Source organism: Streptomyces sp. NPDC093984, assembly GCF_044764595.1.
Classification (GTDB): domain Bacteria; phylum Actinomycetota; class Actinomycetes; order Streptomycetales; family Streptomycetaceae; genus Streptomyces; species Streptomyces cynarae.
Genome location: NZ_JBIWIM010000005.1, coordinates 452,794 through 505,335, shown reverse-complemented (window position 1 = coordinate 505,335; position 52,542 = coordinate 452,794). Strand labels below are relative to the sequence as shown.

The following is a 52,542-nucleotide window of genomic DNA, read 5'->3' as shown; positions in this document are numbered from 1 at the left end:
GGCTGGGCGGTCGCGCCCGGCGCCCGCTTCCGGCTGAGCGCGCCGCCCGGCATCCGGATCACCGTCTCGACCCTGACCGCGGACGACACCGGGCCCCTGGCGGACGCGGTCGCCTCCGCTGTGGGCCCGGCTCCTGCCCGGAGCTACGTCTAGTGCCGCTCGACCTTGGGGCGGGACTGGGTCAGTGCCGCGCCCGCCAGGACGATCAGCGCACCGACCGGCGTCGACCAGGTCAGTGGCTCGCCCAGGACCGCCACGCCGGCCGCGATGGCGACGACCGGGACGAAGTACGTGACCATCTGCGCCGTCGTCGGGCCGACCTCGGCGACCACGCCGTACTGGAGCAGCATCGCCACACCCGTGCCGAGCACGCCCAGCGCGGCGATGGCCAGCAGGGGCAGGACCGCGACGTGCGTGGGCAGGGTGGTGAAGACCGGCGTGACGACGGCCAGTTGCAGCGTGGCCAGCAGCAACTGGCCGCCCGTCAGCGACAGGTGGGAGTGGGCGGAACCGGCCAGGGTGCGGCGGACGTAGATCCAGCCCACCGGGTAGCTCAGCGAGGCGAGCAGGGCCAGCGCCGTGCCCGTCAGGTCCAGACCGTGGAACCCCTGCCAGGCGCCGAGAACCGTCAGCACGCCGAGGAAGCCGATGCCGAGCCCTGCCACCCGGCGTCGCGTCGGCCGGTCCTCGGAGAGCGCCACCAGGGACAGGACCATGCCCCACAGCGGCGAGGTCGCGTTGCAGATCCCGGCGAGCGTCGACGGGATGGTCAGCTCCGCGTAGGCGAAGAGGGAGAACGGCAGCGCGTTGAGGAGGAACCCCGCGACCGCCAGATGTCCCCAGGTGCGGGCGGAGCGCGGCAGGCGCTCGCGCTTGACCGCCATGGCGACGGCGAGCACCGCCGTGCCGAAGGCCAGCCGGCCGAGCGTGACCTGGAACGGGGCGTACGCCTCGGTGCCGACCTTGATGAACAGGAAGCTGAAGCCCCAGATCAGCGAGAGGACACCGAAGCGGATCCGCCAGTCGAGAGCGGCGCGGCGGCGTGGGACGGTGGTGGGGGCGGTGACGGTTCGCGGAGTGGAGACGGTGCTCATGGCCCCACGATGACCCAGGACGATCTCGTAGCACAATCGAGATTTCGCACCCGGTATCTCGTAGTATTGCTTACATGTTGAACCTCGAGCGTCTGCGCACCCTCGACGCCCTCGCCCGGCACGGCTCGGTCAGCGGCGCCGCGGAGGGACTGCACGTGACCACCTCGGCCGTCTCCCAGCAGATGGCCAAGCTGGAGCGCGAGGTGGGGCAGCAGCTCCTGGCCAGGAACGGGCGCGGGGTGCGGCTCACGGACGCGGGCCGGCTGCTCGCCGAGCACGCGGCGCGGATCCTGTCGCAGGTCGAACTCGCCCAGGCCGACCTGGAGGTACAGCGCGGGCAGGTGGCGGGCGAACTGCGCCTGTCGGCCTTCCCCACGGCCGCCCGCGGACTGCTCCCCACCGCGCTGGCCGCGCTGCGCGCCGACCATCCCGCGCTGCGGCTGCGCTCGAGCGAGCTGGAACCCGAGAACGGGGTGGCCGGCGTGGTGCGCGGCGACCTGGACCTCGCGGTCGTCCTCGACTGGTACAACAAGCCGATGCCGCTGCCGGACGGCCTGGTGAAGGCGGCGCTCCTGGACGATCCGGCGGATGTGGCGATGCCGGCCGGCCACCGGCTCGCCGACCGGGCGGAGGTCGGCCTGGAGGAGTTCGCCGACGACGAGTGGATCACGTGGGGCGACGGCGAGTTCTGCCATGAGTGGCTCATGTTCACCCTGCGCTCCAAGGGCATCGAGCCGTGCGTCGGCCACCGCGCCGGGGAGACGCACACCCAGCTCGGGCTGGTCGCCGCCGGGCTCGGGGTGTGCATCGCCCCGCGCCTCGGGCGCGACCCGGTGCCGGCGGGAGTGGTGACCGTGCCGGTGCGGCAGCAGGTGCGACGGCACGTCTACGTGGTGTGGCGGGCCGACGCCGACCGCCGCCCCTCGATCCGGGCGGCGGTGGAGGCGTTGCGCGCGGCAGGCGAGGCCGTGACGGCCCGGGTGAGCGGGTAGGGCCTACCCGCCCAGCTTGCGGAAGTCCCAGGAGACGATCTTCGTCGGGGTCAGCCGGATCCAGGCGTGGCGGCCGTCGTGAGGCATCTCCTCCAGGCCGAAGTTCTTGCGGGCGAACAGCATCTCCGGCACGTCGAGTTCCGCGCACAGCTCCCCGGTGCGCGGTATCTCGCCGACGAACTCCGCCGTGCCGGACAGCTCGGCGCCCCGCAGCTGGTCGTACTCCTCACCCGTGTCCACCACGACGGCGATCCGTCGATCGCGGCGCAGATCCGCCCACCGCTTGCTGCGCACGACCGAGTACAGCCACAGCGAGGTGCCGTCCCAGACGTACCACAGGGCGCTGACGTGCGGAGCGCCGTCGGCGGACACGGTCGCCACGCGGCAGGTGCGCTGGCCGGCGAGGAACTCGTCCAGCTCACCCGGTGTCATCATGATCTTCCGGCCCCGGCGCTGCGTGGTGACGGTCATGCGGCCCCCTCTTCTCCCACGTCGTGTCAGAGAGATCCTCTGACATCACGTCAGAAAAGAATGGGACGTCTTCCGTCCGTACGCAATGGTCGTTAGCCTCGCCGCCTCGGACCGACGACGCCAGGGGGAGCCATGCCGTCGCGCGAACACCTCAGGAACCTCCTGGACCTTCCGGCCACGGTGCTGCTGACCGTCGAGTGCCAGCAGGGTGTCCTGGGCCCGGACGGCGCGCTGCCCGAACTGGCCCGCGAAGCGCGCTCCTCCGGGGCGCTCGCCAACGTCGCCCGGCTGGTCGCCGCCGCCCACGAGGGCGGGGTACAGGTGATCCACGCGATCGCCGAACGCCGCCCGGACGGCCGCGGTGCCAGCCGCAACGCCCGCCTCTTCCACGCGGCCGAACGGCTCCCCGTCCAGCAGCTGACCGGCACCAGGGCGGTACGGGTCGCGGCGCCCATCGAGGTGCGGGAAGAGGACCTCGTCGTCCGCCGGCTGCACGGACTGTCTCCCCTCACGGGCACCGAGGTCGACGCACTGCTGCGCAACCTGGGCTGCCGCACCCTGATCGTCACCGGCGTCTCGGCCAACGTGGCGATCCCCAACACGGTGTTCGACGCCGTCAACCGCGGCTACACCGCCGTGGTGCCCGCGGACGCCATCGCGGGGGTGCCCTCCGGCTACACCCCCGCGATGATCCGCCACACCCTCTCCCTGGTCGCCACCATCACGACCACCGACGAGCTGCTGACCTGCCTCGCGCCACCGCGCCGAGCGGTCCCCGGCGACTAGGGACGTCAGGCCAGCTTGATCTCGTCGCCGGAGACGGTGATCTTCGCGGCGGGCAGGGGCTGGGTCGCCGGGCCCTTCTTCACGCTGCCGTCGGTCGCGGAGAACTGGCTGCCGTGGCACGGGCAGTTGATGACACCGTTCGCGATGTCCTTCACCGCGCAGCCGGCATGGGTGCACTTGGAGGAGAACGCCTTGAACGTGCCCGCCGACGGCTGGGTCACCACCACGCCCTGATCGGCGAAGACCTTGCCGCCGCCCTCGGGGATGTCCGAGGTCTTCGCCAGGGCCGTGCCACCGGAACCGGCCGCGGCGGAGCCGCCCCCGCCCGTGGTGGTGGTGCTCGCGGTGTTGCTGTTGCCCTGTGCACCGGACGTACTCGACGACGACTTGTCGTCCGAGCCTCCGCACGCGGTCAGCGCGACGGCGAGCCCCGTCGCGCCGGCCGCCGCCATGACGGTGCGGCGGGCAGGCGCCGAGACGGGCTGAAGCGATTCGCTGGTCATGCTGACGTTCCCTTCCACGGACGTTCCGTAAATCTGTACGGAGGTACGGTCTGCGGGCACCGACCGTTCAGACCCCGTCGAGATCCTGACCTGTCGGGGATGAGCCAGGCGTAAAACACGCCTGTCGTTCCGCTGTCAGATGGACACACGACCCCCTCGGGCCGCTCCGGCGGCGCCGGACCTGCGTCGGCCGGCTACCTGCTCTCGGTCATCCTCCTCAAGCGCTCGGTCCTGACGGAGAAGCTCGCCCGGCGCGGACTGCACCTCACCCGCGAGTACTCCGTCGACCCGCTCGAGGTCCAACTCGTCCGCCAACTGGAGACCCCTGCCGCGGTCACCTTCGACAGCGACCGCGCCGCGGGCGAGATCACCGCACTGCTGCGGGCGGCGCACGACGCCGGCGACTCCGGCCGACTGCTCGCCCAGCGCCTCTACCCCGTGCTCGACGCCCATGGCGATCTCGTCGGCGTCGTGACCCGCAGCCGGATGATCCATGCCGATCCCTCCGACCGCACGCCCCTCGGCGACCTCGCCGTCCCGGCGGTCACCGCCCACCCCGACGAGACCCTGCGGGCTCTGGCCAACCGCATGGCCCAGCACGACGTCACCCGTCTGCTCGTCGTCACGCGGGGCGAGCGGCCACATGTTCTTCCCGCAGCTGGTGTCCGGGCCGTTCCACCACGGTCTCTGACCATCGTCTTCAGCGTCGGGGCGGGCATGGCCCTGGTCTCGGCACTCGCCTCGGCGATGCGCGGCGGCCTTCGTTCCGCGTACGACAACCCTCCCCAGGGCCGGCCGCCACGGCCGCCCCCGGGAGGCAGCACGGGGTCGGCACAACGCGTCCTCACAACGGAATAACGGACTTTGATCGACAGTCCATTGGACCCGATAGCCTGGGAAAATGCTTACAGAACTGACAGTGACCCGCTACATCACGCCTCTGCGTGAGGGCGGTTCGCTGCCGGGGCTCGTCGAGGCCGATGATCTCGGAACCTACGTCATGAAGTTCACCGGCGCCGGGCAGGGCCGCAAGACGCTCGTCGCCGAGGTCGTCTGCGGCGAACTCGCCCGCCGGCTCGGCCTGCGCGTTCCCGGTCTGGTGACCCTCGGCCTCGACCCGGTGCTGGGTCTCGGCGAGCCGGACCAGGAGGTGCAGGAGCTGCTCAAGGCGAGCGGCGGACTCAATCTCGGCATGGACTTCCTGAGCGGCGCGATCGGCTTCGACCCGCTCGCGTTCGGGGTCGAGCCGAAGGAGGCCGGGAGGATCGTCTGGTTCGACGCGCTGGTGGGCAACGTCGACCGCTCCTGGCGCAACCCCAACCTGCTGATGTGGCAGGGCGACCTGTGGCTCATCGACCACGGCGCGACCATGATCTGGCACCACAACTGGCCCGGCGCCCAGACCTCCGCCGCGCGCCCCTACGACGCCTCCGACCACGCACTCGCCCCCTTCGCGCCGGACGTCGCGGGTGCCGCCGCCGACCTCGCGCCCCTCGTCACCGAGGAACTGCTGGCCGAGGTGACCGCCCGGATCCCGGACGAGTGGCTGGCCGGCGAGCCCGGTTTCGACACCCCGGAGGAGCTGCGCCGGGCCTACGCACGGCCGCTGCTCGCCCGCGCCGCCGTCATCCACGAACGCATCCAGGGCCTTCAGACCCGTCAGGGGGACAAGTGAGCGAGCGGGACGTCTTCGAGTACGCGCTGCTGCGGGTCGTACCGCGGATCGAGCGCGGCGAGTGCATCAACGCGGGCGTGCTGGTCTACTGCCGCGCCAAGTCGTTCGTCGCCGCCCGTACGCACCTCGACGAGCGGCGACTGCTGGCCCTCGACCCGGATGCGGACGTCGCGGGCGTGCGGGCCGCGCTCAGGGCCGTCGAGGGCGTGTGCGCGGGCGGCGCGGCGGCCGGTCAGGCGGCGCGCGACGACGCCGGGCGGCGCTTCCGCTGGCTGATCGCGCCCCGTTCCACGGTCGTGCAGCCCGGGCCAGTGCACACCGGGCTGACCGCCGACCCGGCGGCCGAGGCGGAGCGGTTGCTGGGCCTCCTGGTGAGGTAATGGATCACACGCGCCGGGTGTGCCGTTGACACCGGGTGCCAGGGCTTCTAGCGTCACGTCTGCTGAAGGTACTAAGCGGTCGCTCACCGAGGGCGTACCGTGAGCCGCAGACGCTTTTCAGCAGACGTTCCGAAGGTGTTCCAGGCTTTCCAAGGGCGAGGAGAACCATCAATGTCCACCACCGATCAGCGGGTCGCCGTCGTCACCGGCGCCGCGCGCGGCATCGGCGCCGCCACCGCCGTACGACTGGCCGCCGAGGGCCGTGCCGTCGCGGTGATCGACCTCGACGAGGCCGCGTGCAAGGACACCGTCGAGAAGATCACCGCCGCCGGTGGCAAGGCCATCGCCGTCGGCTGCGACGTCTCGGACGAGTCCCAGGTCGAGGCGGCCGTCGCGCGGATCGCCGAGGAGCTGGGCGCGCCGACGATCCTCGTCAACAACGCCGGCGTGCTGCGCGACAACCTGCTGTTCAAGATGAGCGTCTCCGACTGGGACACCGTCATGAACGTCCACCTGCGCGGCGCCTTCCTGATGTCCCGGGCCTGCCAGAAGCACATGGTCGACGCCGGTTTCGGCCGGATCGTCAACCTCTCCTCGTCCTCCGCGCTCGGCAACCGCGGCCAGGTGAACTACTCCGCCGCCAAGGCCGGTCTGCAGGGCTTCACCAAGACCCTGGCCAAGGAGCTCGGCAAGTTCGGCATCACCGCCAACGCCGTCGCTCCGGGCTTCATCGCCACCGAGATGACGAAGGCCACCGCCGACCGCGTCGGCATGGGCTTCGAGGACTTCAAGGCCGCGGCCGCCACCCAGATCCCCGTGGCGCGCGTGGGCGAGCCCGAGGACATCGCCAACGCGATCGCCTTCTTCACGGGCGAGGCCGCCGGATTCGTCTCCGGCCAGGTGCTGTACGTCGCCGGCGGACCGCTCGACTAGGGCCGGGGGACACGCACACATGACTGAACTGCCCGCACTCTCCGGCAAGGTCGCCCTCATCACGGGCGGCAGCCGCGGCATCGGCTACGGAATCGCCGAGGCGTTCGTCGCCCGCGGTGACCGCGTCTGCATCACCGGACGCACCGAGGAGGCCCTGAAGGAGGCCGCCGAGAAGCTCGGCGCCGACCGCGTCATCGCCGTCGCCGGCAAGGCGCACGACGAGGACCACCAGGCGATCGCCGTGGAACGCACCATGGAGGCCTTCGGCCGGGTCGACTTCCTGGTCAACAACGCCGGGACCAACCCCGTGTTCGGCCCCATCGCGGACCTCGACCTGAACGTGGCCCGCAAGGTGTTCGAGACCAACGTCGTCTCGGCGCTCGGCTTCGCCCAGAAGACCTGGCACGCCTGGCAGAAGGACAACGGCGGCGCCATCGTCAACATCGCGTCCGTGGCGGGCCTGAACGCCTCGCCGTTCATCGGCGCGTACGGCATCAGCAAGGCCGCGATGATCAACCTGACCCTGCAGCTCGCGCACGAGTTCGCGCCCAAGGTGCGGGTCAACACCATTGCGCCGGCCGTGGTGAAGACCAAGTTCGCGCAGGCCCTGTACGAGGGCCGCGAGGAGGAGGCCGCCGCGTCCTACCCGCTGGGCCGGCTCGGCGTGCCGTCCGACATCGGCGGCGCCGCCGCGTTCCTGACCTCGGACCAGTCCGACTGGGTCACCGGCCAGACGCTCGTCCTCGACGGTGGTCACTACCTGAACGCCGCTGTCTGACGGGACGGGTCCTCGACATGGGCCGGCGACACGGGCGCCCCTTGACACAAGGGGCGCCCGTGTCGAGGTTCGGGAGACACCCGGAGTGATGACAACGTCGTCATAAAACGCCCTGGTCACAGCCGTCGCCGAACCGGTCCGGTCGGCGGGGTGCTGCGGTATGGTCTGCCGCCGACCCCTGGTACGGCAGATCGAGGAGTGTGCGCGTGTTCAACCGGAACCGTCTGCGTCGGCTGGCGGCGATCACGTCCCTGTCCCTGGTGGCCGGCTGCGGTGCGCTGTCCTCGCAGTCCTCCGACGACAAGGGGCCGATCGTCGTGGGCACCACCAGCGCGCCGAGCACCCTCGATCCCGCCGCGTCCTGGGACAGCTCCTGGGAACTGTTCCGCAACGTCTACCAGACCCTGCTGAACTACCCGGACGGAGCGGTTCTGCCGGGGCCCGACGCCGCCGAGAGCTGCGGGTTCACCGACCGGACGAACCTCGCCTACCGCTGCGTCCTGCGCAAGGGTCTGACGTTCTCCAACGGGGACAAGCTCGACGCCCGGTCCGTAAAGTACTCGATCGACCGGATCAAGCGGATCAATGTGTCCGGAGGCCCGGCGGGCCTGCTCGGCAGCCTCCAGCGGGTCGAGGTGAGAGGCGACCGCGAGGTCGTCTTCCATCTCGACGAACCGGACGCCACCTTCCCGTTCGTCCTCGCGACCCCGGCCATGTCGATCGTCGACCCGGCCGACTACCCCGCCACGCGGGTGCGCGAGGACGGCGGGATCACCGGGTCGGGGCCGTACACACTGCGGTCCTACGAGGACGGCAAGGAGGCCCGGCTCGTCCGCAACGGCCGCTACCAGGGCTACGCCGACCGCAAGAACAACGCGGTCACCATCCGGTACTTCCAGGACTCCGCCGGCATGGTCGACGCCCTGAAGAACCACAAGATCGACATCACCTACCGCGGTCTCGCCTCCTCCGACATCGTGGCCCTCCAGCGCCACGAGTCCTCGGGCGGCATCCAGCTCGTCGAGAACCCCGGCATCGAGATCAGCTACCTGGTGTTCAACCCGAAGGACCCGTGGGCCGGTAAGCTCGCCGTCCGCAAGGCCGTGGCCCAGGTGGTGGACCGGGCCGCGATCGCCCACAACGTCTACAAGGACACCGTCGAACCCCTCTACTCCATGGTCCCGGCAGGCCTGACCGGGCACACCACGCCCTTCTTCGACGACTACGGGGACCCCAGCACCTCCAAGGCCCGCAAGATCCTCACCGCGGCGGGCATCACCCAGCGGGTCCCGCTGACCCTGTGGTACACCACCGACCGGTACGGTTCCGAGACGGGCCCGGAGTTCCAGGCGCTCAAGCAGCAGCTCGAGAATTCCGGCCTGTTCCAGGTCACCCTCCAAAGCCGCCCCTGGAAGACGTACGTGGACGGCTACCAGAAGGGCGAGTACCCGGTGTTCGGCCGGGGATGGTTCCCCGACTTCCCGGACCCCGACAACTACATCGCGCCGTTCGTCGGCGAGCAGAACGCGCTGGGCACGCCCTATCCGTCGCCGGAGATCAGCAAGGTGCTGCTGCCGCAGTCGCGGCGCGAGAGCGACCGTGCCAACGTGGTCAAGGAGTTCGAACAGGCCCAGCAGATCCTGGTGGACGACGCCCGGCTGCTGCCGCTGTGGCAGGGCAAGCAGTTCCTGGCGGCGAGCGAGGACATCTCAGGCGGGGAGCGGGCGCTGGACCCGTCGACGATCATGATGATGTGGGAGCTGTCCCGGAAGACCAGCTGGTAGCGCGACCCCGGGGCGGGGGCAGCAAGCCGGTTGTCAGTGGTCGCCTGTAGGTTCCGTACCTGGAAGTGACCGCACATCGGAGGAAGTTGACGTGACCGACATCGCCATGCTGCCGGAGTCCTGGCGGGGCGTTCTGGGCGACGAACTGCAGCAGCCCTACTTCAAGGAGCTCGTGGAGTTCGTCGAGGACGAGCGTGCCAAGGGTCCCGTCTACCCTCCGCGCGAGGAGGTCTTCGCCGCGCTCGACGCCACGCCGTACGAGAAGGTGAAGGTGCTCGTCCTCGGCCAGGACCCGTACCACGGCGAGGGCCAGGGTCACGGCCTGTGCTTCTCGGTCCGGCCCGGAGTGAGGATCCCGCCCTCGCTGCGCAACATCTACAAGGAGATGCACGAGGAGCTCGGCACCCCGATCCCGGACAACGGCTATCTGATGCCGTGGGCCCAGCAGGGCGTGCTGCTGCTGAACGCGGTGCTGACGGTGCGCGGCGGCGAGGCGAACTCGCACAAGGGCAGGGGCTGGGAGAAGTTCACCGACGCGGTGATCCGTGCCGTGGCCGGACGACCGGACCCGGCGGTGTTCGTGCTGTGGGGCAACTACGCGCAGAAGAAGCTGCCGCTGATCGACGAGACGCGGCATGCGGTGGTCAAGGGCGCGCACCCCTCGCCGCTGTCGGCGAAGAAGTTCTTCGGCTCCCGCCCGTTCACGCAGATCAACGAGGCGGTCGCCCGGCAGGGACACGAGCCGATCGACTGGACGATCCCGAACCTGGGCTGACACCCGGGGAGGCGAGGCCGGACGACCGCGCGGACCCGGAGGGCACGGCGGGGGTCCTCCGGGTGCGGCCGGTCGCCTTCGTCGGCCGGCCACGTCGTCACCGGCTTGGCCCAGTGCCGTACGGAGCCGCCTGAGCCTCATTGTCCGTGGTGGCGGTTAGCGTCGTGATGACGGTGACGAGCATGGAGGGCGCGGTGGCGAAGCGACAGGAACAGGCGGCGCCGGACGCCTTCATGACGCGCATCGGACAGGTCGTCATGCTGCACCACGCCGGCGACCGCGAGGAGGCCCGGGACCGCTTCCTGGAGCTGTGGGCGGAGATCGGCGAGGACGGCGACCCGCTGCACCGCTGCACTCTGGCGCACTACATGGCGGACACCCAGGACGACCCGGCCGACGAGCTCGCCTGGGACCTCAGAGCGCTGTCCGCCGCCGAGGAGCTCACCGACGAGCGCCTCGCCGACCACGAGGGCGCTCTCGCGGCACACGCGTTGTACCCCTCGCTCCAGCTGAACCTGGCCGCCGACTACGTCAAGCTCGGCCGCCGCGAGGCCGCCCGCGCCCATCTGCGCCTGGCCCGCGCCGCGGTCCGCGCGCTCGGTGACGACGGCTACGGCGAGGGCATCAGAGCGGCGATCGGCCGCCTTGAGCGACGGCTCGCGGCGGAGGAGGCGGAGGAGCCGCCGTCCGGCAGACCCGGACCCGGTCCGAGGGACGGCCCGGGAGGCGGGACTCCGGGGCCGCCGAGACAGCGGCCGTAGGCCCTGTCCTCACCTTCCCGTCGTCCGCTCGGAGAGCGGGCCGCGCGGTGCGATGGTGGTGACCCCGGCGCGGGCTCGTTCGAGCGTGGGGGAGTCGGCGACCGACGACAACGCGGCTGGGGTCCCCCCACGCCCTTAAGGGAGTGGGGGAGTGCGTGCCGGGCGTCGCGCGGCTGGCGGGAATTCGACGACAGGGCCCAGGGCTCAACGCCCGTAGGTGTCCCGGCAGATGGTCGCCTCGGGGCTGTCCGGCTTCCATCCCCCGTACCTGCGGCCGAGCGCGCACACGCCCGTGTCCTTGGGGAACGCGTCGGAGACGGCCGGCGGTACCTCGACATGGGGAGCCGGGCGGGTCTGCTTCGGGGGCGGGGCCGCCACGGTGCGGTGCGGCGCGGCCGGCGTCGGACGGGCCGCGCGGTCCGGGGCGGCCGGGGGCGGCGACGGGCGGGGGGAGGGGCCGACCATCTCCAGCGCCTCCCGCGCCGGCGCCTGGACGACGCGTGGTTCCCCGCTGCCGTCGGGGCGCGGCGATGAGGGACGCGAGGACGCGGGCGGCGGGCCGGCGTTCGGCGGTCGCTGGACGGTCATACAGCCGGCGAGGGCCGAGACGGCCACGGAGACCAGGAGCGTTGCGGTCGTCGTCGTTCGGTGCACGCGCGCAACTCTGCTGTGTCGGCGCCGCTTTGGGGAGCGGACGGGCGCAGGATGCCCCGCACGGGTGATCCGAGGCCCCGTACGGAGTGCCCCGCGCCCGCCCGGGGTGACGTCAGTCGCCGGTGGCGCCGTCGATCCGCTCGCGGATCAGGTCGGCGTGGCCGTTGTGGCGGGCGTACTCCTCGATCATGTGGGTGTAGATCCAGCGCAGGCTGAAGCGTTCCTCGGTGAACCTGCTGGTGCCCCGCGAGAGGTCGTCCAGGCCGAAGCCGGCCGCGTTGCGCCGGGCGATCTCGACCTCGGCCTGCCAGGTGCTGTACGCCTGCTGCCAGGTGTCGGCCTCGGTGAGGTGGAACTCGCCGTCCCTGTCCTCGTCGCTGAAGTAGATCGGCCCCGGATCGTCGCCCACCAGGACCTTGCGGAACCAGCCCCGCTCCACCTCCGCCATGTGCCGCACGAGCCCCATCAAAGAGAGCTCGGACGGCTCCACCGAGGCGGTCCTGAGCTGGGCGTCGGTCAGACCCTCGCACTTCCATGCGAGCGTGTGGCGGTGGTAGTCGAGCCAGCCTTCCAGCATGGTGCGTTCGTCGGCGTTCAGGGCGGGTTCACGGCGCTCAGCAGTCATGCCCCCATCCTCACCCGGCCCGAGCGCCTCCCACCATCCCATTTCCGCGGGGCCGGCCGGTCAGCCGCCGAGCATCCCGTCGAGCAGTTCCCGCAGCCCGGCGCGGACCTCGTCCAGGGTGGGCACCTCGGCGGTGAAGGTCCCGGCCACGCACGAGAACATGAGCCCGTCCAGCCAGGCCACCAGCGACAGCATGTGCCGGGCCGGGTCGGCCGAGCCCAGAGCCGTCAGCAGAGCGGCGAGCTGGTCGCGGAAGCGGGCCCCGGCCGCGTCGAAGTACCGCCGCAACTCGGGCCGCCGGGTGGCCTCCAGGGCCAGTTCGTACCGGGCGAGCGTGAGATCCCGGTTGCGGGTCAGCGAACGGTGGGCCGCCAGGGCCAGGCCGTCCACCAGCGCGCCGAGTTCGTCCTCGGGGTCGGGCATCTCCTCCGGGGCGAGCACCCGGGCCTCCCGCTCCGCGAGGCGGCGCACCGCGAGTTCCAGGAGCGCCAGCCGCGTCCGGGCGACGTTCGAGGTCGAGCCCTGGGGCAGCTCAGCCGCCTCGTCGACGGCGCGATGGGTCAGTCCCCGCATCCCGCGCCCGGCGAGCAGGGCGAGCGCGGTGTCGGCGACGAGCTCGGCGCGATGGGCGCCCGTGGTGCGTGCGGACATGAAGGCCAACCTACCCGTGGCACTACTCCTGTAGTACGCTCGACGCGCCAGGTAACTACGCCTGTAGTGTCCCAGACGGGGCATCGTGGGACTTGAGGAGCAGCCATGGCACAGCAGTCGCGTGCGATCGTGATCGGCGGCGGTATCGGTGGCCTCACCGCGGCCGCGGCCCTGCACCTGCGCGGGCTCCGGGTCACCGTGCTGGAGCGCGCTTTTTCCCTGGAGCCGGTCGGCGCGGCCATCTCGCTCGCCCCGAACGCCCTGCGCGCCCTGGACGTCATCGGCATCGGCGACGCCCTCCGCGGCCTGGCCGCGTGGCAGGGCGACGGCGGGCTGCGCACCCCCGGCGGACGCTGGCTCACCCGGACCAGCGCCGCTGCCGCGGCCGAGCGCTTCGGCGGACCGCTCGTCCTGCTGCCCCGGGCCACCCTCGTCGACAGCCTGGCCGCCCTGCTGCCGCCGGACGCCATCCGCACGGCCGCCGCCGCTCGCCTCGCCGACCCCGGCGACACCGACCGCCCGGCCCGGGTCACCACCTCCGACGGAGACCTGGAGGCGGAACTGGTCGTGGCCGCCGACGGCATCCACTCCGGCGTACGCCGGACGCTGTTCCCGCACCACCCGGGGCCCGTCTACTCCGGATTCACCACCTGGCGCGTCATGATCCCCGTACCCGGACCCGCGTTCGCCTCCCACGAGACCTGGGGCCGAGGCCGCATCTGGGGCACCCATCCGCTCAAGGACGGCCGGGTCTACGCCTACGCGGCGGCCGTCGTGCCCGCCGGGCGACGGGCGCCCGACGACGAGAAGGCCGAACTCCTGCGGCGGTTCGGCGACTGGCACCACCCGATCCCCGCCGTCCTCGCCGCCGCCCGCCCCGAGGACGTGCTGCGCCACGACGTCCACCACCTCGCCGAGCCGCTGCCCGCCCACCACCGCGGCAGGGTCGCCCTCCTCGGCGACGCCGCGCACGCCATGCCGCCGACGCTGGGGCAGGGCGGCAACCAGGCCATCGAGGACGCGATCGTGCTCGCGCACCACTGCGACGACCTCGCGGCGTACACGGCCGCCCGGCTGCCCCGGACGACCTCCCTCACCCGCCAGGCCGTCCGGACCGCCCGCCTGAACATGATGAGCGGCCGCGCCGGCATCGCCGTACGCGACACCGTGATCGCCGCGCTGTCGAAGGCATCACCCGCGCTGCTCCTGCGCGGCTTCGAAGGGATCGCCGACTGGCGGCCACCGCAGCCGCCGTATGCTTCGGACCAGGCATCCGTCGGCAATTCCTAGGAGCACCCCGTGAAGGTCGGCTGCATCGGACTCGGCGACATCGCGCAGAAGGCCTATCTGCCGGTGCTCGCCCTGCAGCCCGGGGTCGACCTGCACCTCCAGACACGCACCCCCGCCACCCTCCACCGCGTCGGCGACAGCCTCCACCTCCCGCACGGGCAGAGGCATGCCGATCTGGACGCGCTGCTCGCACAGGACCTCGACGCGGCGTTCGTGCACACGCCCACCACCACCCACCCCGAGATCGTCACCCGGCTCCTTCAAGCGGGGATACCGACGTACGTCGACAAGCCGCTCGCCTACGAACTCGCCGACTCCGAGCGGCTGGTACGGCTCGCGGAGGAGCGGAACGTCAGCCTCGCGGTCGGCTTCAACCGGCGTTACGCACCCGGATACGTGCAGTGCGCCGACCACCCGCGTGACCTCGTCCTGATGCAGAAGAACCGCGTCGGACTGCCCGAGGAGCCGCGCACGATGATCCTCGACGACTTCATCCACGTCGTCGACACGCTGCGGTTCCTGGTCCCCGGCACGGTCGACGACGTGACCGTGCGGGGCCGCGTCGAGGGCGGACTGCTGCACCACGTGGTGCTCCAGCTCTCCGGTGACGGATTCACCGCGCTCGGCGTGATGAACCGGCTCAGCGGTTCCGCCGAGGAGATCCTGGAGGTCTCCGGGCAGGACTCCAAGCGGCAGGTGCTCAACCTCGCCGAGATCGTCGACCACAAGGGCCAGCCGACCGTGCGCCGGCGCGGCGACTGGGTGCCGGTGGCCCGGCAGCGCGGCATCGAGCAGGCTGCGCTCGCCTTCCTCGACGCCGTCCGCGCCGGCAAGGTGCTCAGCGCCAGGGACGCACTGGCGACACACGAGTTGTGCGAGCGGGTCGTGACCGCGGTGCGGGAGCGCGCCGTCGCGCCCTGAGCGCCCGCAGCCCCTCGGCCACACCCAGCCCGGCGATCACCAGCAGGGCGCCGTGCACCGGCCAGTCGCCGAAGCGGACGTACGGGGTGACGCCGTGGGCGGTCGGCACCTCGTAGACCGCCGACGCGCTCCGGTCGGTGCCGAGCCAGGAGCCGATCCGCTCGCCGCTCGGACCGTAGACGGCGGAAACCCCGGTCAGCGTGGCGTGCACCATCGGGCGACCGGTCTCGGCGGCGCGCAGCGCGGCCAGCGAGGCGTGCTGCTCCGGCGCCCAGCTGTGCTGGAACGTCGACGTCGACGACTGGGCGAGCAGCACGTCGGCGCCGTCCTGGGCGAGATGGCGGCTCATGTCCGGGAACGCGGACTCGAAGCAGACCATCGGGCCGACGCGCAGCCTGTTCCCCGCGTTCATCACCACCTGCTCGGTGCCGCGCCTGCGGTCCTCACCGGCCGCCTTGCCGACCGAGGTGGCCCAGCCGAGAACCGACCGCGCCGGTATGTACTCGCCGAACGGGACGAGCCGCATCTTGTCGTAGCGGTCGCCGGTCGGGCCGTCGGGGCCGATGAGCACGGAACTCTTGTAGATGCCGGGGTGGTCCAAGCGGCGGGCGTCGACATTGACGAGGACGTCGGCCTTCACCTGCCGGGACAGCGCCGCGACCCGGCGGGCCAGGTCGGGCCGCTGCCCGAGGTCGAAGCCGACGCTGCTCTCGCCCCAGACGACCAGGTCCACATCCTGCCCGGCGAGTTCGCGGGTCAGCCGCTCCTGAAGATCGAAGCGTTTCATGCCGCTGTCGGTGCCGTCTACGATCCCGGGCTGCACGACCGCGATCCGCACCCCTCCGTCGACGTCGGGCCGCGGCGACCAGACCCAGGCCGCCGAGGTCACGGCGGCCGTCGCGACGAGCCCCGCCAGGGCCGGCACGCGCGACGCCCGCACCGATATCAGCAGCGCCAGGGCGACGTTGACGGCCACGACCAGGAAGCTCAGCAGCCACACCCCGCCGACCGAGGCGAGCCGCAGTGCGGGCTCCACCTGCCACTGGCTCGACCCGAGCAGCCCCCAGGGGCCGCCGAGCCCCTGCCAGGAGCGGACCAGCTCCACCATCAGCCAGCCCGACGGCAGGACGACCAGGGCGGCGCCGATCCGCCCCGGCGAGGGCAGCCCGGCCAGGAACCGCCGCACCAGCCAGCCCCAGGGCGCCCACAGCGCTCCGAGCAGCGCCGCGATGACGAACGTGAACACGTTCAGGTTCGGCAGCAGCCAGTGGTGCACGGCCGTCATGAAGCCGAAGCCGCCGAGCCAGCCGTCGTAGGCGGCCCGCTTGCCGGTCGGGGCCGTGCGCACGAGCAGGATCCACGGGACCAGGCAGACGTACGCGAACCACCACCACGACGGCGCCGGGAAGGTGAGCATCGGCAGCGCACCGGCGACCACGGCCGCGGCACCGCGCCACCACCGGGAGGCGAGCCAGACGTCGAACCTCCGGATGCGGCGCTTCCCTCCCCAGATCATGTCTCCAGTGTGCGCGCCCTGGAGGAATCTTCGACAGGGGGCCTCGGTGTGCGGCGCGTGGCGTCCGCCCGGAGGCGTGCGCGGTACTGCTCAGCGCTACCGCTCAGGTGGACGGACGCGGGGCGCGGCGCCACTTCTCCTGGACGACCACCGCGCGCAGCCGCCAGCCGTCGTCCGTGCGCAGGAACGTGAACGCGTACCGTCCGCCGCAGACGAAGTCCGGCTCGGGCGTCCCGCCGTCGCCGTGCCCGCTCGCGAACCGCATCGGATTGACGTAGTCGGCCCACACCCCGGCCGTGTCGCCGATGTCCCGCTCGAGCACGCCGAACCGGATGCGCCGGTTGACGATCAGGTGCTGGCGCATGGGGAACAGCCGCATGGTCTCCTCGAGCCACCCGGCGACCTGCCGGGCATCACCCTCGATCCCGCCGGCCGAGCGGTAGTCGGCGCGCCCGTCCCCCGTGAACAATCCCCGGTACGCCTCCCAGTCCCCGTCGTCCACGGCCACCGCGTACTCGGTGACGAGTCCGTCGACGGCCAGCCGGTCCATCACGGTCGCGAGCTCCACGCGCTGGGTCATCGGCTCAGTTTTGGGGACGGGGGAGGCGTAGCCAAGGGGTGTGCAGGGTCGGGTTCGGGCGTGGGCCCGCCAGGCCGGTATTCCGGGGCGCGTCGTCACCACTCGTCGTCGTGGTGGCCGATCACCCGGAAGCTGCCCACGACACCGTCGTCCGGGAACAGGCCCCCGAAGCCGCCGAAGCCGCCGTAGCCGTCGAAGCCCTCGTGGTCCCCCTGGTCCCCGTAGCCCTCGTGGACGGTGCGGGGCACCACCCCGAAGGTGTCGCCGTGGGGGCCGACGACGGCGACCGGGGCCCCGTTGTCACAGGTGAACCCGCGGAAGACCTCGACGGTCTTGTCGCTGTCGTTGAAGACGCTGAAGCTGCTGGAGCCGAGTCCGCTCGCGGCGACGATGCAGCCCTCCTCGGCCGCGGAGTACGTCCGCTCGTTGAAGTGGATCCTGCCCTCGTGCCTGCGTCGGTGGCCGTGGCCCTCACCGTGCTCATGGCCGCCGTCGCGGCCCTCGTCCCGCTTCTCGTCCGTCTTGCCCTGGGGAGCCGGTGCGGCGGGGGCCGGATGCCGGGCGGGCGGGGCCGCCCGGTGGGCGCGCGCGACGGCCGGTTTGGCGGCCGGCTTGGCGGCAGGGGCGGGCTGGTCGGGTCCGGCGGCCGATGCATAGGTGATGCCGGTGGTAGCGAGGGCGGTCGCGCCTACTAGGGCGGCGGCCACGGCGAAGGTACGCGTGGGCATGTCATTTCCTTCTGTCGCAGAGACGCCGGCCGGGCAGCCGAACTGCGACGAACGTATAGACACCGCACATAACTGTCATATCGGACGAGCGCAAGGTGTGATCCGACGGGGCCGGTCGGGTGTAAACACCGCACCAGGCGCATACCGATGGCCCTCTGTCTGTTTCTCCGTCAAAGCCGAGGCGTCTGCGCAGAACTGACCGTCAGGCAGGTAGGGCTCGGGGCGTACGGGTGCGAGCGTAGGATGATCCACTCCGTTACGGCTCGGGAGGGGGAGACTGCAGATGACGCGTGCGGTGACGGTGGTCACGGGCGGCAGCCGCGGGATCGGTGCCGCCACCTGTGTGCGGCTCGCGGCGGACGGGCACGACGTGGCGCTCGGCTACCTGCGCGACGCCGAGGCCGCGGAGCGGACCGCCGAGGCCGTACGGGCGGCGGGGGCGCGGTGTGTCATCGTGCGCGCGGACACGTCCGACGAGGCCGCTGTCGACCGGCTCTTCGATACGGCCGCCGACGCCCTGGGGCCGGTGACGGGGCTGGTGAACAACGCCGGGGTGACGGGACCGCTGGGCCGGCTCGCGGACACGGACACCGACGTGCTGCGCCGGGTGGTGGAGGTCAACGTTCTCGGTACGCTGCTGTGTTCGCGCCGGGCCGCGCGGGAGATGGCGGCACGCGGGAGCGGTGTCATCGTCAACGTGTCGTCGGGGGCGGCGACGCTGGGAAGTCCCGGTGAGTACGTCCACTACGCGGCGTCCAAGGCGGCGGTGGACGCCCTGACGACGGGCCTCTCCAAGGAACTTGGACCGGACGGCATCCGCGTCAACGCGGTGGCACCCGGACTGGTCGACACCGAGATCCATGCGGCGATGGGCGACCCGGACCGGCCCCGGCGGATGGCGGCGGCGATCCCGCTGCGCCGGGCCGGCAGCGCCGAGGAGATCGCTGCCGCGATCGCCTGGCTGATGTCCCCGGAGTCCTCGTACACGACGGGTGCCGTGCTGAGGGTGGCCGGCGGGCGGTGACGTGTCACCGCCGTTGCGTCTCCGTGCGGCGGCGGCTCGCTTCAGGCCGCCTCTATGACCTCGCCGCGTATCGCCGCCGCCCACTCGACGACCAGCAGCTCGTACTCCGCGCGCTCCTCGGCCGACAGGGAGCCGCCCGCGCGCATCCACAGCGCGCGGATCCGCTCGTTCAAGTCCTCGGCAGAGCGCGTGGAACCAGGGCTCATGGATTCGGGGGACATGCGAACAAGCCTAGGGGCAGGGACTGACAGCGCGCTACCGCACGGCTACGCGTGCGGTATGTGGTTGGTCACGGTCCTTTCCGTGCTGGGGAATTGGGGGATTCTGTCGCCTCGGGGCCGGCGTCGGTGGGTGTTCGGCCGGTTCAGTGGGCGAAGGGCGGCTCGAAGCATCCGCTCTCCGGGTAGGGCCCGTTGGTGCTCACCTGGTAGTTGGTCTTCTGCACGAACGCCGTGACGCAGGCGTCGTCATGGACGCGAAGGCCGACCAGCGCACCCTCGGGCGTGACGTAATGACCGTCCCTGTAGCGTGAGTCCATCGCCCGGACGGTCAGCGTCCCGCCGAGGCGCTCCCCCTTCGGCCCGGTCCGTTCCTCCTTGTAGCCGAGCCGGAGAAGTGCCGCGCGCACCGTCGCGGGGTCCCACTTCTTCTCCTCCCACAGACGCTTGAGCACCGGCTCGATGCGATCGGCCTCCCGCTGCGCGTCCTTGGCGTCGGCGGGGGACATGGCGCGCGGCCGGCGAGAGCCGTTGTTCTCGTTGTAGTGCGGAGCGCCGTCGCCTGCCCCCGGCTCCACGTACGCCGGGGCTCCCCCCGTGGCGGAGACGGCACCTGGCGGGATGCCCGTGGCGTCCGGTGCGGAACTCCGAGGCGTGCTCGGGGCGTCCGGCGCGGAACTACGGGACGTGCTCCCGACGTCCGGAGCGGAACTGCGAGACGTGCTCGGGGCGGCTCCGGCCGTCGCGCTCGTGGCCCGCTGCTGACCGCAGGCCTCGAGGGACAGGGCGGCGAGCAGGAGCAGGGCCGTGACGGCCACCGTGCCGCGTCGGCCGGACATCGAGGAGGGCATGGCATGACTCTGCCATGCCGGGCCACCATAGATCGGCCACTAACGAACAGTGGCGAGAACTGCGCCTGCACACCAGGCTGTGCACGTGCCCCTTCTCAGCCCGCGGACTCCGCGGCATGCGGGCTCAGGACCCCCGCCGCCACCAGCGCGATGATCGCGATGCCCAGCGCGATGCGGTACCAGACGAACGGCATGAACGACTTCGACGAGATGAACTTCATGAACCACGCGATGACCGCGTACCCCGACCCGAAGGCGATCACCGTCGCGAACAACGTCGGCCCCCAGCTCACGTGCCCCGCCTCCGCCGCGTCCTTGAGCTCGAACGCTCCCGAGGCCAGCACGGCCGGAACGGCGAGCAGGAAGGAGTAGCGGGCGGCGGCCTCGCGCCGGTAGCCGAGGAAGAGGCCGCCGCTGATCGTGGCGCCGGAGCGGGAGACGCCGGGGATCAGGGCCATCGCCTGGCAGACGCCGTACGTCAGGCCGTCCCTGATGCTGAGGTCCTGAAGCGTCTTGCGCTGCTTCGGCGCCCGGTGCCGGCCGCCGGTCTCGTCGCGTGCCGCCATGCGGTCCGCGATGCCGAGGATCACGCCCATGACGATCAGCATCGTCGCGGTCACGCGAAGATCGCGGAACGGGCCCTCGATCTGCTCCTTGAGGGTCACGCCGAGCACACCGATGGGTATGGAACCGACGATCACCAGCCAGCCCATCCGTGCGTCCGGGTGCTGCCGCATCGTCTTGTCGAACAGGGACCGGAACCAGGAGGAGAGAATGTTCGCGATGTCCTTGCGGAAGTAGATCAGCACCGCGGACTCCGTGCCGATCTGCGTGATGGCGGTGAAGGCGGCCCCCGGGTCCTCCCAGCCCGCGAAGGCCGCGGTCAGCCGCAGATGCGCGCTGGAGGAGACGGGAAGGAACTCGGTCAGCCCCTGGACGAGTCCGAGGATGAGGGATTCAAGCCAAGACATGACGTGATGTGGTCCAAGAGCTGATCGTGGGGTGACGACGGGCACACCGGGCCGGGGCCTGCCCGAGGCCCTGGGCGCAGCCGATGATCGAGTGTGGTGGAGGGCAGCGTAGCGTCCCGGCATGACGGTGCCTTCACCGGGTCTTTGCCTGCGCTTGGGGTGGCCCGGCGGAGCGTCCGCGCCCGGACCTCGTCTCCTGGTCGAACGTCACACGTCCGTGGTGTTGACCGGCCACTCGGGCGCCGCTTACGTTCAAGCGCAGGGAAAGCGCTTGCTGCCCCCCGGGTCCTCGGGAGTCAACACGCGTTGGCCAACGTCAGAGGTCACGTCCGATGGAGCGCTGATCACGTTCATGCCCACAGACCACAACGCGTCCGCCACCGACGATGCCACAAGTCCTCAGAGCACGCCCGATCCGGAGCCTCACCGAGCGGTGATCCCGAAGCCGCGCACGGACCGCCCGGTGTCGCCGTACGCAGGCCGCCGCATCAAGGCCGCGATCGTGGGCACGGGCGGCATCGCGCGTTCCCATATCTCCGCGCTGGCCCGCCTCGCCGAGGAGGGCGAGACCGAGATCGTCGCAGCCGTCGACATCGACGCCGACGCGGTCGAGCGCTTCTGCGCCGAGGGCGGCATCCCGCACGCGTACACCGACCTCCACCGCATGCTGGAGGAGCAGCGGCCGGACCTGGTCAGCATCTGCACGCCGCCCACCCTGCACCGGGAGCAGACCGTCGCCGCGCTGCGGGCGGGCGCCTGGGTGTGGTGCGAGAAGCCGCCGGTGCCCACGCTGGCCGACTTCGACGCCGTCGAGGCGGAGGAGGGCAAGGACGGCGGCCCGTACGCGGCGATCGTCTTCCAGCACCGCTTCGGCTCCGGCTCCCGGCACGTGCGGCGGCTGCTCACGGAGCAGGCCCTGGGCCGACCGCTGGTCGCGCACTGCCAGACCACCTGGTACCGCAACGCCGCCTACTACGCCGTTCCGTGGCGCGGCCGCTGGCACACCGAGGGCGGCGGACCCGCCATGGGCCACGGCATCCACCAGATGGACCTCCTGCTCGACCTGCTCGGACCGTGGAGCGAGGTGCGGGCCATGGCCGGGCGGCTGGTGCACGACGTGGAGACGGAAGACGTCTCGACGGCGCTCGTCCGGTTCGAGAACGGCGCCCTCGCCACCATCGTGAACAGCGTGCTCAGCCCGGACGAGGTCAGCCGCATCCGCATCGACTGCGAGCGCGCCACCGTGGAACTCAAGCACCTGTACGGACACAGCAACGACAACTGGCGCATCACCCCGGCCCCCGACGTGCCCGAGGAGGAGGCCGCGGCCTGGCGCGACTTCGGCGAGGACGTGCCGAGCTCGCACACGGAGCAGCTGCGCGAGCTGGTCGCCAGCATGCGCGCGGGCGAGCGGCCCCGGAGCAGCGGCGCAGACGGGCGGACCAGCCTGGAGCTGATCACCGCGCTGTACAAGTCGGCGTTCACCGACACGACCGTCCGCGCCGGGGAGATCGGCCCCGGCGACCCGTACTACACGGCCCTGCACGGAGGCGCGCCCGGCTGGGCGCCCGTGGTGGCTCAGGCGTCCTCGGCGACGCCGAGCGAGGAGGTGTCCGCATGACCGCGAACCTGCGCATCGTGCACGCGCACGGCGACCGCATCACCCTCACGGAACCGACCACCGGCGTCGAGCTCTTCTCCTACGTGTACGGCCCCGAGGCGGCCTGGGAGGCGCCCAAGCCGTATCTGCACCCGATCCGTACGCTCGCGGGTGACGTCGTCACCGACTACCGGCCCAACGACCACCGCTGGCACAAGGGCCTGCAGCTGACCGCCTCCCATCTGTCGGGGCAGAACCTGTGGGGCGGCAACACCTACGTGCGCGGCGAGGGCTACCTGGAGCTGCCGGAACGCGTCGGCTCTATGGCGCACGTCGCCTTCGACGAGGTCGACGCGGACGGCGACCGCGCGGTCATCGCCGAGCGGCTCACCTGGCACCCGTACACCGGCGAGCTGTGGGCCGAGGAGGAGCGCCGCATCGAGGTGCACGACGTCGACGTCGCCTCTCGGAGCTGGGCCCTGACCTGGACGTCCGCGATCACCAACCGCCGCGACGAGCCGCTGTTGTTCGGCAGCCCGACGACGGCCGGCCGGGAGATGGCCGGCTACACCGGCCTCTTCTGGCGCGGTCCGCGCGCCTTCCGCGACGGAAGGGTCGTCTCGCCCGACGCGGAAGGCCCCGGTCTGATGGGGCAGCAGGCCCCCTGGCTCGCGTACTCGGGTGAGCACGACGGCACCGACGGGCACGCCACCCTCGTCTTCGCGCACGCACCCGAGAACGACCACCTGGGCGAGCGGGGCGCCCATCCCGCCCACTGGTTCGTCCGCAACGACCCCTTCGCCGCCGTCGCTCCCTCCTGGGCGTTCCACGACGAGCTGGAGCTGGCCCCGGGCGACACCCTGCGCCGCCGCTACCGGGTCGTGGTCGCGGACGGCGCGTGGGAGCGTGAAGAGGTGGCCAAGTACCTCGAGGAGCATCCGTGGTGAGCACAGCGGAGTTCACGGGACTGCCGGGCGCCGTCGCCGTCTCCCACCTGTCCGTCTATGACTGGCCGGCGGTCGACGGCATGTGCGGCGGCACCCCGCACATGCATCTGACCTGCTCGGAGGCGTATGTCGTCACCGGCGGGCGCGGCGCGGTGCAGACTCTGACGACGTCCGGGTACGAGGTCACGCCGCTGGAGCCCGGCACGGTCGCCTGGTTCACGCCGGGCACCATCCACCGGCTGGTCAACGAGGACGACCTGCGGATCACCGTCCTCATGCAGAACAACGGGCTGCCCGAGGCGGGCGACGCCGTCCTGACCCTGCCCCCGCAGTACCTGACCGACCCCGAGACGTACGCCGCCGCGACCGCGATCCCCGGTGACGCTCCCGTGGAGGAGCAGGAGAGGGTCGCCCGAGCCCGCCGCGACCTGGCCCTGGAGGGCTACCGGGCGCTGCGCGACGCGGACGGCCCCGAGCCGCTCGCCGCCTTCCACCGGGCCGCCGCCGCGCTGGTGCGGCCGCGGCTGGCCGAGTGGCGCGAGCGGTGGGAGCGCGGCGCCCGGGCAGCCGCGGCGGCGACCGGCGACCAGCTCGACCGCCTGGAGCGCGGCGACGCCTCTCACCTCGCGGACGCGGTCGTACGGTCCCAGCAGCCGGCCGCGTACGGGAAGTTCGGGATGTGCGGACGGCTCGACGTCTACAAGGGGACCGTGTAGGCAGGCTTACGCGGCGGCCGGGCCGGACACCGTCCAGCCCGGCGTCTGCGGGTGCGCCGTCAGGTCCTCGTGGCGTACTTCCTCGCCGCAGGCGGAGCAGGTGACGACCGGGACGAGTTCGTTGCCGCAGATGTGTTCGATCACCATGGGGCGATCGCCGTCTTTCCTGAGATGGCGGTCGCCCCATTCCTTGAGGGACATCAGGACCGGCTCCAGTTCCAGACCCGCCGCTGTGGCCCGGTACTCGAAGCGCTGCGGGCGCTCGCTGTAGAGCCTCTTCGTCAGGATCCCCGCCTCCACCAGCCGCTTCAGCCGCGCGGCCAGGATGTCGCGCGGGGCGCCGATGTTGCGCACGAGCTGGTCGAATCGCCCGTTTCCGAGGCACACCTCGCGCAGGACGAGCAGGGAGTACTTCTCGCCGACCAGGGCCAGGGCGTCGGCGATGGAGCAGGGGCGCGGGTCTTTGGTGGCGGCCATGAGACCCAGTCTAGGTGAGGGTTTGATTTTCCAACCCTGAGCGTTATGGTGGGTCCAGATTTCCTACTCACCGGTAATCGCCGCACCGGCAGCCGCCGGGCAAGGAGGCCCGCACCATGCGTGACGCCGTCATCGTCGAAGCCGTACGCACCCCGGTGGGCAAGGGGAAGCCGAACGGCGCCCTCGCCCACGTCCACCCCGTGGAACTCCTCGCGCACACCCTGCGCACCCTCGTCGAGCGCACCGGCATCGACCCGGCGCTCATCGACGACGTCATCGGCGGCACCGTCGACCAGGTCGGCGAGCAGGCCATGAACACCACCCGGTACGCCGTCCTGTCCGCGGGCTTCCCGGAGACGGTGCCCGCGACCACCGTCGACCGCCAGTGCGGCTCCTCCCAGCAGGCCGTGCACTTCGCGGCGCAGGGCGTGATCTCGGGCGCGTACGACATCGTCGTGGCCTGCGGTGTGGAGTCCATGAGCCGCGTACCGATGTGGTCCAACGTGCCCGCCGGCAAGGACCCCTTCGGGCCCGGTGTCGCCGAGCGCTACCCGGAGGGCCTGGTCCCGCAGGGCATCAGCGCCGAGCTGATCGCCGCCAAGTGGTCGATCGACCGTGAGCAGATGGACGCCTTCGCCGTCTCCTCGCACCGGAAGGCGGCAGCGGCCTGGGACGCCGGCCTGTTCGACGCGGAGACGGCTCCCCTGGAGGGCCTCACGCGCGACGAGTGCATACGCCCCGGCAGCACCTCCGAGACCCTCGCCGGGCTCAAGCCCGCCTACTACGATCCCGCGTTCGCCGAGCGGTTCCCGCAGATCGAGTGGAACGTCACCGCCGGCAACGCGAGCCCCATCAACGACGGCGCCTCCGCCGTGCTGATCACCTCCAGCGAGACCGCGGCCCGCCTCGGCCTGCGCCCGCTCGCCCGGCTGCACAGCTTCGCGGTCACCGGCTCAGACCCGCTGCTGATGCTCACCGGTGTCATCCCGGCCACCGAGAAGGTGCTGCGCAGGGCGGGGCTGACGCTCGGCGACATCGACCTGTTCGAGGTGAACGAGGCCTTCTCCTCCGTCGTCCTGGCCTGGCAGCAGGAGACGGGCGCCGACCTCGACAAGGTCAACGTGCACGGCGGGGCCATCGCGATCGGCCACCCGCTGGGCGCGAGCGGCACCCGCCTGACGGCGACGCTCGCGCACGCACTCCGCACGCGCGGAGCCCGCTTCGGCCTGCAGACGATGTGCGAGGCGGGAGGCCTCGCCAACGCGATGATCCTAGAGGCGGTCTAGAGGCGGTCTAGAGGCGGTCTAGGGGCGGTCTAGGGGCGGCCTGGCGGCCGTCTATGGGCTGTCCGGTGGCGGTCCACTGCGGCCCCGAGGCGATCTGGCGCCGTGGCCGGAAAGGTTCACCGGCTCGCGACGCCCGGCACGGCACTACCGGCCGCGCAGGTGGTGGCGCTTGCGCCAGGCCACCACCGCTCCGGCCAGCGCGGGCACCGCGATGAACGCCAGCGCGATCAGGAAGGCCGGCGAGGTCGGTTTCGCGGCGCGGGCTCCGGCGACCACGTACGCGGCGGTGTTCGGGAGCGATCCGAGCGCCGTCGCGAGCAGGAACGGCGCCCAGCGCATCCGGGAGACGGCGGCGCAGTAGTTGGCCGCCCAGAACGGCACCCCGGGGAACAGCCGCGCCGCCATCATCGAGCGGAAGCCGTGCCGGCTGAGCTGCCCGTCCGCCGCCTTCAGCCAGCGCCCGCGCAGCAGCGGGCGCAGCGCGTCCTGCCCGAGCACCCGGCCGAGCCCGAACGCGACCCCGGCCCCGAGCACGGTGCCCGCGAGGGCCGCGCCCGTGCCGGGCTGCGAGCCGAACAGGGCACCCGCCGCCAGGTTCAGCAGCGGGCGCGGCACGAACGCGACCGTGCACAACCCGTACGCCATCGCGAAGACGACGGCCGCCGCGGCACCTCCGACCTGCGGTGGCCAGCCGTGCGCCAGCAGTCTCTGCGGCTCGAACGCCAGCACACAGGACGCCGCCGCCACGAGCAGCGCGACGAGCAGGGCGAGACGCGACCAGGGCGACAGCAGCACTCTGGTGCAACGGGCGGTGAAACCGGGCGATATGGCGGCGGCGACCGGTGCGGCTGTGAGCTCCGTGGCGGCCCGGGGAGAGGCCGTGGTGACGGCCCGGGGAGAGGCCGTGGCGGTGCCGCCAGAGCGGGTGGTGGCATCGAGCATTCGGTGACAGTAACCGACGGGTGCGTGTGATCGCCGTATGGTCCGCCTCACGAGCATGAGAGGGATCTCTCGCCGAACTCGCCCCGCGCGAAAAACCATTCGACGCCGGGGCACGAGTCGGCGATGCTCTACGGCATGTTCCGGTACGCCTTCGTCCTCGCAGCATCCGCCGTCGCGGATGCTCCGAAGGCTGCCGTCCCGCTCCTCGTGGCCGCAGTCGACGGCGCCCGAAGCTGACCCTTCCCGGATCGTCCGGCGGACCCCGCAGGGGGAGGGTCGGCAAGACCTTGGGGTCCCCGTCCCGGCCGCGACTCCCGTCGCCGGGGCCGTCACTCAGCACCACCGAAGAGGCTACGAGGTACAGCCATGCCCAAGACGGCATACGTGCGCACCAAACCGCACCTGAACATCGGCACGATGGGCCACGTCGACCACGGCAAGACCACCCTGACCGCCGCCATCACCAAGGTCCTCGCCGAGCGCGGCACCGGCACCTTCGTGCCGTTCGACCGGATCGACCGGGCCCCGGAGGAGGCGGCGCGCGGCATCACCATCAACATCGCGCACGTCGAGTACGAGACGGACACCCGGCACTACGCGCACGTGGACATGCCGGGCCACGCCGACTACGTCAAGAACATGGTCACCGGGGCCGCGCAGCTCGACGGGGCGATCCTCGTCGTCTCCGCGCTCGACGGGATCATGCCGCAGACCGCCGAACACGTGCTGCTCGCCCGGCAGGTGGGCGTCGACCACATCGTCGTTGCCCTGAACAAGGCGGACTCGGCCGACGAGGAACTCGCCGACCTCGTCGAGCTGGAGGTCCGCGACCTGCTCACCACGCAGGGCTATCCGGGGGACTCCGTACCGGTCGTACGCGTCTCCGGGCTCAAGGCCCTGGAAGGGGACCCGCGTTGGACCGCGGCGATCGACGCGCTGCTCGACGCGGTGGACACGTATGTGCCCATGCCCGAGCGGTACGTGGACGCGCCGTTCCTGCTGCCGGTGGAGAACGTGCTCACCATCACCGGCCGCGGGACGGTCGTCACCGGCGCGGTCGAGCGCGGCAGAATCCGGGTGGGCGACCGGGTCGAGGTGCTCGGCGCGGAAGTGGAGACGGTGGTCACCGGTCTGGAGACCTTCGGCAAGCCGATGGAGGAGGCGCAGGCGGGGGACAACGTGGCGCTGCTGCTGCGCGGGGTGCCGCGCGACGCGGTCCGCCGCGGGCACGTCGTCGCGGCGCCCGGCAGCGTGGTGCCGAACCGGCGCTTCACGGCACGGGTGTACGTGCTGTCGGCCCGTGAGGGCGGGCGTACGACGCCGGTGGCGACCGGTTACCGGCCGCAGTTCTACATCCGTACGGCGGATGTCGTCGGGGACGTCGACCTCGGGGAGACGGCGGTCGCCCGCCCCGGCGACACGGTCACGATGACGGTGGAGCTGGGCCGTGACGTCCCGCTGGAGCCTGGGCTCGGGTTCGCGATCCGTGAGGGCGGCCGGACGGTCGGCGCCGGCACGGTGACGTCCGTCACCTGAGGGTGCTCTTCCGAGCGGGTGCGGGGAGGCCGCGGTCTTCCCGCACCCGCACAATGGAGCCGTGAGCGAGCCCATACCCGTCACCCGTACCACCGACTACGGCACCGCCAAGCTGATGCCCGACGTCGACCGTGAGCGGGCCTGGCTCCTCACGGTCGACGGGGCGCCGCAGTCGTACGTCGATCTGGACGCCCCGACGCATCTGGAGTTCGAGTACGCGCGACGGCTCGGCCATGTGCTGGACACGGCCGCGGAGCCGGGGATGGCGCTGGACGTGGTGCACCTCGGCGGGGGCGCGCTCACCCTGCCGCGCTATGTCGCCGCTACCAGACCCGGCTCACGGCAGGACGTGGTCGAGGCCGACCGGGGCCTGCTGGACCTCGTCGTGGAGCACCTGCCGCTGCCCGCGGGCTCCGGCATCACCCTGCACGCGGCTGACGCCCGCGCCTGGCTGGATGCCGCACCGCCGTCCTCGGCCGACATCGTGATCGCGGACGTCTTCGGCGGCTCCCGTGTCCCCGCCCACCTGACGACGGTGGCGTACGCGCGTGTCGCCGAGCGGGTGCTGCGCCCGGACGGCGTCTATCTGGCGAACCTCGCCGACGCAGCGCCCTTCGCCTTCCTGCGCTCCCAACTCGCCACCTTCGCCACGGTGTTCCAGGAGCTGGTGCTGATCGCCGAGCCGGCCGTGCTGCGCGGTCGCCGCTTCGGCAACGCCGTGCTCATCGCCGGGCACCGGCCACTGGACACGGCACCGCTCGCCCGCCGATCCGCCGCGGACGTGTTCCCGGCCCGCGTCGAACACGGCGCCGCGCTACGGGACTTCATGGGCGGCGCGGAGCCGGTGCACGACGAGAACGCCGTCCCGTCGCCCGAACCGCCCGAGGGCGCCTTCAGCATCGGCTGACCGGGTGCCGTGTCCGGCGTTGCGGCATCCGCAGAACGCAGGGGCAGCCCCCTTCCAGCCATAACTACTCACGGGTAACCTGTCGCGCATGAGCGCAGACCAGATGTCGATCGGCGAGATGCTCGCCGCCACGGTGCCGATGGCCAGGACCCTCAACCTGGAGTTCCTCGAGACCACGCCGGAGAAGGCCGTGGTGACCCTGCCGGACCAGGGCGACTTCCACAACCACGTCGGCGGGCCGCACGCCGGAGCGATGTTCACGCTCGGCGAGTCGGCGAGTGGCGCGATCGTGCTGGCCGCGTTCGGGGAGCAGCTGTCGCGGGCCGTACCGCTCGCCGTCAGCGCCGAGATCGCCTACAAGAAGCTGGCGATGGGCCCGGTCACCGCGACCGCCACGCTCGGCCGCCCCGCCACCGAGGTCGTCGCCGAGCTCGACGCCGGCCAGCGCCCCGAGTTCCCCGTCTCCATCGCCATCCAGCGTGAAGACGGCGCCGTCACCGGCGAAATGACTGTCGTCTGGACCCTGCGCCCCAACGGCTGACGCCACCACGGGCCGCCGTACGGCGAAGGGCCCCGGCCAGGCGCGTCTGCCCTGGCCGGGACCCTTCCGCGCCGGGCGGTGCGGGGACGATGGAGGAGCGATCAGTCCCGGGCCGCGCGGGGCGCCGCGCCCACCAGTGTGCGGATCTCGAACTCCTCGTACCCCGACGGCTCCTGCTGCGGTCGCAGCACGCTCCCCACCCACCCCAGCAGGAATCCCGCCGGGATCGAGACGATGCCCGGGTTCTGCAGCGGGAACCAGGCGAAGTCGATATGTGGATAGACCGACGTGGGGGAGCCGGAGAGCACCGGGGAGAACACCACCAGCAGCACCGAGCAGGCCAGGCCGCCGTACAGGCTGAGCAGCGCCCCGTGCGCGGAGAAGCGGCGCCAGAACAGGCTGTAGACCAGGGCCGGCAGGATCGCCGACGCCGCGATGGCGAAGGCGAGGAAGGCCAGACCGGCCGTGCTGATCTCCCACGGCAGCAGGGCCAGCAGCATGCCGAGGACGCCGATGACGGCCGCCGCCATCCGCGCCACGCCCAGCTCCTCGGTCTGGGTCGCCCGACCCTTGCGGATGACCTCGCCGTAGAGGTCGTGGGCGAGTGAGGAGGCGGCGGCCAGAGTGAGGCCGGCCGCGACCGCGAGCAGGGTCACGAAGGCCAGGCAGGAGATCAGCGCGGTGAGCAGGCCGCCGCCGAGGGACTGGGCGAGCAGCAGGACGGTCGCGTCACCCCTGGGGTCGATCTTCGCGATGTTCTCCCGCCCCAGGATCGCGGTCGCGCCCAGGCCGAGGATGCCGGCGGCGAGGCAGACGAAGCCGACGAGCCCCATGGCCCAGACGACCGAGGTGCGCAGCACCCGGTTGGTGCGGGGGGCGAGCAGGCGCATCACCACGTGGGGGAGCGCGGCGAGGCCGAGCACGATGGCCAGCTCCAGGCTGAAGAAGTCGAGCTTGCTGGTGGTACCGGCGCCGTAGCGCAGCCCGGACTCCAGGAAGCGCTGCCCGAGGCCGCTGCCCCGGGCGGCGGCCGACAGCAGCGCGTCGACGTTCCAGTGGAAGCGGGTCAGCACCAGGACCGCCATGATCGCCACGCCGGACACCAGCATCACGGCCTTGACGACCTGGATGAAGGTCGCACCGGGCATGCCGCCGAGCGCGGCGTAGACGATGACGATGGTGCCGATGGCGATCACACACAGGGTACGGACGGCCTGGCTCGGCTCGCCCACGAACTGGGTCAGCAGGGCTACGCTGCCGACGAGTTGGGCCACCAGGTAGAGCGTGGTGATGACCAGGGTGCAGACGGCGAGGGCCAGGCGCACGGGCCGCTGGAGACGGGGCAGGCGCAGCGCCAGGGTGTCGCCCAGGGTGAACCTGCCGGAGTTGTGCAGGGGTTCGGCGATGACCAGCAGCACCGCCATCCAGGCGACCGTGGTCCCGCCCAGGTACAGCAGTCCGTCGTAACCGGTGAGCGCGACCAGGCCCGTACTGCCGAGGAGGGTCGCCGCCGACAGGTAGTCGCCGCACATCGCCAGGCCGTTGCGCAGCGGCGACATGTTCCGGTTGCCGAGGTAGAACTCGCTGATCTCGTCGCGCTGGGGAGCCGTCAGCAGCGCCGTGAACAGGGTCACCACGACGACGGACAGGAAGAGGACGAACGTCAGTTGCAGGCTGAACCGGTTCACGACGCTCGTGGAGACCGTCACCACGTGCCGAACCCCCTGGGCTGCGGGGCGCTCGTCCCACGGGCGTCGGCGCGCTCGAGTTCGGTGCGCAGCCGGCGCGCCGCCGGGTCGACGCGCCGGCTCATGTGCACGGTGTAGCGCCACACCGCGAGGGCCATCACGGCGAACTGGGCGAGGCCCAGCGCCAGGCCCACGGTGAGATGGCCGGCCAGAGGCTGGTTCATCACACCCGGGGCGAAACTCGACAACAACACGTAGAGCAGAAAACCGCCCACGACAAGCGTCACGGTGACGGCCGCGAAGGTGCGGAACCCGCCGCGAATCGACTGGAAATCGGGATGCTCGTACAGGGACGGAACCCTCGTGGAATCCGCTGCCGGGGGAGACCAGTCGGCGGGTGGCGGTGGATATCCGTTCATGACGCACCTTCTTCGCTGCGTGTGCCGCGCTGCCGTCTTCGGCCCAGGTCAGATGGGGTAACCAGGGACGGGTCGGCCCCGGAGGAATGGCCCGTCGAGAACTTCCGGGGTACCGAAGCCGGGCTTTTGTGCGGACTTTGTGGGGGGTTTGTGGCGCCCCCGGCCCACGGATTCACGGCAAGGTCGGGGCGGCCCTGTCCAGGGTGGTGACGGGGCCGGATGCGGAGTATTGCAGCGGGGCCATTCAACTATCAACTGCCCGCACGGCGTGGATATTTGAACAGACTCGTTTCCGCATTCCCGGCGGGCCGAATGCGCCACGCGGGACGGCCGGCGACCTCCGCGGCGCCCACCCTCGCCGGTGCGCGCGGTTTCGGTTGCGGCTTCGGTTCCTGTCGGCGGACGCGGGAGTTCTCGTTCACTTCACTGGCACGAGTCACCGAACGCGGAGCGGAGGGCGTTGCCGCGGCAGATGGTCCGGTACCGGGGCTCGTTCGTCCGGGACGGGGTGCCGCGCGCCGCGGGGGAGCCCGCCATGCCCGGCCGGCCGGGGGCTCGTCCTCTCCCTGAACACGGCCTCCGAGGGCGAGAACACCCTGAGCGCCACCGTCGGACGCGACCACCGGTGGGATCTCCGGGACGGCGGCATGGCCGGCTGAGCCGGTAGGCTTCACGGCGTGTGCGGTGCCGGCCGGCCCGCGCACGCCGCGAAGGCAGGGACGCGAATCGGGGAGGAACCGGCGGTGCACGTCCAGGAGTGGCTCGACACGGTCCCAGCAGCCGCCGTCTACGCCGTGGTGGCGCTGGTCATCGGTCTGGAGAGCCTGGGCATCCCGCTGCCCGGCGAGATCGTCCTGGTGTCGGCGGCTCTGCTGTCCTCCCAGCACGGCGGCATCAACCCGGTGGTCCTCGGGGCCTGCGCGAGCGCCGGCGCCGTCGTCGGCGACTCGATCGGCTACGCGATCGGCCGCAAGGGCGGGCGGCCGCTGCTGGCCTGGCTCGGGAAGAAGTTCCCCAAGCACTTCGGCGAGGGCCATGTCGCGACCGCCGAGCGGTCCTTCGAGAAGTGGGGCATGTGGGCGGTCTTCTTCGGCCGTTTCGTCGCCCTGCTGCGGATCTTCGCCGGGCCGCTCGCCGGGGTGCTGAGGATGCCGTACTGGAAGTTCCTGATCGCGAACTTCCTGGGGGGCGTCGTCTGGGCGGGCGGCACCACCGCGGTCATCTACTACGTGGGTGTCGTCGCCGAGTCCTGGCTGAAGAAGTTCTCCTACCTCGGGCTGGTGGCGGCGGCCCTGATCGGCCTCGCCTCGATGCTGATCGTGAAGCGCAAGGCCGGCAAGGCGAGCAGGGCGGCGGCCGGTGAGCAGGAGACGGAGCCGGAGACCGTACCGGCCTCCGAGTGAGCCTCACCTCTCCTCGTGCACCTCGCGGTGCGCCCGCGCCAGGTCCGCGTACATCGTGCCGTTCAGTGTGATGACCTCCCGCTCCTCGGCCGTCAGCTGCCGCTTGACCTTGGCGGGGACGCCCGCCACCAGTGAGCCCGGCGGCACCCGCATGCCCTGCGGGACCAGGGCCTGGGCGGCGACCAGGGAGCCCGCGCCGATGACCGCGCCGTTGAGGACGGTGGCGCCCATGCCGATCAGGCAGTCGTCCTCCACGGTCGCGCCGTGGACCACCGCGTTGTGCCCGATGGAGACCCGTTCGCCGACGGTGACCGGGAAGCCCGGGTCGGCGTGCAGCGTGCAGTTGTCCTGGACGTTGCTGCTCGCGCCGACGGTGATCCGCTCGACGTCGCCGCGCAGTACCGCGCCGTACCAGACGCTCGCGCCCGCGTGCAGCGTCACGTCCCCGATCACCACCGACGTGGGGGACACGAACGCCTCCTGATCCACCTTGGGATCCCTTCCGCCGATCCCCGTTATCAGCGCCTTCCGCGTCATGGCCGTCTCCTCGTGGTCGGTACACCGGCACCGTACGCCATCGGTGGGGCGAAGATCACAGGCGCCCCGACGCCCGGCCCCAGCCCCGGCCGATTACGGTAAGCGGGTGCTCAGGAGCAGGAACACGTTCTCATCATGGCGCCGTGGCCTCGCGCAGCGCGCCGTCCACGCGGGCTGGGCCTGGGTGCAGCGCACGGGGTCGGTGACCGCGGAGCACCCAGGGCGCTTCCGCTTCGGCGCGATGGGAACAGGTACCAGACTCGCCTTCCCGCTCGGCACGGTCTTCGGTGAGCCCTGGATCCACCTCGGCGCCCACTGCATCATCGGCGAACAGGTCACGCTGACCGCGGGGCTGATGCCCGACCTGGACCTCGGCGCGGACCCGATCCTGCGCATCGGCGACGGTGTGGTCCTCGGCCGGGGCAGCCATGTCATCGCCGACACCACGGTCACGATCGGCAGCGACTGCTACTTCGGGCCGTACGTCTACGTGACCTCCACCAACCACTCCTACGACGATCCCCATGAGCCGATCGGCAAGCAGTGGCCCCGGATGGAGCCGGTGGAGATCGGGCCGGGCTGCTGGATCGGCACGGGCGCGGTGATCCTGCCGGGAGCGCGGATCGGGCGGAACGTGGTGGTGGCGGCCGGAGCGGTGGTACGGGGTGCCGTACCGGACCACGCGGTGGTGGCGGGGGCCCCGGCACGGGTCGTACGGCGCTGGACGCCCGAGGCCGGTTGGCAGCCCCCGCTGAGGACCCCGCCCCCGGTCCCGATCCCGGACGGTGTCACGCCGGACCAGTTGCTGGCGCTGGCCGAACTGGACGAGGAGGACGTCGCCCGGCTCGCCGAGCTGGAGACGGAATCCTGAGTCAGCCGGTGGCGAGCAGCACCGTGCCCACCAGGGCCAGACCCGCGCCCGCCGCCTGCACGGCGCGCAGCCGTTCGCTGAGGAAGCCGCGCGCGGCGAGCGCCGTGACCACCGGGTAGAGCGAGGCGAGCACCGCCGCCACGGTGACCGGGCCGTGCTGGGCGGCGATCGCGTACGTGCCGTTGGCCGCCACGTCGGCCAGACCGACGAAGGCGAGCGCGGGCAGGGAACGCCGGGGCAGGCCCTCGGCAGGAAGCGCCGGGGCGCCCCTGCGCAGGGCGACGTACAGGGCGGCTCCGCCTCCGGCGACGTTCGCGGCGCGCTGCACGAAGAGCGCCAGGAACAGTCCGGTGACCGTGGTCGACGCCTCCGCGATCAGCGCGAACACCGTGCCGAAGCCGAGCGCGGCCACGAGTGTCAGCAGGATCGCCTTCCGCTGCACCGGGGCGCCCCTGAGCTGGGGGCCGCCCGCGAGCACGACGCCGGCGACGGCGACCACGATGCCGGCCACCTGCACCAGCCCGGGCCGCTCGCCGAGGAACAGCCCGACGCCGATGGGGACCGCCACGCTCAGGGTGGCCAGCGGGGAGACCACGCCCATCGGGCCGAGGGCGAGCGCCTGGTAGAAGGAGAGCAGCGCGACCGGGCCGACCAGGCCCGCGGCGAGCGCGAACCACAGCCGTGGCCCCGCCTCGCTCCAGCCGCCCGTGGCCACCACGATCGCCCCCAGCACGGCCGCGGCGATGGTCTGCGAGACGACGACCACGGTCAGCGCCGGCATGCGCCGGGTCAGCAGTCCGCCGCCGAAGTCGGCCAGGCCCCACAGAAGGCTGGTGGCCAGGGCGAAGAGTGCTGTCATGGACCGCCTCGCAGTACAGTTCAGTGAACGATCAGGTGCACCCCACCCTAGTTCAATCGAGTCAACTCTGTCATACACAATATTGGACGGAATGTGTCGGACCTCGACCTGCTGACCCAGTCCCTGGCGCGCAACGTCAAGCGGTGGCGTACCGAGCGGGGTTTCACCCTGGATACGCTGGCCGCCCGCGCCGGAGTCAGCCGCGGCATGCTCATCCAGATCGAGCAGGCCCGCACCAACCCGAGCATCGGCACGGTCGTCAAGATCGGCGACGCCCTCGGTGTCAGCGTCACCACGCTGCTCGACTACGAGCAGGGCCCCAAGGTCCGCATCGTCCCGGCCGAGCAGGCCGTACGCCTCTGGCACACGGACGCCGGCAGCTACAACCGCCTCCTCGCGGGCACCGAGGCGCCCGGCCCGCTGGAGATGTGGGACTGGCGGCTGATGCCCGGGGACCGCAGCCCCTCGGACCCGCACCCCGTCGGCACGGTCGAACTCGTCCACGTCACCGCCGGCGAGCTGACCCTCACCGTCGACGGCGTCGAGCACCGCGTCCCCACCGGCGCCAGCGCCTCCTTCGAGGCGAGCACCCCGCACACGTACGCCAACGACGGTGACGTCCCGATGGAGATGGTGATGGCGGTCTCGGTGCCGCCCGTGCGCTGAGACGCCGCCGGGCCCGGGGCGCCCGGCTGTTAGCGTGCCGTCATGCGCGCACCCATCGGAGACTTCGACCACGCCGTCCCGGCCCCCGACTGCCTCGGGGAACTCACCGGCCCCGTCGCCGACGCCGTACGCCACTGGAGCGGCAGCGTGCCCGCCGAGCAGATCGTGTACGTCGACACCGAGCCCGACTGGGCCGACACGGCGACCTTTCTGGAGCACTACGGCAAGGAGTTGCTCGACCAGTCCGCCAACTGCGTCGTGGTCGCGGGCAAGCGCGGCGGCGACACGACGCTGGCCGCCTGTGTGGTCCTGTCGGCCACCCGGGTCGACGTCAACGGTGTGGTCCGCCGCCAACTCGGCGCCCGGAAGGCCTCGTTCGCGCCCATGGACGTGGCGACGGGGGAGACCGGCATGGAGTACGGCGGCATCACCCCGATCGGACTGCCGGACGGTTGGCCGGTGTTGGTGGACTCCAGGGTCGTCGACCTGCCGTACGTCCTGGTGGGCAGCGGCCGGCGCCGCGGCAAGCTGCTGGTGCCGGGCAAGGCGTTTACGGAACTGCCCAACGCGGTGGTGCTGCCGGGCCTGGGCGTCTGAAGGTCTCGGCGTCTGGCGTCTGAAGGTCTCGGCGTCCGAGGGGCGCTGCGGTCAACTCCGGGCGTGGTGGGCCAGGGCCAGGTGCGGGTCCTCCTCGCCCGGGGCGGGCGCCGGGTCCGCGTGCACCAGGGCGGCCGTCAGCCTCGGTAGCGCGTGCAGCAGGGCGTGTTCGGCCTCGACCGCGATGGCGTGCGCCCTCCGTACGCTCGCCTCGCCGTCGACCACGACCGCCACCTCGGCGCGCAGCCGGTGCCCGATCCAGCGCAGCCGCAGTTCGCCCACCTCACGCACACCCGGCACCTGTGCGACCGCCCGCTCCGCACGGTCCACCAGGGCCGGGTCGACGGCGTCCAGGACCCGACGGAACACCTCGCGCGCCGCGTCCCGCAGCACCAGCACGATCGCGGCCGTGATCGCCAGCCCCACCACCGGGTCGGCGAGCTGCCACCCGAGCGCCGCCCCACCCGCGCCCACCAGCACCGCCAGCGAGGTGAAGCCGTCCGTACGCGCGTGGAGTCCGTCCGCGACCAGCGCGGCCGAACCGATCGCGCGGCCCACCCGGATGCGGTGACGGGCGACCCACTCGTTGCCTGCGAAACCGATGACGGCCGCGACGGCGACGACCGGGACGTGCTGCATGGGGCGCGGGTCCAGCAGTCGCTCCACCGCCGTCCAGGCGGCGAAGGCGGCGGAGGCGGCGATCGTCAGCACGACGACGATCCCGGCGAGGTCCTCCGCGCGTCCGTACCCGTAGGTGAAGCGGCGCGTGGCCGCACGCCGGCCGAGGACGAACGCGATGCCGAGCGGTACGGCGGTCAGCGCGTCGGCCGCGTTGTGCACGGTGTCGCCGAGCAGCGCCACGGAACCGGACAGCACGACCACCACCGCCTGCGCCAGCGCCGTGGCCCCGAGCACGGCCAGCGAGGCCCACAGCGCACGCAGCCCGCGCGCGGAGGACTCCAGTGCCGCATCGAGCTTGTCGGCGGTCTCGTGCGAGTGGGGGGTGAGGAGGTGGCGGAGGTGAGAGAGCGGGCCGTGCGCAGGCTCGTGGTCGTGCCCGTGAGGGTGCGGATGCGGGTGGTCATGGGGATGGGCGTGGCGGCTGTGCGTATGCGCCCGGCCGTGCGCATGTCGCACGTGTCCGTCCCCCGCGTGCCGGTGCCCCACCTGTTCGCGCCCCGCGTGCTCGTCTGTCATCCCAGGCCCCTTCCGCCGTGCGGCAGTGGACGGGTACCCGCCCAGGAAGCCATTATGTGCGTATGAGCGCACGCATGCACCTATCATCTGCGCAGGATGCGCAGCGGCGCACGGACGGCACGGACGGCGGCCATCCCGGGACGCCGGGGGAGGAGCAGTTCGCGCTGGCGGCCGAGCTGCTGGCGCTGCTGGGCGACCGCACCCGCCTGGCTTTGCTGCACGCCCTGAGCGGCGGCGAGGCCGACGTCTCTACGCTCACCGAGGCGTGCGGCGCGGCCCGGCCCGCCGTCAGTCAGCACCTGGCGCGGCTTCGGCTGGCCGGCCTGGTCGACACGCGCAAGGAAGGCCGCCGCGTGATCTACTCACTGCGCGACGGCCATCTGCGCCGGGTCGTGGACGAGGCACTCAGCCTGGCCGACCACCGGCTCACCGACAGTCCGGCCCACGACTGAGGCGCCGGTTCAGCGGCCGGTGTCGTCCTCGCCGGCCTCCAGCAGGTTCGCCGCCGCGCCCACGACGCGGGGATCGGGGATGCCGACGACCTCCTGGTCCTCGTCGGCGTGGTCGAAGCGGGCGAGCACACCGCGCATCGCCTCGACCCGGGCCCGAAGGCGTACGCCCGGCGAAGTACAGGCAAAGCCGGAGCATGGGTCTGACGGGTGAAACGCCAGGTCCGGCGCGTCCGCGCGTATCCGCCGGCGTCCCCGTACGCGGACAGGGCTGTGGGCCAGGACCTCGCGGTCCTGGCCCACAGCCCTGTCACGTCCCGGGCCGGTGTGCGACCCGGTGCCCGGGCAGGTCAGGCGGCGACCGGCTGGGCCTGGGAGAGCTGCTCGATGACCTTGGTCAGACCCTCGACGACCTCGGTGTCGTCCGCCGGGTGGGTCTCGGCGAAGCGGGTCACGGAGCCGGGGATGGAGAGCTTGGCGTCCTCGACGACGTGGGCGCCGGCGATGCCCACGGCCTTGCGGGCCTCGTCCTGCGCCCACACGCCGCCGTACTGGCCGAAGGCGGTGCCCACGACGGCGACCGGCTTGCCGGTCAGGGCGCCGGCACCGTACGGACGGGACAGCCAGTCGATCGCGTTCTTCAGGACGGCGGGGATGGTGCCGTTGTACTCGGGCGAGAAGAGCAGCAGCGCGTCGGCCTGGGCGGCGGCGTTGCGCAGCGCGGTCGCGGCCTCGGGGACGGTGCCCTCGACGTCGATGTCCTCGTTGTAGAAGGGCACCTGGCCCAGACCCTCGTGCAGCACCACCTCGACGCCCTCGGGGGCGTGCTTCACGGCGGCCTCGGCGAGCTGACGGTTGTGGGAACCGGCGCGAAGGCTGCCGACCAGGGCGAGGATACGTACAGACATGGCAAAAACTCCCGGGATGTGCGATCAGTACAAGCGGACCGGGGTAGTCCGTTGAATGTTGTACCACTTCAACCGGACCGCGGTCCACTTCCTGCCCACCATAAACGGACCAGGGTCCGATTGTCTTCCCTCGGCGCTAGTCTGGTGTCATGACCGAGCCGCTCCCGCCCCTTCTGCCGCCCCCGGCCGACATCGACACGCCGACCGACCTCGCCCTCATGCCCACCGGCGAGACGGCCCGGCTGCGCGCCGACGCCGCGCGCAACCGCACGCGTCTGCTGGAGGTCGCGGCCCGCCTGGCCGCGGAGCGCGGCATCGCGAACGTGACCATGGAGGACATCGCCTGTGGCGCCGGTGTCGGCAAGGGCACCGTCTTCCGGCGGTTCGGCGATCGCATGGGCCTGATGGTGGAGTTGCTCAGCCACCACGAGGAGAAGCTCCAGGCCGCCTTCCTCTCCGGACCGCCGCCGCTAGGCCCGGGCGCGCCCGCCCGGGAGCGGCTGCGTGCGTTCGGCGCGGCCGTCATGCGCCATGAGCACGCTCACCGTGACCTGTATCTCGCCGCCCACATGGACCCGAGCCGCCAGCGCGCGACTGCCCCGTACCAGCTCCGGCTGGCCCACGTGTGCATGCTGCTGCGCGAGGCGAGGGCGGACGGCGACACCGAGCTCGTCGCGCACACGCTGCTCGGCTCCCTGGAGACGGCGCTCGTCGACCACCTGCTGACCCGCCGCGGGATGTCCCTGGAGCGGGTCGAGGCCGGCTGGTGCGACCTGGTGGACCGGTACACGGGCCGATGTAACGGCCGATGTACGGACTGACCCGCACCCCGCGCCCCGCGCGTCCCATCACCTGGTGGCCATGACGACCATGAGCAGAAAAGCAGAGATGTTCGTCCCCGCCGACCGCGATCCCCGCGTTCTCGGCCCCGCCACCGGCGACGAACGCACCCTCCTCGTCGACTTCCTCGCCGGTCAGCGCGCCACGCTGGAGCTCAAGTGCTCCGGCCTGGACAGCGAGTTGTCGCAGCGCTCGGTCGCGCCGTCCGCGCTCTCGCTGCTCGGCCTGGTGCGACACCTCGCCGACGTCGAACGCCGCTGGTTCCGCAGGGTCCTGGCCGGTCAGGACGCCCCGCCCCTGTTCTCCTCGCCCTCCGAACCCGACGGTGACTTCACCGGTGCCGTCCCGGACCCGAAGGTCGTGACCCTGGCCTGGGAGGCCTGGCGCGCGGAGACCGCCTTCGCCGATGCCTTCGTCGCCGCCGCACCCCACCTGGACGTCGAGGGGCACGACTCCTGGCGCGGCACCGTGTCGCTGCGTTGGGTACTCGTCCACATGGTCGAGGAGTACGCCCGCCACAACGGCCACGCGGACCTCCTCCGGGAGCGCATCGATGGGGCGATCGGGATGTGACACCACTTGGCCCATCCCTCATCGCCGCAACGTTTGCGCAGGTCAGCGGCTTATTATCGGACATGACAACGGTCACCGGTGCAGCCTTTGCCCTGGGGCGGGGCCATGGGTTTCACTGCGGTCGAGACATCCGGTTGCGAGGGGGAAGGCGGACCACATGAGCGGTCACGGTCATGAACACGGCGCGGGGGAGCATGCGGGGCACTCCCATGGTGTGTCGGCGGATGCCGACCGCCGCTGGCTGGGCCTCGCGCTCGGCCTGATCGCCGTGTTCATGGCGGCCGAGGTGGCCGTCGGTATCGTCGCGGGCTCCCTGGCGCTGCTCTCCGACGCGGCCCACATGCTCACCGACGCCGCGTCGATCGTGCTCGCTCTCATCGCGATGCGGCTGGCCGCCCGCCCCGCCCGTGGCGGCTTCACCTACGGCCTCAAACGCGCGGAGATCCTCTCCGCCCAGGCGAACGGCCTGACCCTGCTTCTGCTGGGTGCCTGGCTGGCGTACGAGGCCGTACGGCGCCTGATCGCGCCGCCCCAGGTGCAAGGGGGCCTCATGCTGGCCACCGCGCTCACCGGGATCGTCGTGAACGTGGCCGCGACCTACTGCATCTCGAAGGCCAACCGCACCTCGCTGAACGTCGAGGGCGCCTATCAGCATGTGCTGAACGACCTGTTCGCCTTCATCGGCACCGCGATCGCCGCGCTCGTCGTCGTCCTGACGGGCTTCCAGCGCGCCGACCCGATCGCCACGCTGGTGGTCGTCGCGCTGATGGTGAAGGCCGCGTACGGGCTGCTGCGCGACTCCGGCCGCATCTTCCTGGAGGCCGCGCCCGCCGACGTGGACCCCGACGCACTCGGTGACCGGCTCGTCGCCCGGCCCGACGTCGTCGAGGTGCACGACCTGCACGTCTGGCAGATCACCTCCGGCCAGGCCGCGCTGTCCGCGCACGTCCTCGTCGAACCCGGCGGTGACTGTCACGCCGTGCGCCGCGACCTGGAGGAGGTGCTGCGCCACGACTACCGCATCACCCACACCACGCTCCAGGTCGACCACGCCCCCGAACAGGTCCTGCAGGTGGCCCTGCCCGGCGACCGGAGCGCCGCTCGCGACGCCGCGCACTGCGACGCCCCGCACGGCCCCGTGCACCGGGAGGACCCTCACCACCACTGACGGCGACCGCCTTCGACCGTTCCTGATGGTCCTTGACCGTCTCTTTCCCCGAATACCTCTGAATCAGACCTAATCTCATCAGTGTGGAACCGGAGAGGCTCGCCGACGACTTGGTGGCCGCGCTGATCGGAGTGCAGCGGCTGATCCGCCGGCGCGTACGCGGCGGGATGGCCGCGCCGCCGCTGCGCGGAGCGGAGGTCGAACTGCTGCGCCTGGTGGTGGAACGGCCGGGCATCGGGGTGTCGGACGCCGCCAAGGAGCTGTACCTGGCGGGCAACTCGGTCTCCACGCTGGTCAAGCACCTGCTCCGCGACGGCTATCTGATCCGTGAGACGGATCCGGCCGACCGGCGGGCCGCGCGCCTGCTGCCCACCGAGGCGGCCAGGGCACGGCTGCACGACTGGCGCGAGCGGCGCGCGGCACTCGTACGCGGCCAGGTGGCCCGCCTCGACGAGGCGGACCGCAAAGCGCTCGAGGTGGCCCTTCCGGCCCTGCGCAAGCTGGCGGAGAACCTGCACGAGGAGGCCGAGGAGACATGACGCGGAACGCGACGGACGGCGACGCCCCGGCAGTCGGCGCCGTCACCTGCGCCGGACTGCGCTACTCCTTCGGAGAGACCAACGCGGTCGACGGGCTGGACCTCTCCGTCCGCGACGGCGAGGTCTTCGGACTGCTCGGCCCCAACGGCGCGGGCAAGACCACCGCCATCCGCTGCATGACCACGCTCCTTCCCGTCCCGGCCGGCATGGTGCGCGTCTTCGGCCACGACGCGACGCGCGAGCGCATGGCCGTACGGCGCCTGCTGGGCTACGTACCGCAGCAGCTCTCCGCCGACGCCGGGCTCACCGGCCGGGAGAACGTGGCCCTGTTCGCCCGTGTCTTCGACGTCTCGCGCAGCGAGCGTGCCCGCCGCGTGGACCAGGCCCTCGCCGCCGTCGACCTCACCGCCGCGGCCGACCGGCTCGCGAAGACGTACTCCGGCGGCATGGTCCGCCGGCTGGAACTCGCCCAGGCGCTGGTCAGCGCGCCCCGCCTGCTGATCCTCGACGAGCCCACCATCGGCCTCGACCCCATCGCCCGGACCAACGTGTGGGAGCACATCAACGCCGTACGCGCCGCCACCGGCATGACCGTCCTCGTCACCACCCACTACATGGACGAGGCGGACCAGTACTGCGACCGCGTCGCCCTGATGCACCGCGGCCGTGTTCGCGCCCTCGGCACCCCCGAGGAGCTGCGGAGCGGCCTCGCGCAGCGGCTCGGCACCGAAGGCCCGTTGCCGACGCTGGAGGACGTCTTCCGTGACGTCGCCGGCAGCGGACTCGACGACCAGTCAGGAGACTTCCGCGATGTCCGAAGCACCCGCCGCACCGCGTCCCGCGTCGGCTGACCGCGCCCACCCGGCGGACCTCGACCTGCTGGTGACCCCGCCCCGGGCCCGTACCGGCTGGAAGGTCCTGCCCGCCCGGGTCGGCGCGATGTGCGCGGTGGAGCTGCAGAAGCTGCGGCACGACCGCACCGAGCTGTACACCCGGGCGGTCCAGCCGGCGCTGTGGCTGCTGATCTTCGGGGAGACGTTCACCCGGATCAGGGCGATCCCCACCGAAGGCATCCCCTACCTGGACTACCTCGCGCCCGGGATCATCGCCCAGTCCGCGATGTTCATCGCGATCTTCTACGGCATCATGATCATCTGGGAGCGGGACTCCGGGATCCTCACCAAGCTGCTGGTCACCCCGACCCCGCGGGCCGCGCTGATCGCCGGAAAGGCCTTCGCCGCCGGGGTGAAGGCGCTGGTGCAGGCGATCGTGGTGGTCCTGATCGCGGCGCTGCTCGGGGTCGCGCTGACCTGGAACCCGCTGCGGCTGCTGGGTGTCGCGGTCGCCGTCGTCCTCGGCTCGGCATTCTTCTCCTGCCTGTCCATGACGATCGCGGGCATCGTCCTGACCCGGGACCGCCTCATGGGCATCGGCCAGGCGATCACGATGCCGCTGTTCTTCGGCTCCAACGCCCTCTACCCGGTGCACGTCATGCCCGGCTGGCTCCAGGCCATCAGCAAGGTCAACCCCCTGAGCTACCAGGTCGACGCCCTGCGCGGTCTGCTCCTCGGCACGCCCTCCCACCTGCTCACCGACTTCCTGGTGCTGCTGGTGGCGGCGGCAGTGGGCATCGCGTCGGCGTCGTCGCTGCTGGGACGTCTGGCCCGCTGACGCCGGGGAGGGGCGACTCACCTCTTCTTCCAGAACGCCATCAGATCCGCGAGCGCCCTGATGATCTCGGGGCGCTGCGACGCCTCCGCCTGCCGCAGACTGATGGCGAGCGACAGAAGGATCATGGCGACGAAGAGGCCGACGGCGTAGACGAAGAGCTGCGGGGCGGCCACGGCCACCTGCTCCAGTACGGACCACATAGCGCCTCCCGGACATTTCCAGCCGCTGCGTCCGAGAGACTCCGGCAGGGCGCGAAGCCCCTCGACGAAGGCAGGTCGATCGATCTCCGTGGTGCTTTGTGTCGGGTCTGCGGCGCCGGCTGCTGCAGCCCGTGCGTCGGTCCCGGTCGAAGGTGAGGGGCCCGTACGTCGAGCAGCTCGGCACCCTGAGCGGTTCGGTCTCGTCGACGTCGGCGGAGGCGGGGCGGAACTCCTCGCCGCCGCCCGACCAGTTACTTCGTCATATCAAGCTATCCGAGAGGGCCACACGACCCCGGGTGACGCGCGCGCCGGTTCACTCTCCCGGCCCCTCGGTGCGCCGGCCGGTCGTCGCACCTCAGCGCAGGGAAGGGATCTCGATGGCGGGGCAGCGGTCCATCACCATCTCCAGGCCGGCCGCGCGGGTGCGCTCGTACGCCTGCTCGTCGATGACGCCCAGCTGGAACCACACCGCTTTGGCGCCCTTCGCCACGGCTTCGTCGGCAACGGCGCCGGCGAGGTCGCTGTTCACGAAAACGTCCACGACGTCGACGTCGAAGGGGATGGCTTCGAGAGAGGGGAAACCCTGTTCCCCATGCACCGTCTCGGCCTTCGGGTGAACGGGGACGATCCGCTTGCCATAGCGCTGAAGGACCTCGGCCACTCTGTAGGCGGCGCGTCGCTCGTTCGATGAGAGACCGACGATCGCCCATGTGTCACCGAGCTCGTTGAGGATCTTGCGGACCGTCTCCGTCTCGCTGTGCATGCCGTGCCTCCGCTGGGTGGGATGTCCGTCCCCGAAGGGAACGGCCTTCGACTCTGCGCCATTCCCAGCGGTTCCGCGTGAACCTGTGCGGCCACCAAGTCGCTCGCGATCGGCGGAGAAGGTCAGCGGGCTGGGGCGCTTCGGCGGGTCCTGGACGGCGGAGAAGTTCACCGCGCAGCACTGCCTGCGGCCCGGCCCACTCGGCCGCCCTTCCCTGGCGCGCCGTCACCCAGTCGCGCAGCGTGGAGGTGAGCAGCGGCATCCGGCGTGGCGGCGAGAGGGCCGCAGGAGAGGTGAGACGTATGGGCACGGACACTTCCAGGCCCCGTGTCGTGGTCGGCGTCGACGGTTCGCGGTCCTCCCACGCGGCGCTGCTCTGGGCCGTGCGGTACGCCGGCCTGATCGGCGGCACCGTGGACGCCGTGGCGGCGTGGGATCTGCCCGGCGCGTACGGCTGGTCGGCTCTGGCCGTGGACGCCGACTTCGACGAGGCCGTTGCCCGGCAGCGGCTGAACCAGGAGCTGAACGAGGTGCTGGGAGCCGAGGAAGCGGCCTCCGTGAGGGCGCTGCTGATCCGTGGCAACACCGTCGACGTGCTTCTGAGGGCCGCCGAGGGCGCCGATGCGTTGGTGGTGGGCAGCAGGGGGCGGGGCGGGTTCGGCCGGGCCCTGCTGGGGTCCGTCAGCCAGCACGTCGCCCACCATGCGAAGTGCCCGGTTGTCATCGTGCGTCCGGAGCCGCGATGAGGGCCGTGCGGCGGTCCCGGCCGGAAGTGCGATCTCGGTACTCTGTGGTGGTGACACGTCAGTCCACCGTGTCCCGTCCGCCGCGTGCTGGGGCCGAACAGTCCGCCGCCGCACGGCGCGGCGCCTGCGGCGGTGCGGCTGCCTGATCAAGAACACTTTCGAGGCGCCGCCAGAGCGTCGTCGTTCCGGTCGGCACCCGACCGGACGGACTGCTGCAGGACCACGGGAAAGGGGCGGAGCGATGAGGCACCGCAGCGTGGGCGATCTGATGACCCCCACCGCCGTGAGCGTGCGACCGGGCACGACGTTCAAGGAGATCGCACGCCTCCTCGACGAGTACGACATCACCGCCGTCCCGGTGGTCGACGACGGTGACCGGCCCGTCGGAGTGGTGTCCGAGGCGGACCTGCTGCGCAAGCAGACGTCCGGTGACGCCGGCAGCACTGCCGGGGAACTGATGACGAGCCCCGCCGTGGTCGCGGAGCCGGGGTGGGACGCGGTGCGTGCCGCGCGGACGATGCAGACGCAGAAGGTCAAGCGCCTGCCCGTGGTGGACGACGAGGGCCGCCTGATCGGCGTGATCAGTCGAAGCGACTTGGTGCAGATCTTCCTCCGTCACGATCGGGCGATTCAGGAGGAGATCCTCGAGGACGTCATCGTCCGGACGCTGGGCCTGCCTCCCTCGTCGCTGACCGTGGAGGTCATCGACGGCCGGGTCACGCTGAGCGGCAGAGTGGAGCGCAAGAGTCTGCTCCCCGTCACCGCGCGGCTGTGCGAGGGGGTCGACGGCGTGGTGGAGGTCGTCAACCGGCTGGACTTCCACCGGGACGACACCGCCGACGAGGAGGTGGCGCAGCCGTCGGGGTGGACCACATCGACGGAGCCCTGAGCCAGGGCTGCAGCGTTCTGGTGCGCGGACCCGCCCCGGCCGAGACGGATCCCGGCTCCGTACGGCGGCCGGAGGGGGAGCCGGCGCGCCACCGGCTGGTATTCCCGCAGCGACGGCGCCAGGCTCCACGGGAGCGTGGCCAGAGCGGCACCGGCCGTGTGCCGCCGAATGGTCCCGCGTGGGGCCGAAAGGCCCCTTGGGCCGTCCCGGTCCTGTGCAGAGAGCGGAGAGAGCAGGCGGCAGAAGCCTCGTGGGGAAGTGAGCTTCGGTGATGTACTGGAATGGCGGCAGCTGGGCGTGGATGGCTTTCATCCCGCTGGTGCGGATCGCGCTGATCGCCCTGGTGGTGTGGGCGGTGATCCGTCTCTTCCAGCGCCCCGCGCCTCGTGGCGACGGCACCGACTCCCGGCCGGCGCCGAGAGAGACACCCGAGGAGATCCTCGACCGCCGCTACGCCTCCGGCGAGATCGACACGGACACCTACACCGAGACCCGTGAGCAGCTGGCCGCGCACCGGCCGAGACCCCGATGACCAGAGCCGGACGGGGTGAGCCTGGACGGTCTTGTGGGTCATCAGCCGCACCGACGGTTCGGTGTGCGTCTGCGGGCTCCCTTCCGGTCATGTCGGCATCGCGGGCCACGCGGAGTCGCTCGAGTGCGGGGCCACGCGGAGTCACTCGAGTGCGGATCCATGCAGAGTCGCTCGAGTGCGGATCCATGCAAATTCGCTCGAGCGGCGGACCGTCCGGAACGGATTCCGCTCTGCTGCGCCGGGGGCCCGGCCCGCCTTACGCTCGCCTCGTGCTCCGAATCATCGACGCCCGCAGCGGCGAGCCCACCGACGTCCGTCCGGGCCTGGTCCGGGTCCACGCGCACCCGGCCGGGGCCGACAGCTCCGCGCTGCGGGTGCTGCTGGTGGCCGACGTGCTGGCCAGGGCCCTGGAGCTCGGCGGAACCCCCGTCGTCACGGTCGGCGCACCGCCCGCCGCACTCCGGGCACGCGCCGACGACCTCGGCATCCGCCCCGCGGAGCCGGAGGCACCGGGCATCGGACAGGTACTGCACGTGGTCGGAGTACCGGGCGCCGCGCCCGACGGGGTACGTGTCGAGGTGGCCCCCGCGACCGGCCCCGCCGACACCGCCGCCCCGCCGTCGGTGCTACGACTCGCCCTGCTCGCCCACCCCCGCCGACAGCCGGCCGACCTCGACACGGCCACCCTCACCGAGGCGCGGGACACCCTGGTCCGCTGGCGCAAGGCCGTCGCCGCCTGGGCGACCCGCCCCTCCAAGCCGATCCCCGAGCAGGTGCGGCAGGAACTGCGCACCGCCTGGGAGGACGATCTCGACGTCCCCGCCGTCCTGGACGTCCTGCGGTGCGTGGAGAGCGCCGACGACGTGCCGGACGGGGCACGCTTCGAGACGTACGCCTACGCCGACCGGCTGCTCGGACTCGACCTCACCCGCGAGATCGGTACCTGGACATGAGCACCCCGGCCGGGCAGGGCCCGCTGCGCAGGCTCGTCGTGCTGCGGCACGCCAAGTCCGCCTGGCCCGAGGGCGTCCCCGACCACGAACGGCCGCTCGCGGCGCGCGGCCGCCGGGACGCCCCGGCCGCCGGGCGCGCGCTCGCCGAGGCCGACTGGCTGCCCGACCTCGCCCTGTGCTCGACCGCGGTCCGCGCCCGCCAGACCTGGGAGCTGGCCTCGGCCCAGTGGGGCACACCGCCGCCCGTACGACTCCAACGACGGCTGTACGCCGCCGACGTCCCCGATCTGATCGACGCCGTGCACGAAGTGCCCGCCGTCGTGCGGACGTTGCTGCTGATCGGGCACAACCCGGGGCTCGCCGAGCTGGTGCTGGAACTCGCCGGGGACGGCCTGAACGACACGGTCGACCGGGTCCGCACCAAGTTCCCCACCGCGGGCATCGCCGTCCTCGCCTGGCACGGCCCCGCCTGGGAGGCGCTGGCCCCCGGGGCGGCGCTCCTCACGGACGTGGTGGTGGCGCGCGGAAGGAAGCCGAAGTAGGAAGGCTCAGCCGACGTGGACCCGGGGGCGCCGCTCCGGGTCCTGTTCCGCACGGCGCAGCACCTCCCGCGTGACCGGGGCGACCTCGCCGTCCCCGAACACCAGGAAGCGCAGCAGGTGGCTGAACGGGGCACCCTCGGTCCAGTTGAAGTAGGCGTGCGGCACCTGGCCGGTGCGGTCGCGCAGCTCCATCAGGACCGCCGCGATGGTGTTGGGCACGGTCGCGCCCTGGACGCGCAGCCTGCGCACTCCGTGCTTCTCGTCGCCGTGGACGGTCAGATCGGCGGTGAAGTCCGAGGAGTCGGTGACGAAGACCTCCAGGAAGAGCACCGGCCGCCCGTCCGGGATGTGCGTCTGCTCCCGCTGGCTGGACTCCTTGGCGCGGTACTCCCCGGTGGTGTGCTCCTGCGGCTCGTTGGCGATGAGCAACAGCGGCCCGCTCGCCGCGGCCTCGTCGATCAGCCGGGCCGCAGCCTCGTCGAATGTGACCGTCGCCGCCCGCAGTTCGAAGGCGCGGTGCACGCGCGAGGCGAACGAGGTGACGAGGATCGCCACGATGAAGATCATCGCGATCTTGATGCCGTCGGGCCGCTCGATCACGTTGGTGACCAGGGTGTACGCGAGGACGGCGGTGATCGTGCCGAAGCCGAGTGCGGCGGCCCGGTGGCCGCGCCGGTGCACGGCGACCGTCGAGGCGAACGCCGCGGAGAGCATCAGCACGAGCACACCCGTCGCATACGCGCCGCTCTGGGCGTCGACGTCCGCGTGGAACCACAGCGTGATGAGGACCGCGGCCGCCATGAAGACCAGCACGAGGGGCCGGACGGCGCGGGTCCACTCGGGGGCCATGCCGTAGCGCGGCAGATAGCGCGGCACCAGGTTGAGCAGGCCGGCCATCGCGGAGGCGCCCGCGAACCACAGGATCGCGATCGTCGAGATGTCGTAGACCGTGCCGAAGGCCCCGCCCAGGTGCTCGTGCGCGAGATACGCGAGCGCGCGGCCGTTGGCCGGGCCGCCGCTCTTGAAGGCGGCCTGCGGGATCAGGATCGTCGTCGCCAGGCTGGACAGCAGCAGCAGACAGCTCATGATCACGGCGGCCGTGGTGAGCAGTTTGCGCGTGTCGCGCACCCGGCCGGCCGGATCCGCGTAGGTGTCCGTCGGGTCGCCCTTGACCTGCGGCATCACCGCCACGCCCGTCTCGAAGCCGGACATGCCGAGCGCCAGCTTCGGGAAGACGAGCAGCGCCACGCCGATCATCGCGAGCGGCGAGGAGTGCTCGGCGGTCATCGCGTGCGTCCAGTCGCCGATCCGCACCGGGTGGCTGAGCACTTCCCAGGCCGAGACGGCGATCACGACGACGTTGAGCGCGAGGTACGTGGCCACCAGGGCGACCGCGATACCGATGGCCTCCTTGAAGCCCTTCAGGAAAACGGCGCCCAGCGCGGCGACCAGGAGCAGCGTGATCCAGGTGTTGCCGCCGTCCATCCAGTGCGGAGCGAAGGGGTTCTCCACGACGTGGGCGGCGGCGTCCGCGGCCGACAGGGTGATCGTGATCAGGAAGTCGGTGGCCGCGAAGCCGAGGAGCACGAGGACGAGGACCTTCCCCGCCCACCACGGCAGCAGCCGCTCCAGCATGGCGATCGAGCCCTCGCCGTGCGGGCTCTCGTGGGCCACCCGGCGGTACACCGGGAGCGCGCCGAACAGGGTCAGCGCGATCAGCACGAGCGTGGCGAGCGGCGACAGGAGCCCGGCCGCGAGCGCGGCGATCCCGGGCTGGTAGCCGAGGGTGGAGAAGTAGTCCACGCCGGTCAGGCACATCACCCGCCACCAGGCGTGGCCCTCGTGCCCGTCGTCCCGGGTGGCGTGCGGGCCCGGGTGGCGCGCCGCGCGCTCGCTCAGGCCCTCCAGGAGCCAGGCCCGGCAGTGGGCCGCGGCGGTGGAGGGCCGCGAATGGCCGGGCTCGGTGGCGTCCGGGCTCTCCACCTGGGTGCCGGTCATGCGGTGTTCTCCCTGTGATCGTCGGGCGGTCGGACAACGACGAGCGAGTATCCACTACGGGGTGGTGTGCCCCGATGCCGGGGGCGAACGCCTGGGACGCGCCCAGTCGGGTGACCTGGAGGCGGCCACGCGCGAGGCTTACGCCGGTGACGAGTGCCGCGCGCGCGGTGGCTTTCGGACGGCCGTGACGAGCCCACGCGCGCGGTGGCTTTGAGATGGCCGTGACGAGCCCACGCGCGCGGGCTTCCCATACCCGAGACGAGCGCCACGCGCGCGGGGGCTTTCCCATGTCCGTGACCAGCGCCACGCGCGCGTGGCGTGGGCGGCTGCGGGACCGGCCCGCCTGCGGAACCCCGGCGGGTGCCGCATACGCTGGCGTGATGCAGGACGAGTACCGCACAGTCGCCCGCGCGGGCGTGCACGAGACCGAGGTCAACCGCTCCCGTTTCCTGTGCGCGCTCGCCCCGGCCGCCACCGAGGAGGAGGCGCAGGACTTCATCGCGGGCGTCCGCAAGGAGCACGCCGACGCCACCCACAACTGCTACGCGTACGTCATCGGCGCCGACGCCGCGATCCAGAAGGCGAGCGACGACGGCGAGCCGGGCGGCACCGCGGGCGTCCCCATGCTCCAGATGCTGCTGCGCCGGGACATGCGGTACGTCGTCGCCGTCGTCACCCGCTACTACGGCGGCGTGAAGTTGGGGGCGGGCGGGCTCATCAGGGCGTACGGGGGAGCGGTCGGCGAGGCGCTGGACGCGCTCGGCACCCTCACCCGCCGCCGCTTCCGGCTCGCCACGGTGACGGTCGACCACCAGCGCGCGGGCAAGGTGCAGAACGACCTGCGCGCGACCGGCCGTGAGGTACGGGACGTGCGCTACGGCGAGGACGTCACCCTCGAGGTCGGGCTGCCGGATGCCGACGTCGAGGCGTTCCGCGCGTGGCTCGCCGATGTGACGGCGGGCACGGCCCGGTTGGAGCTGGGCGGAGAGGCGTACGGGGACGCGTGACGGACGCACCGGACTGACGGGCCGTCGGGCCGCTTCCGTCCCGGCGGCCCGGTACGGGAGTAACCGCCCGTGATGTCAGACCCGGCCGTTAGTCTCGGGGATCATGAGGCTGCTGCACACTTCCGACTGGCATCTGGGCCGGGCGTTCCACCGCGTGAACATGCTCGACGCCCAGGCCGCGTTCATAGCCCACCTCGTCACCACCGTGCGCGAGCGCGGTGTGGACGCGGTCGTGGTGTCGGGAGACGTGTACGACCGGGCGGTGCCGCCGCTCGCCGCGGTCGAGCTGTTCGACGACGCCCTGCACCGCCTCGCCGACCTCGGCGTGCCCACGGTGATGATCTCCGGGAACCACGACTCGGCGCGCCGCCTGGGCGTCGGCGCCGGCCTCATCGGCCGCGCGGGCATCCACCTGCGAACCGAGCCCGCGGCCTGCGGAACCCCGGTCGTGCTGGGCGACGCGCACGGGGACGTGGCGTTCTACGGCCTGCCGTATCTGGAACCGGCCCTGGTCAAGGACGAGTTCGGGGTCGACAAGGCGGGCCACGAGGCGGTGCTCGCGGCCGCCTTGGACCGGGTCCGCGCCGACCTCGCCACGCGCGCTCCGGGCACCC

General features: G+C 71.9%; 63 protein-coding genes and 1 pseudogene (2 of these 64 cut by a window edge). 39 read left to right on the top strand and 25 right to left on the bottom strand.

Annotation, left to right across the window (positions count from 1 at the left end):
• Positions 1–153, top strand: the end of a protein-coding gene (locus tag ACIRC0_RS21860) for an aminotransferase class I/II-fold pyridoxal phosphate-dependent enzyme (protein WP_403617869.1). It extends 1,179 nt beyond the left edge of the window; only the last 153 of its 1,332 coding nucleotides appear in the window; its start codon lies beyond the left edge, outside the window; the stop codon is at positions 151–153.
• Here ACIRC0_RS21860 and ACIRC0_RS21855 read toward each other — a convergent pair.
• Positions 150–1,094, bottom strand: coding sequence for a DMT family transporter (locus tag ACIRC0_RS21855; RefSeq protein WP_403617867.1), 945 nt, complete (start codon positions 1,092–1,094; stop codon positions 150–152). The two genes, ACIRC0_RS21860 and ACIRC0_RS21855, sit on opposite strands and share 4 nt — an antisense overlap.
• Before the next feature lie 74 nt (positions 1,095–1,168).
• On the opposite strand from ACIRC0_RS21855, the gene ACIRC0_RS21850 reads away from it, so the two are divergent.
• Positions 1,169–2,086, top strand: a complete 918-nt coding sequence (locus ACIRC0_RS21850; RefSeq protein ID WP_403617865.1) for a LysR substrate-binding domain-containing protein — start codon at positions 1,169–1,171, stop codon at positions 2,084–2,086.
• A 3-nt stretch (positions 2,087–2,089) separates the two neighbouring features.
• Here the strand turns inward: ACIRC0_RS21850 and ACIRC0_RS21845 are convergent, their stop codons facing one another.
• Positions 2,090–2,557, bottom strand: a complete 468-nt coding sequence (locus ACIRC0_RS21845; RefSeq protein WP_263228807.1) for a pyridoxamine 5'-phosphate oxidase family protein — start codon at positions 2,555–2,557, stop codon at positions 2,090–2,092.
• Between the two features lie 132 nt (positions 2,558–2,689).
• Here ACIRC0_RS21845 and ACIRC0_RS21840 point away from each other — a divergent pair, with 132 nt between their 5' ends.
• On the top strand, positions 2,690–3,343 hold the full coding sequence (locus tag ACIRC0_RS21840; protein WP_403617863.1) for a cysteine hydrolase: 654 nt from the start codon (positions 2,690–2,692) through the stop codon (positions 3,341–3,343).
• A gap of 5 nt (positions 3,344–3,348) precedes the next feature.
• Here the strand turns inward: ACIRC0_RS21840 and ACIRC0_RS21835 are convergent, their stop codons facing one another.
• Positions 3,349–3,846: a Rieske (2Fe-2S) protein gene (locus tag ACIRC0_RS21835; RefSeq protein ID WP_403617861.1), complete on the bottom strand. Its 498-nt coding sequence runs from the start codon at positions 3,844–3,846 to the stop codon at positions 3,349–3,351.
• Positions 3,847–3,981: 135 nt separating this feature from the next.
• Positions 3,982–4,341, bottom strand: coding sequence for a hypothetical protein (locus tag ACIRC0_RS21830; protein WP_403617859.1), 360 nt, complete (start codon positions 4,339–4,341; stop codon positions 3,982–3,984).
• Here ACIRC0_RS21830 and ACIRC0_RS21825 point away from each other — a divergent pair.
• The 8 genes from ACIRC0_RS21825 to ACIRC0_RS21790 all read left to right on the top strand — a co-directional run bounded on the left by ACIRC0_RS21825 (position 4,333) and on the right by ACIRC0_RS21790 (position 10,932).
• The gene (locus tag ACIRC0_RS21825; RefSeq protein ID WP_403617857.1) at positions 4,333–4,704 is read left to right on the top strand and encodes a hypothetical protein; all 372 of its coding nucleotides are present in this window, start codon (positions 4,333–4,335) and stop codon (positions 4,702–4,704) included. The two genes, ACIRC0_RS21830 and ACIRC0_RS21825, sit on opposite strands and share 9 nt — an antisense overlap.
• Before the next feature lie 43 nt (positions 4,705–4,747).
• Complete coding sequence (locus tag ACIRC0_RS21820; RefSeq protein ID WP_403617855.1) at positions 4,748–5,521, top strand: HipA family kinase; 774 nt, start codon at positions 4,748–4,750, stop codon at positions 5,519–5,521.
• Complete coding sequence (locus ACIRC0_RS21815) at positions 5,518–5,901, top strand: DUF3037 domain-containing protein (RefSeq protein WP_403617853.1); 384 nt, start codon at positions 5,518–5,520, stop codon at positions 5,899–5,901. Before ACIRC0_RS21820 ends, ACIRC0_RS21815 begins: the two co-directional genes overlap by 4 nt.
• 171 nt (positions 5,902–6,072) lie before the next feature.
• The gene (gene fabG / locus ACIRC0_RS21810) at positions 6,073–6,834 is read left to right on the top strand and encodes a 3-oxoacyl-ACP reductase FabG (protein ID WP_200423513.1); all 762 of its coding nucleotides are present in this window, start codon (positions 6,073–6,075) and stop codon (positions 6,832–6,834) included.
• A 19-nt stretch (positions 6,835–6,853) separates the two neighbouring features.
• A complete protein-coding gene (locus ACIRC0_RS21805; RefSeq protein ID WP_403617851.1) occupies positions 6,854–7,612 on the top strand; it encodes an SDR family oxidoreductase in 759 nt (252 codons plus the stop codon).
• Positions 7,613–7,818: 206 nt separating this feature from the next.
• Positions 7,819–9,396: an ABC transporter substrate-binding protein gene (locus ACIRC0_RS21800; protein WP_403617849.1), complete on the top strand. Its 1,578-nt coding sequence runs from the start codon at positions 7,819–7,821 to the stop codon at positions 9,394–9,396.
• Between the two features lie 91 nt (positions 9,397–9,487).
• A complete protein-coding gene (ung, locus tag ACIRC0_RS21795) occupies positions 9,488–10,171 on the top strand; it encodes a uracil-DNA glycosylase (RefSeq protein WP_403617847.1) in 684 nt (227 codons plus the stop codon).
• 194 nt (positions 10,172–10,365) lie between these two features.
• Complete coding sequence (locus ACIRC0_RS21790) at positions 10,366–10,932, top strand: hypothetical protein (protein ID WP_403617845.1); 567 nt, start codon at positions 10,366–10,368, stop codon at positions 10,930–10,932.
• A gap of 204 nt (positions 10,933–11,136) precedes the next feature.
• On the opposite strand, the gene ACIRC0_RS21785 is transcribed toward ACIRC0_RS21790, so the two are convergent.
• From ACIRC0_RS21785 to ACIRC0_RS21775, 3 genes are all read right to left on the bottom strand, one after another.
• Entirely contained in the window at positions 11,137–11,586 is a 450-nt protein-coding gene (locus ACIRC0_RS21785; RefSeq protein ID WP_403617843.1) for a hypothetical protein, read from the bottom strand.
• Between the two features lie 112 nt (positions 11,587–11,698).
• Positions 11,699–12,211 (bottom strand): DinB family protein, encoded by a 513-nt coding sequence (locus ACIRC0_RS21780; RefSeq protein ID WP_403617841.1) that lies wholly within the window; start codon positions 12,209–12,211, stop codon positions 11,699–11,701.
• A 60-nt stretch (positions 12,212–12,271) separates the two neighbouring features.
• Positions 12,272–12,862, bottom strand: coding sequence for a TetR/AcrR family transcriptional regulator (locus ACIRC0_RS21775; RefSeq protein ID WP_403617839.1), 591 nt, complete (start codon positions 12,860–12,862; stop codon positions 12,272–12,274).
• Positions 12,863–12,967: 105 nt separating this feature from the next.
• On the opposite strand from ACIRC0_RS21775, the gene ACIRC0_RS21770 reads away from it, so the two are divergent.
• Both ACIRC0_RS21770 and ACIRC0_RS21765 read left to right on the top strand, forming a co-directional pair.
• Positions 12,968–14,152: an FAD-dependent monooxygenase gene (locus tag ACIRC0_RS21770; RefSeq protein ID WP_403617837.1), complete on the top strand. Its 1,185-nt coding sequence runs from the start codon at positions 12,968–12,970 to the stop codon at positions 14,150–14,152.
• Positions 14,153–14,161: 9 nt separating this feature from the next.
• Positions 14,162–15,073, top strand: a complete 912-nt coding sequence (locus tag ACIRC0_RS21765; protein WP_403617835.1) for a Gfo/Idh/MocA family protein — start codon at positions 14,162–14,164, stop codon at positions 15,071–15,073.
• Here ACIRC0_RS21765 and lnt read toward each other — a convergent pair.
• The 3 genes from lnt to ACIRC0_RS21750 form a co-directional block, all read right to left on the bottom strand.
• Positions 14,991–16,589 (bottom strand): apolipoprotein N-acyltransferase, encoded by a 1,599-nt coding sequence (lnt, locus tag ACIRC0_RS21760; protein ID WP_403617833.1) that lies wholly within the window; start codon positions 16,587–16,589, stop codon positions 14,991–14,993. The genes ACIRC0_RS21765 and lnt overlap by 83 nt on opposite strands.
• Positions 16,590–16,692: 103 nt before the next feature.
• Positions 16,693–17,169 carry a nuclear transport factor 2 family protein gene (locus ACIRC0_RS21755; RefSeq protein WP_403617831.1) on the bottom strand — a complete coding sequence of 159 codons (477 nt, stop codon included), beginning with the start codon at positions 17,167–17,169 and terminating at the stop codon, positions 16,693–16,695.
• A 95-nt stretch (positions 17,170–17,264) separates the two neighbouring features.
• Complete coding sequence (locus ACIRC0_RS21750) at positions 17,265–17,897, bottom strand: hypothetical protein (RefSeq protein WP_403617829.1); 633 nt, start codon at positions 17,895–17,897, stop codon at positions 17,265–17,267.
• A 283-nt stretch (positions 17,898–18,180) separates the two neighbouring features.
• Here ACIRC0_RS21750 and ACIRC0_RS21745 point away from each other — a divergent pair, with 283 nt between their 5' ends.
• A complete protein-coding gene (locus ACIRC0_RS21745) occupies positions 18,181–18,921 on the top strand; it encodes a glucose 1-dehydrogenase (RefSeq protein ID WP_403617827.1) in 741 nt (246 codons plus the stop codon).
• Between the two features lie 41 nt (positions 18,922–18,962).
• Here ACIRC0_RS21745 and ACIRC0_RS21740 read toward each other — a convergent pair whose 3' ends face one another.
• The 3 genes from ACIRC0_RS21740 to ACIRC0_RS21730 all read right to left on the bottom strand — a co-directional run bounded on the left by ACIRC0_RS21740 (position 18,963) and on the right by ACIRC0_RS21730 (position 20,961).
• Positions 18,963–19,142: a hypothetical protein gene (locus ACIRC0_RS21740; RefSeq protein ID WP_103840235.1), complete on the bottom strand. Its 180-nt coding sequence runs from the start codon at positions 19,140–19,142 to the stop codon at positions 18,963–18,965.
• 143 nt (positions 19,143–19,285) lie between these two features.
• Positions 19,286–19,990: a hypothetical protein gene (locus tag ACIRC0_RS21735; RefSeq protein ID WP_403617825.1), complete on the bottom strand. Its 705-nt coding sequence runs from the start codon at positions 19,988–19,990 to the stop codon at positions 19,286–19,288.
• Positions 19,991–20,085: 95 nt separating this feature from the next.
• Positions 20,086–20,961: an undecaprenyl-diphosphate phosphatase gene (locus ACIRC0_RS21730; RefSeq protein WP_403617823.1), complete on the bottom strand. Its 876-nt coding sequence runs from the start codon at positions 20,959–20,961 to the stop codon at positions 20,086–20,088.
• A gap of 352 nt (positions 20,962–21,313) precedes the next feature.
• On the opposite strand from ACIRC0_RS21730, the gene ACIRC0_RS21725 reads away from it, so the two are divergent.
• From ACIRC0_RS21725 to ACIRC0_RS21715, 3 genes are read left to right on the top strand one after another with little or no spacing between them, the layout of a single operon-like run.
• On the top strand, positions 21,314–22,582 hold the full coding sequence (locus tag ACIRC0_RS21725) for a Gfo/Idh/MocA family protein (RefSeq protein WP_403617821.1): 1,269 nt from the start codon (positions 21,314–21,316) through the stop codon (positions 22,580–22,582).
• Positions 22,579–23,508 (top strand): PmoA family protein, encoded by a 930-nt coding sequence (locus tag ACIRC0_RS21720; protein ID WP_403617819.1) that lies wholly within the window; start codon positions 22,579–22,581, stop codon positions 23,506–23,508. The genes ACIRC0_RS21725 and ACIRC0_RS21720 overlap by 4 nt, the downstream gene beginning before the upstream one ends.
• Entirely contained in the window at positions 23,502–24,224 is a 723-nt protein-coding gene (locus ACIRC0_RS21715) for a cupin domain-containing protein (RefSeq protein WP_403617817.1), read from the top strand. Before ACIRC0_RS21720 ends, ACIRC0_RS21715 begins: the two co-directional genes overlap by 7 nt.
• A gap of 6 nt (positions 24,225–24,230) precedes the next feature.
• On the opposite strand, the gene ACIRC0_RS21710 is transcribed toward ACIRC0_RS21715, so the two are convergent.
• On the bottom strand, positions 24,231–24,701 hold the full coding sequence (locus ACIRC0_RS21710; RefSeq protein WP_403617815.1) for a winged helix-turn-helix transcriptional regulator: 471 nt from the start codon (positions 24,699–24,701) through the stop codon (positions 24,231–24,233).
• A 116-nt stretch (positions 24,702–24,817) separates the two neighbouring features.
• Here ACIRC0_RS21710 and ACIRC0_RS21705 point away from each other — a divergent pair, with 116 nt between their 5' ends.
• Entirely contained in the window at positions 24,818–25,987 is a 1,170-nt protein-coding gene (locus tag ACIRC0_RS21705) for a thiolase family protein (RefSeq protein WP_403617813.1), read from the top strand.
• A gap of 144 nt (positions 25,988–26,131) precedes the next feature.
• Here ACIRC0_RS21705 and ACIRC0_RS21700 read toward each other — a convergent pair whose 3' ends face one another.
• Entirely contained in the window at positions 26,132–26,929 is a 798-nt protein-coding gene (locus ACIRC0_RS21700; RefSeq protein ID WP_403617811.1) for a TVP38/TMEM64 family protein, read from the bottom strand.
• 366 nt (positions 26,930–27,295) lie between these two features.
• Here ACIRC0_RS21700 and tuf point away from each other — a divergent pair, with 366 nt between their 5' ends.
• From tuf to ACIRC0_RS21685, 3 genes are all read left to right on the top strand, one after another.
• Complete coding sequence (gene tuf / locus ACIRC0_RS21695; RefSeq protein ID WP_403617809.1) at positions 27,296–28,465, top strand: elongation factor Tu; 1,170 nt, start codon at positions 27,296–27,298, stop codon at positions 28,463–28,465.
• 61 nt (positions 28,466–28,526) lie between these two features.
• Positions 28,527–29,372 (top strand): spermidine synthase, encoded by an 846-nt coding sequence (locus ACIRC0_RS21690; protein ID WP_403617807.1) that lies wholly within the window; start codon positions 28,527–28,529, stop codon positions 29,370–29,372.
• A gap of 103 nt (positions 29,373–29,475) precedes the next feature.
• Positions 29,476–29,913: a DUF4442 domain-containing protein gene (locus tag ACIRC0_RS21685; RefSeq protein ID WP_403617945.1), complete on the top strand. Its 438-nt coding sequence runs from the start codon at positions 29,476–29,478 to the stop codon at positions 29,911–29,913.
• 101 nt (positions 29,914–30,014) lie between these two features.
• On the opposite strand, the gene ACIRC0_RS21680 is transcribed toward ACIRC0_RS21685, so the two are convergent.
• Together ACIRC0_RS21680 and ACIRC0_RS21675 are read right to left on the bottom strand one after the other, a co-directional pair.
• On the bottom strand, positions 30,015–31,625 hold the full coding sequence (locus tag ACIRC0_RS21680; RefSeq protein WP_403617805.1) for a cation acetate symporter: 1,611 nt from the start codon (positions 31,623–31,625) through the stop codon (positions 30,015–30,017).
• On the bottom strand, positions 31,619–32,020 hold the full coding sequence (locus ACIRC0_RS21675) for a DUF485 domain-containing protein (protein WP_403617803.1): 402 nt from the start codon (positions 32,018–32,020) through the stop codon (positions 31,619–31,621). The genes ACIRC0_RS21680 and ACIRC0_RS21675 overlap by 7 nt, the downstream gene beginning before the upstream one ends.
• A gap of 743 nt (positions 32,021–32,763) precedes the next feature.
• Here ACIRC0_RS21675 and ACIRC0_RS21670 point away from each other — a divergent pair.
• A complete protein-coding gene (locus tag ACIRC0_RS21670; protein WP_403617801.1) occupies positions 32,764–33,423 on the top strand; it encodes a DedA family protein in 660 nt (219 codons plus the stop codon).
• 3 nt (positions 33,424–33,426) lie between these two features.
• On the opposite strand, the gene ACIRC0_RS21665 is transcribed toward ACIRC0_RS21670, so the two are convergent.
• Positions 33,427–33,960 carry a gamma carbonic anhydrase family protein gene (locus ACIRC0_RS21665; RefSeq protein ID WP_403617799.1) on the bottom strand — a complete coding sequence of 178 codons (534 nt, stop codon included), beginning with the start codon at positions 33,958–33,960 and terminating at the stop codon, positions 33,427–33,429.
• A gap of 106 nt (positions 33,961–34,066) precedes the next feature.
• Here ACIRC0_RS21665 and ACIRC0_RS21660 point away from each other — a divergent pair, with 106 nt between their 5' ends.
• The gene (locus ACIRC0_RS21660; RefSeq protein WP_403617797.1) at positions 34,067–34,831 is read left to right on the top strand and encodes an acyltransferase; all 765 of its coding nucleotides are present in this window, start codon (positions 34,067–34,069) and stop codon (positions 34,829–34,831) included.
• A 1-nt stretch (position 34,832) separates the two neighbouring features.
• Here ACIRC0_RS21660 and ACIRC0_RS21655 read toward each other — a convergent pair whose 3' ends face one another.
• The gene (locus ACIRC0_RS21655; RefSeq protein WP_403617795.1) at positions 34,833–35,690 is read right to left on the bottom strand and encodes an EamA family transporter; all 858 of its coding nucleotides are present in this window, start codon (positions 35,688–35,690) and stop codon (positions 34,833–34,835) included.
• Between the two features lie 93 nt (positions 35,691–35,783).
• Here ACIRC0_RS21655 and ACIRC0_RS21650 point away from each other — a divergent pair, with 93 nt between their 5' ends.
• Positions 35,784–36,356 (top strand): helix-turn-helix domain-containing protein, encoded by a 573-nt coding sequence (locus ACIRC0_RS21650; RefSeq protein WP_403617793.1) that lies wholly within the window; start codon positions 35,784–35,786, stop codon positions 36,354–36,356.
• Between the two features lie 42 nt (positions 36,357–36,398).
• Positions 36,399–36,953: a YbaK/EbsC family protein gene (locus ACIRC0_RS21645; RefSeq protein WP_403617791.1), complete on the top strand. Its 555-nt coding sequence runs from the start codon at positions 36,399–36,401 to the stop codon at positions 36,951–36,953.
• Positions 36,954–37,004: 51 nt separating this feature from the next.
• On the opposite strand, the gene ACIRC0_RS21640 is transcribed toward ACIRC0_RS21645, so the two are convergent.
• Complete coding sequence (locus ACIRC0_RS21640; RefSeq protein ID WP_403617789.1) at positions 37,005–38,150, bottom strand: cation diffusion facilitator family transporter; 1,146 nt, start codon at positions 38,148–38,150, stop codon at positions 37,005–37,007.
• A 62-nt stretch (positions 38,151–38,212) separates the two neighbouring features.
• On the opposite strand from ACIRC0_RS21640, the gene ACIRC0_RS21635 reads away from it, so the two are divergent.
• Complete coding sequence (locus ACIRC0_RS21635; protein WP_403617787.1) at positions 38,213–38,602, top strand: ArsR/SmtB family transcription factor; 390 nt, start codon at positions 38,213–38,215, stop codon at positions 38,600–38,602.
• 9 nt (positions 38,603–38,611) lie between these two features.
• Here ACIRC0_RS21635 and ACIRC0_RS21630 read toward each other — a convergent pair.
• A pseudogene (locus ACIRC0_RS21630) lies at positions 38,612–38,758 on the bottom strand (polyphosphate kinase 2); the annotation flags it as partial.
• Positions 38,759–38,949: 191 nt separating this feature from the next.
• Positions 38,950–39,507 (bottom strand): NAD(P)H-dependent oxidoreductase, encoded by a 558-nt coding sequence (locus tag ACIRC0_RS21625; RefSeq protein WP_403617785.1) that lies wholly within the window; start codon positions 39,505–39,507, stop codon positions 38,950–38,952.
• 149 nt (positions 39,508–39,656) lie between these two features.
• On the opposite strand from ACIRC0_RS21625, the gene ACIRC0_RS21620 reads away from it, so the two are divergent.
• From ACIRC0_RS21620 to ACIRC0_RS21595, 6 genes are all read left to right on the top strand, one after another.
• A complete protein-coding gene (locus tag ACIRC0_RS21620) occupies positions 39,657–40,328 on the top strand; it encodes a TetR/AcrR family transcriptional regulator (protein ID WP_403617783.1) in 672 nt (223 codons plus the stop codon).
• Between the two features lie 40 nt (positions 40,329–40,368).
• Positions 40,369–40,920: a DinB family protein gene (locus ACIRC0_RS21615; RefSeq protein ID WP_403617781.1), complete on the top strand. Its 552-nt coding sequence runs from the start codon at positions 40,369–40,371 to the stop codon at positions 40,918–40,920.
• Between the two features lie 157 nt (positions 40,921–41,077).
• A complete protein-coding gene (locus tag ACIRC0_RS21610; protein WP_403617779.1) occupies positions 41,078–42,088 on the top strand; it encodes a cation diffusion facilitator family transporter in 1,011 nt (336 codons plus the stop codon).
• A gap of 83 nt (positions 42,089–42,171) precedes the next feature.
• Positions 42,172–42,627: a MarR family winged helix-turn-helix transcriptional regulator gene (locus ACIRC0_RS21605; RefSeq protein ID WP_403617777.1), complete on the top strand. Its 456-nt coding sequence runs from the start codon at positions 42,172–42,174 to the stop codon at positions 42,625–42,627.
• A complete protein-coding gene (locus ACIRC0_RS21600; RefSeq protein ID WP_403617775.1) occupies positions 42,624–43,478 on the top strand; it encodes an ABC transporter ATP-binding protein in 855 nt (284 codons plus the stop codon). Before ACIRC0_RS21605 ends, ACIRC0_RS21600 begins: the two co-directional genes overlap by 4 nt.
• The gene (locus ACIRC0_RS21595; protein WP_403617773.1) at positions 43,438–44,298 is read left to right on the top strand and encodes an ABC transporter permease; all 861 of its coding nucleotides are present in this window, start codon (positions 43,438–43,440) and stop codon (positions 44,296–44,298) included. Before ACIRC0_RS21600 ends, ACIRC0_RS21595 begins: the two co-directional genes overlap by 41 nt.
• A 17-nt stretch (positions 44,299–44,315) precedes the next feature.
• Here ACIRC0_RS21595 and ACIRC0_RS21590 read toward each other — a convergent pair whose 3' ends face one another.
• Positions 44,316–44,498, bottom strand: coding sequence for a hypothetical protein (locus tag ACIRC0_RS21590; protein WP_103844673.1), 183 nt, complete (start codon positions 44,496–44,498; stop codon positions 44,316–44,318).
• A 355-nt stretch (positions 44,499–44,853) separates the two neighbouring features.
• The gene (locus tag ACIRC0_RS21585; RefSeq protein WP_403617771.1) at positions 44,854–45,261 is read right to left on the bottom strand and encodes a CoA-binding protein; all 408 of its coding nucleotides are present in this window, start codon (positions 45,259–45,261) and stop codon (positions 44,854–44,856) included.
• A gap of 302 nt (positions 45,262–45,563) precedes the next feature.
• Here ACIRC0_RS21585 and ACIRC0_RS21580 point away from each other — a divergent pair, with 302 nt between their 5' ends.
• The 5 genes from ACIRC0_RS21580 to ACIRC0_RS21560 all read left to right on the top strand — a co-directional run bounded on the left by ACIRC0_RS21580 (position 45,564) and on the right by ACIRC0_RS21560 (position 48,923).
• Positions 45,564–46,007: a universal stress protein gene (locus ACIRC0_RS21580; protein WP_403617769.1), complete on the top strand. Its 444-nt coding sequence runs from the start codon at positions 45,564–45,566 to the stop codon at positions 46,005–46,007.
• A 241-nt stretch (positions 46,008–46,248) separates the two neighbouring features.
• On the top strand, positions 46,249–46,896 hold the full coding sequence (locus tag ACIRC0_RS21575) for a CBS domain-containing protein (RefSeq protein WP_403617767.1): 648 nt from the start codon (positions 46,249–46,251) through the stop codon (positions 46,894–46,896).
• A gap of 301 nt (positions 46,897–47,197) precedes the next feature.
• Positions 47,198–47,428 (top strand): SHOCT domain-containing protein, encoded by a 231-nt coding sequence (locus tag ACIRC0_RS21570; protein ID WP_403617765.1) that lies wholly within the window; start codon positions 47,198–47,200, stop codon positions 47,426–47,428.
• Positions 47,429–47,697: 269 nt separating this feature from the next.
• Positions 47,698–48,381, top strand: a complete 684-nt coding sequence (locus tag ACIRC0_RS21565) for a hypothetical protein (protein ID WP_403617763.1) — start codon at positions 47,698–47,700, stop codon at positions 48,379–48,381.
• Positions 48,378–48,923 carry a SixA phosphatase family protein gene (locus tag ACIRC0_RS21560; RefSeq protein WP_403617761.1) on the top strand — a complete coding sequence of 182 codons (546 nt, stop codon included), beginning with the start codon at positions 48,378–48,380 and terminating at the stop codon, positions 48,921–48,923. Before ACIRC0_RS21565 ends, ACIRC0_RS21560 begins: the two co-directional genes overlap by 4 nt.
• Before the next feature lie 6 nt (positions 48,924–48,929).
• Here the strand turns inward: ACIRC0_RS21560 and ACIRC0_RS21555 are convergent, their stop codons facing one another.
• Complete coding sequence (locus ACIRC0_RS21555) at positions 48,930–50,921, bottom strand: amino acid transporter (RefSeq protein WP_403617759.1); 1,992 nt, start codon at positions 50,919–50,921, stop codon at positions 48,930–48,932.
• Positions 50,922–51,301: 380 nt separating this feature from the next.
• Here ACIRC0_RS21555 and ACIRC0_RS21550 point away from each other — a divergent pair, with 380 nt between their 5' ends.
• Together ACIRC0_RS21550 and ACIRC0_RS21545 are read left to right on the top strand one after the other, a co-directional pair.
• A complete protein-coding gene (locus tag ACIRC0_RS21550) occupies positions 51,302–51,928 on the top strand; it encodes a YigZ family protein (protein WP_403617757.1) in 627 nt (208 codons plus the stop codon).
• Positions 51,929–52,031: 103 nt separating this feature from the next.
• Positions 52,032–52,542, top strand: the 5' portion of a protein-coding gene (locus ACIRC0_RS21545) for an exonuclease SbcCD subunit D (RefSeq protein WP_403617755.1). It continues 653 nt past the right edge of the window; the window shows 511 of its 1,164 coding nt (coding positions 1–511); it begins with the start codon at positions 52,032–52,034; the stop codon falls past the right edge of the window.

Excerpts from the sequence above, each read along its gene's own strand:
- ACIRC0_RS21855 (WP_403617867.1), bottom strand. The coding sequence starts at position 1,094 with ATGAGCACCGTCTCCACTCCGCGAACCGTCACCGCCCCCACCACCGTC.
- ACIRC0_RS21850 (WP_403617865.1), top strand. The coding sequence starts at position 1,169 with ATGTTGAACCTCGAGCGTCTGCGCACCCTCGACGCCCTCGCCCGGCAC.
- ACIRC0_RS21845 (WP_263228807.1), bottom strand. The coding sequence starts at position 2,557 with ATGACCGTCACCACGCAGCGCCGGGGCCGGAAGATCATGATGACACCG.
- ACIRC0_RS21840 (WP_403617863.1), top strand. The coding sequence starts at position 2,690 with ATGCCGTCGCGCGAACACCTCAGGAACCTCCTGGACCTTCCGGCCACG.
- ACIRC0_RS21835 (WP_403617861.1), bottom strand. The coding sequence starts at position 3,846 with ATGACCAGCGAATCGCTTCAGCCCGTCTCGGCGCCTGCCCGCCGCACC.
- ACIRC0_RS21825 (WP_403617857.1), top strand. The coding sequence starts at position 4,333 with ATGATCCATGCCGATCCCTCCGACCGCACGCCCCTCGGCGACCTCGCC.
- ACIRC0_RS21830 (WP_403617859.1), bottom strand. The coding sequence starts at position 4,341 with ATGGATCATCCGGCTGCGGGTCACGACGCCGACGAGATCGCCATGGGC.
- ACIRC0_RS21820 (WP_403617855.1), top strand. The coding sequence starts at position 4,748 with ATGCTTACAGAACTGACAGTGACCCGCTACATCACGCCTCTGCGTGAG.
- fabG (WP_200423513.1), top strand. The coding sequence starts at position 6,073 with ATGTCCACCACCGATCAGCGGGTCGCCGTCGTCACCGGCGCCGCGCGC.
- ACIRC0_RS21805 (WP_403617851.1), top strand. The coding sequence starts at position 6,854 with ATGACTGAACTGCCCGCACTCTCCGGCAAGGTCGCCCTCATCACGGGC.
- ACIRC0_RS21780 (WP_403617841.1), bottom strand. The coding sequence starts at position 12,211 with ATGACTGCTGAGCGCCGTGAACCCGCCCTGAACGCCGACGAACGCACC.
- ACIRC0_RS21775 (WP_403617839.1), bottom strand. The coding sequence starts at position 12,862 with ATGTCCGCACGCACCACGGGCGCCCATCGCGCCGAGCTCGTCGCCGAC.
- ACIRC0_RS21770 (WP_403617837.1), top strand. The coding sequence starts at position 12,968 with ATGGCACAGCAGTCGCGTGCGATCGTGATCGGCGGCGGTATCGGTGGC.
- lnt (WP_403617833.1), bottom strand. The coding sequence starts at position 16,589 with ATGATCTGGGGAGGGAAGCGCCGCATCCGGAGGTTCGACGTCTGGCTC.
- ACIRC0_RS21755 (WP_403617831.1), bottom strand. The coding sequence starts at position 17,169 with ATGACCCAGCGCGTGGAGCTCGCGACCGTGATGGACCGGCTGGCCGTC.
- ACIRC0_RS21750 (WP_403617829.1), bottom strand. The coding sequence starts at position 17,897 with ATGCCCACGCGTACCTTCGCCGTGGCCGCCGCCCTAGTAGGCGCGACC.
- ACIRC0_RS21745 (WP_403617827.1), top strand. The coding sequence starts at position 18,181 with ATGACGCGTGCGGTGACGGTGGTCACGGGCGGCAGCCGCGGGATCGGT.
- ACIRC0_RS21740 (WP_103840235.1), bottom strand. The coding sequence starts at position 19,142 with ATGTCCCCCGAATCCATGAGCCCTGGTTCCACGCGCTCTGCCGAGGAC.
- ACIRC0_RS21735 (WP_403617825.1), bottom strand. The coding sequence starts at position 19,990 with ATGCCCTCCTCGATGTCCGGCCGACGCGGCACGGTGGCCGTCACGGCC.
- ACIRC0_RS21730 (WP_403617823.1), bottom strand. The coding sequence starts at position 20,961 with ATGTCTTGGCTTGAATCCCTCATCCTCGGACTCGTCCAGGGGCTGACC.
- ACIRC0_RS21725 (WP_403617821.1), top strand. The coding sequence starts at position 21,314 with ATGCCCACAGACCACAACGCGTCCGCCACCGACGATGCCACAAGTCCT.
- ACIRC0_RS21720 (WP_403617819.1), top strand. The coding sequence starts at position 22,579 with ATGACCGCGAACCTGCGCATCGTGCACGCGCACGGCGACCGCATCACC.
- ACIRC0_RS21710 (WP_403617815.1), bottom strand. The coding sequence starts at position 24,701 with ATGGCCGCCACCAAAGACCCGCGCCCCTGCTCCATCGCCGACGCCCTG.
- ACIRC0_RS21705 (WP_403617813.1), top strand. The coding sequence starts at position 24,818 with ATGCGTGACGCCGTCATCGTCGAAGCCGTACGCACCCCGGTGGGCAAG.
- ACIRC0_RS21700 (WP_403617811.1), bottom strand. The coding sequence starts at position 26,929 with ATGCTCGATGCCACCACCCGCTCTGGCGGCACCGCCACGGCCTCTCCC.
- tuf (WP_403617809.1), top strand. The coding sequence starts at position 27,296 with ATGCCCAAGACGGCATACGTGCGCACCAAACCGCACCTGAACATCGGC.
- ACIRC0_RS21685 (WP_403617945.1), top strand. The coding sequence starts at position 29,476 with ATGTCGATCGGCGAGATGCTCGCCGCCACGGTGCCGATGGCCAGGACC.
- ACIRC0_RS21675 (WP_403617803.1), bottom strand. The coding sequence starts at position 32,020 with ATGAACGGATATCCACCGCCACCCGCCGACTGGTCTCCCCCGGCAGCG.
- ACIRC0_RS21665 (WP_403617799.1), bottom strand. The coding sequence starts at position 33,960 with ATGACGCGGAAGGCGCTGATAACGGGGATCGGCGGAAGGGATCCCAAG.
- ACIRC0_RS21655 (WP_403617795.1), bottom strand. The coding sequence starts at position 35,690 with ATGACAGCACTCTTCGCCCTGGCCACCAGCCTTCTGTGGGGCCTGGCC.
- ACIRC0_RS21645 (WP_403617791.1), top strand. The coding sequence starts at position 36,399 with ATGCGCGCACCCATCGGAGACTTCGACCACGCCGTCCCGGCCCCCGAC.
- ACIRC0_RS21640 (WP_403617789.1), bottom strand. The coding sequence starts at position 38,150 with ATGACAGACGAGCACGCGGGGCGCGAACAGGTGGGGCACCGGCACGCG.
- ACIRC0_RS21635 (WP_403617787.1), top strand. The coding sequence starts at position 38,213 with ATGAGCGCACGCATGCACCTATCATCTGCGCAGGATGCGCAGCGGCGC.
- ACIRC0_RS21625 (WP_403617785.1), bottom strand. The coding sequence starts at position 39,507 with ATGTCTGTACGTATCCTCGCCCTGGTCGGCAGCCTTCGCGCCGGTTCC.
- ACIRC0_RS21620 (WP_403617783.1), top strand. The coding sequence starts at position 39,657 with ATGACCGAGCCGCTCCCGCCCCTTCTGCCGCCCCCGGCCGACATCGAC.
- ACIRC0_RS21615 (WP_403617781.1), top strand. The coding sequence starts at position 40,369 with ATGACGACCATGAGCAGAAAAGCAGAGATGTTCGTCCCCGCCGACCGC.
- ACIRC0_RS21610 (WP_403617779.1), top strand. The coding sequence starts at position 41,078 with ATGAGCGGTCACGGTCATGAACACGGCGCGGGGGAGCATGCGGGGCAC.
- ACIRC0_RS21600 (WP_403617775.1), top strand. The coding sequence starts at position 42,624 with ATGACGCGGAACGCGACGGACGGCGACGCCCCGGCAGTCGGCGCCGTC.
- ACIRC0_RS21595 (WP_403617773.1), top strand. The coding sequence starts at position 43,438 with ATGTCCGAAGCACCCGCCGCACCGCGTCCCGCGTCGGCTGACCGCGCC.
- ACIRC0_RS21590 (WP_103844673.1), bottom strand. The coding sequence starts at position 44,498 with ATGTGGTCCGTACTGGAGCAGGTGGCCGTGGCCGCCCCGCAGCTCTTC.
- ACIRC0_RS21585 (WP_403617771.1), bottom strand. The coding sequence starts at position 45,261 with ATGCACAGCGAGACGGAGACGGTCCGCAAGATCCTCAACGAGCTCGGT.
- ACIRC0_RS21580 (WP_403617769.1), top strand. The coding sequence starts at position 45,564 with ATGGGCACGGACACTTCCAGGCCCCGTGTCGTGGTCGGCGTCGACGGT.
- ACIRC0_RS21575 (WP_403617767.1), top strand. The coding sequence starts at position 46,249 with ATGAGGCACCGCAGCGTGGGCGATCTGATGACCCCCACCGCCGTGAGC.
- ACIRC0_RS21570 (WP_403617765.1), top strand. The coding sequence starts at position 47,198 with ATGGCTTTCATCCCGCTGGTGCGGATCGCGCTGATCGCCCTGGTGGTG.
- ACIRC0_RS21560 (WP_403617761.1), top strand. The coding sequence starts at position 48,378 with ATGAGCACCCCGGCCGGGCAGGGCCCGCTGCGCAGGCTCGTCGTGCTG.
- ACIRC0_RS21555 (WP_403617759.1), bottom strand. The coding sequence starts at position 50,921 with ATGACCGGCACCCAGGTGGAGAGCCCGGACGCCACCGAGCCCGGCCAT.
- ACIRC0_RS21550 (WP_403617757.1), top strand. The coding sequence starts at position 51,302 with ATGCAGGACGAGTACCGCACAGTCGCCCGCGCGGGCGTGCACGAGACC.